Origin of the sequence: Salinibius halmophilus (genome assembly GCF_003577475.1) — a bacterium.
GTDB classification, from domain to species: Bacteria; Pseudomonadota; Gammaproteobacteria; order Pseudomonadales; family Natronospirillaceae; genus Salinibius; species Salinibius halmophilus.
The window spans coordinates 115,344-171,889 of the sequence record NZ_QPEP01000011.1; the positions used below are offsets into that span (position 1 = coordinate 115,344).

Here is a 56,546-nt window from a genome sequence, read left to right on the forward strand (position 1 = left end):
ATCACGCAAGTGCAGCAAGTATTTAAGGGTGTTTACAACCTAGGCGACGAAGTGGCCGAAGATGGTAGCCAGTTTGATCTATTGCTTAAAGACGGTGAAACCGTCACAGCAGGATCATTAACACTGAAAGTGATTCACACACCTGGCCATACGCCAGCTTGTGCGAGCTACTTAATTGATGATGCGGTGTTTACTGGCGATGCGTTGTTTATGCCAGATTACGGCACCGGCCGCTGCGACTTCCCTCGTGGTGATGCCGATGCGCTGTACACCTCGGTGCACGAAAAACTATATGGCCTGCCAGATGAAACCCGTGTATTTACCGGGCACGACTATCAGCCAGGCGGGCGTGAGCTCGCTTTTGAAAGCACCATTGGTGAGAACAAGCGCAATAATGTGCAGTTGAAGATGGATACTTCACGTGAACAGTACGTACAGTTCCGTCGAGAGCGTGATGCCACGCTCAAGGCGCCAAAGCTGCTTTACCCAAGTATTCAGGTGAACATTCAGGCGGGGCACTTGCCAGCGCCAGAAGCCAATGGTCGCCAATATTTAAAAACGCCGCTTAATGTGGCCATGCAAACATCTTAATCGCGAGGTAAGTCTGGAATATGTGGATGACCGATTTTTTACCGGCTCTGTTGGGCGGGTTGTTGTTAGGAACGGCGTCTGTGCTGTTATTCCTGTTAAATGGGCGCATCGCTGGTATCTCGGGGATATTCGGCGGCGTGGTAACGCTTGCTAGCCAGTGGGGCTGGCGAGCGTTGTTCCTGGTTGGCTTGGTAGCCGGTGGCCTGGTTTATCAGCTGGCAGGCGGAAATGTGAACATCGAACAAGTGGCTAGCCCACTAGGGCTTGTTATTGCTGGCTTGCTCGTGGGGGTAGGTACCACTATTGGCTCTGGCTGCACGAGTGGTCATGGTATTTGTGGTAACTCTCGCTTCTCACCACGCTCAATTTTTTCAACGGTAACCTTTATGGCTGCAGGTATTGCCATTGTTGCCATCTTGCGCCTAGTAACAGGAGTGTAATCATGCAAAAACTTGTCGCATTGTTATCTGGCTTGTTATTCGGCCTTGGCTTGTCGGTATCGCGCATGATTGATCCGGCTAAGGTTGTTGGCTTTTTGGATATCTTTGGAGATTGGGACCCATCGCTAGCATTTGTTATGGGCGGTGCCTTGTTGGTAAGCATGCCTGCAACTCAAATTATCTTGAAGCGCCGTCAAAAGCCGGTACTAGATAAAGAGTTTTATGTGCCTACCAACAAAAAGATTGATAAAAACCTTGCCGTTGGTGCTGTGCTGTTTGGTGCCGGTTGGGGCATTGCGGGTCTGTGTCCAGGGCCTGCGTTGGCGTCACTAAGTTTTGCCAGTGGTGGCTTGTTGATTTTCATCGCAGCTTACCTCGCTGGTACCTATGTTGGTAAGGGCATTCAGAAGTTGCAGGTCACAAAAGCTCAGCAACGGCTTTTGAATAGTTGACCAAATAGGTAATAATCACCGCTTAAGGTAAGCGGGTAGCCGTTCATCGCGGCTACCCGTTTTTTTTTGTTTACCCAGTAGTATTGGTGAGCTGAATAATGAAGGGAAATCAAATGGTTTTAGCGGCATTAAAGCCAGCCAACCTTTTGCGCGAAGTAATCCTTACGGCACTGGCCTGTTTTTTCATTGCTTGGGTGCAATGGTTAGCGGGCTCTGGGTCGTATGTGGTGACCTATATAATTTCTATTGGTTATGGCTTTAGCACTATTTTTTGGTCTCGTGTACTCAGCACCTGGGAAGGCGTGCGTATACTGGGCGTGCTAGTACCTGGCTGGGTATTAGGGGTGTTATTGGGCTTTTTACAAGGCTCGGTCATTATGCTGTGGATTGCAGTGGGCAACTGGGGCAGCCTCATTACTTGGGTGCAGCAAACCCAAGGGCGAATTTTAATGAAAATGGCCCTGTCGGCCGTGTTTACGCTGGCCTTGGTGTACTTTTTCTACTCGATGTATTACATCAAAGCGCAGATGGATGACCTGCGAGAGCAACAGCTCACCATGGCCGAGAAAGAAAAGCAGCTAGCGATAAGTGAGTTAAAGGCGCTGCAAGCGCAAATGGAACCGCACTTTCTATTTAATACCTTGGCCAACTTGCAAGCGCTGATTGAGTTTGATCCTAAGCAGGCTCAGCACTTGCTCACTGAGCTAACCGGCTTGCTTCGTGCCAATATGAAGCGCACACGCCAAGCCACTCAGTCTTTATCGGAAGAGTTGTCTGTTGTGCGGCATTATTTGAACATTCAGCAAATTCGCTTGGGTGACGAGCGGCTGAAGTTTAATATTTATCTGCCTGAAAGTTTGTCAAAAAAACAAGTGCCACCACTGATGATTCAGCCATTGGTAGAAAATGCCATTTTGCATGGTGTAGAACCGGCTGAAGAAGGTGGGCAAATTAATGTTGAAGCCCATAATGAAGTCGATGGCGCTTGGTGTATTGAAGTTCGCAATACAGGCCTATCACTTGGGCAAAGTAATCGAAGCAGTAACGGCCTCGCCTTGGATAATTTAACCCAGCGACTGGCTAGTACCTATGGCGATAACGCGTTATTGTCATTGGCTACGGAAGATGACGAAACTGTCGCCCGTATTCGGTTTAAAGGAGTGTAAACATGACTACAGCTGTGCTGGCTGACGACGAAGCTATTATTCTGCATCATTTGCGCCGAGCCCTGGCCGAGGTGTGGCCAGAATTAGATATTGTTGCTACCGCCAGCAATGGGCAAAACACGGTTAAGGAAGTCTTAAAACACGAACCAGAAGTCCTGTTTGTTGATATTCGTATGCCAGCGCCTGATGGCCTAGAGGTGGCGAGTATTATCAACAGCGAAATGAGCTGCCCACCAGTCATCGTGTTTTTAACGGCTTATGATGAGTATGCGGTAGCGGCTTTTGAGCAAAATGCTGTTGATTACTTACTCAAACCACTAGACCGTGACCGCCTAGAGGACACCGTTAAGCGGATTGAGCAACGCCTAACGCAAAAGAATGACGAGCAAGCGGAAGTGCTCAACGCAATCAAATCTTTGCGCGGCGAGCAGCATTTCCGCCGTTGGCTTGAAGTAAGTGACCGAGCCGGAGTGCGTATGGTCAATGTGGCCGATGTCATTGCTTGTGTGGCAGAGGATAAGTACACAACGGTGCACACTAATCGTGGCGAGTTCTTAATCCGCACGTCGTTGAGGCAGCTAGAGGAACAATTATCGCCAGAGATGTTCCGCCGGGTACACCGCAGTGCGTTAATCAACTTACACTGGCTCGACCAGGTTGCGCCAGATGAAGACAATACTCTTGCCTGTACGATGACCAATGGCCTACAAGTAGCAGTCAGCCGCCGGTTCGCCAGCCAGTTTAAACCTATGTAGGGTAGCAAGCGTAGTAACCTAGGTTGACTTTTTAAAGCCTATGCCATTTAACAATTCGGTATGGTGTCTACGGAGTTCGCTATTCGACACGGCGCAAGTACGTCCCTGTAGCCTCGACACCCGCTCCCTGCGGGTGACGGTCTCATATCGAACACCGAAGACACCATTCGATATGTCTTTGTTACTGGCATCGATATGGAACTCTTGAATGCTGCCACTTGTTTACCATCCTGGTTATTCACCACCTTTTCCCGTTAAGCATCGGTTTGTTATGCGCAAGTTTGAGCTGCTAATGCGCTGGGTGAGCGAGAACGGCTATGTGGGGCAGAACAATGTGTTTACGCCAACGTCGGCTAAGTATGAAGACCTGATCCAAGTCCATCACAAGGATTATTTGGGCGCGCTAGCAGCAGGGCCTAGGTTTAACCCAGATTGGAAAGCGGTGGGGTTACCTTGGAGCCGGGCGCTGATAGACCGCACTTTTATCTCGCCTAACGGCACCTATTTAGCAACCAAGCTTGCCATGCAATATGGTGTTGCGTGCCACTTAGCAGGGGGGACGCACCATGCGTTTGCCGACCGAGCTAGTGGGTTTTGCATGCTCAACGACCTAGCCTTCGCGGCGGTGAAGTTAGTCAATGAGGGCAAAAAGGTACTCATTATCGACCTCGATGTGCACCAAGGTGATGGCACGGCGGCGATTCTGGCATCAGTGCCTGAGGCGGTTGTTTGCTCTGTTCACTGTGTTGATAACTTTCCTTTTGAAAAGCAACATAGCGATTATGATATCGAGCTACCTGCGGGCGATGGCGACGAGCATTATTTGGCAGTGTTAGAAACGGTGCTGGCCAATGTACTATTTGATGTTGACCCCGATGTGGTGATTTATGATGCTGGGGTGGATGTGTATCAAGGTGATCGTTTGGGTAAGTTAAACCTCTCGTTGGCAGGCATTATGAAGCGAGACTGTATGGTGCTGGAAGCTTGCCAAGCACTTCAAATACCCGTGTCTACCGTGATTGGCGGCGGTTACGATCATGATCATTTTGCCTTGGCTGCGCGGCATGGGATCATCGTACAGGCAGCGCATTCAATATTCGTCAAATAACTTGATGGCTTGTTCACTTGGCAAGGGTTTACTGAAGTAAAACCCCTGTACCAGCTGGCAGTTTAGGCGCTTCAGTTTGCTGATTTCATGATCATGCTCCACCCCCTCAGCAATCACTTGCATGCCTAGTTTTTCCCCTACGTCTAACATGGCTGCAACGATGGCTTCGTCTTTTGGCCCTTTGCTCAAGCCCAGAATAAAGGAGCGGTCGATTTTTAGCTTGTCGACTGGAAAGCGACTTAAATAGGCAAAACTGGAATAACCAGTGCCAAAATCGTCAATGGCAAGTGATACGCCAAGTGCTTTCAGTTCTCGCATTAACCGCAGTGATTGCTGCTCGTCTTCCATTAATAAGCTCTCAGTGATTTCTAGTTGCAAGCAGCTTGGTGGCACTTGATATTTACTAATGGCTTGGCGAACAATACGGGCAAAGTTGGGGTCGATAAACTGTTGCGCCGATACATTCACTGCGATCATTGTTTGATGGCCTTCTTGCAACCATTTAGCCAACGTACGGCAGGTTTCATCAATTGCCCATTCACCCAGCTCACGAATTAAACCATGGCGCTCGGCAATGGGGATAAAAATGCCTGGAGAAACCATTTTACCCTCATGTTGCCAGCGCATTAACGACTCAAAGCCAACTAGGTGATTATCATTGATGCTAATTTGGGCCTGATAATGCAGTGCTAGCTCATTGTTTGTTATTGCTTGGCTAAGCGCTTGCTCAAGCCTTGCTCGCTCAGCTATCAACTGCTCTAGATGAACATCGTAACACTGGAACCGTTGATCGTTCGCTCGCCCACTATAGAGTGCTACATGAGCACGTCTTGGTAGGTGCTCGGCATTTTTTGGGTTGGTGCCCGCCATACCAATGTAGTAGTTCAGCCAATAGTCTCGGTTAGCAATGGATTGCGGACGCCCTAACAAAGCAATAAGTTGTTCCTCTATCAAATGCTTTTGCGCATCCGACAACTCACAAGGAAACAATGCCCCGAACTCATAGCCGTTAAACCTTACGGTGGTGACTTCTATGTTCTTGATAACCGAACTAAAGATACGAGCTAAATTTTCCGCTAGTATTGTTAAGTAGTGCTCGGTTGCTGGTAACCCTTGCACACTAGCGGCTTCATCTAAACTCTCTATGGCAACGAGTACGAGTGTTAAATAATGGTCTTCGTCGGCTAGCTGCTCTATTTTTTCCAGCAGCATGGCTCTGTTCCCTAGGTTAGTAACCGGATCATGATAAGCCATATACTCAAGTTTGAGGCGGCGCTCTTCACTTTCCGTTACATCTTCTAAGTAACAAAAACATTCTTTGGTGTCGCTTTGCGCCAGTAAAAATCGATACCAGTACTGGTCAATTTGAAAAATAGGGCTGGTAGTTGGGATATTGCCATTGCGAATGCTTGTTAGCAAAGCACTGGGCAATAAGTCTGCCGCGCTTGCTTCTTCTCCAAACAATCTACACGCAAGCATGTTCGCACTAGGGTTAGCAAAAATCAGGTTGCCATCAGCTTTTACTACTAATACAGGCAATGGGTTTTGCCTAGGTAGTTGTGCCACCTTGTTGGTGTTATTCGCCCAGACGCTGGCAAAGATCAACAGTAGTAATAGGACGATCGCAGTAGGCACCAGCCAGTAGCTATGCATAGGTAAATACCACAGCATAAAGGCGGCAAAAATCGAGCTGAAAACAAAGGCGGCAAGCGCCAAGCGATGAGTCATATCGTCTCACAAAAACTAGCTACGCTATAAGCTTAGACGAGTAGTCGTAACTGTGCTTAAGGCTTGGTAGTGGGCAATCGACAAAAGACGCACGCCCTGCAAATGACACAGGTCAGTGCAGGAATTTGGTTTTGGTTATAAGGTTATAACCAAAATATTTATAGCTTGGGAGAGAGTTTATGAGCAAGAAAATTGTCATCATAGGTGGGGTTGCTGGTGGCGCATCAGCGGCAGCGCGTGCACGCCGGTTAGACGAAAACGCCGAAATCATTGTATTCGAGCGAGATAGTTTTATTTCATTTGCTAACTGTGGCTTGCCTTATCACATTGGTGGCGAAATTGCTGAGCGAAGCAAACTGCTAGTGCAAACGCCTGAGTCGATGAAAGCACGTTTTGAGCTGGATATTCGTATTCGAACGGAAGTCATTAACATTGATGGTGCGGCCAAAACCGTGACCGCACGAGATTTGGCAACGGGCAACGAGTACCAAGAAACCTATGACGCCCTAATTCTATCGCCAGGTGCTAGCCCAATTCGCCCACCTATTCCTGGTATCGACAGTGACGCTGTTTTTACTCTGCGTAATATTCCAGATATGGATCGCATCATTCGCCAGATCAATATTGAAGCACCAAAGTCGGCGGTGGTGGTAGGCGGGGGCTACATTGGCATCGAGATGGCCGAAGCCTTGATTCATCGTGGTATTGAAACCACTATGGTAGAAATGCTGCCACAAATTATGGCATCAGTAGACCCAGAAATGGCCACGCCGCTTCATCAAGAAATGCGCCGCAATGGTGTGCGGTTAAAGCTTAGCAATGCCTTGGCGAAAATTGAACCTAACGGTGAAGGGCTCACCCTTACGCTGCAAAACGGCGAAACCATGCAAACCGACATGGTGATTATGGCCATAGGGGTTCGCCCAGAAACCAAGCTAGCGCAGATGGCGGGTTTGGAAATTGGCACGACTGGCGGCATTAAAGTAGACGCCCAGATGAAAAGTTCCGTGGCAGATATCTATGCTGTTGGGGATGCCATCGAGGTGACCGACTTTGTTACTCAGCAGCCGGTATTGATTCCATTAGCGGGCCCTGCCAACCGCCAAGGCCGTATTGCCGCGGAAGTTATTTTTGGTCGTGATAGTGAGTACAAACATACGCAAGGCACATCAATTTGTAAGGTGTTCGATCTTACGGCAGCCAATACGGGTGCCAATGAGAAGCAGTTGAAGAAGCTAGGTTTGCCGTTCGAAAAAGTATATGTACACCCACAGGATCACGCTGGTTATTACCCAGGCGCAACGCCTGTATCGCTAAAACTATTGTTCAACCCTGAAGATGGCAAACTGTATGGCGCACAGGCGATTGGTGCTAAAGGTGTGGACAAGCGTATCGATGTGATGGCTGTGGCCATTCGAGCTGGTTTGTCGGTATTCGACCTAGAAGAGCAAGAGCTCTGCTACGCACCACCGTTTGGCTCAGCCAAAGACGTGATCAACCAAGCTGGATTTGTTGCGGCAAACGTTGTTCGTGGTGACCTTGAGTTGTGTCATGGCAGTAATGTACCGGATTGTACAGAAGATGCTTATCTTGTGGATGTGCGCAACCCAGCGGAAATTGGTGTGCTTGGCACCATTGAAGAAGCGAAGAACATTCCTTTGCATGAGCTGCGTAATCGTTTGGATGAGCTACCAAAAGATCGCACCATTGTCGTGTTCTGCGCAGTTGGTTTGCGTGGCTATGTGGCCTATCGCTTGCTACAGCAGCATGGCTTTAAAGTGCGCAACCTGGCCGGTGGTTATAAAACGTATCAAATGTATGAGCGCATTGGTCAATAAGTGCCACTCAAGCTACATACCTGCAGAATGCTGGCTAACGCCAGCATTCTGCCACACTTGCACTACCACTGACCGACTTCACCCCATTGGCTTGCAAGCTTAATGCACCACAGGTATCGCCATCCATTCGCCCACCGCTAATCGGTGTTGCGGTAAGTGTGTAAGTGCTAGCCGAGGCGGTCAGGGCGACGGAATACACAGCTGAGCTATCACTTGGTGATTGGGCATATGGTAAGCTCGGTGCCGTGCCACCACTGTCGACATAGCGCCCGTTAGCGGTGTAATAACGCTCCATAAAGTTAGCTAGTTCGTGCAAGGTTGCACCGGCAATACTGCGGTGTGTACGCTCGATATAGCTGCTATATGCAGGTAACGCTATGGCCGATAAAATGCCAATAATGGCGACCACTATCATTAATTCAATCAAACTAAAGCCCTGTTGCTTCATTCAATTACCTCAGTTGTATCCAGGATTGGCGGCCGAACTTGGCTTCTGAGTCCTCGGCAATGGTTTCAATATTGCCAGTGCTGCCCGAGAACTGTTTATATTCTTGTGTATCGTCGGCAATAATGGCTGGGCGGCCGATAATGTTGTTCTGTGACTGAACGCCCGAGGCGACGACAGGCGCTTCATCATCTTGCCCCTCGTTGATAACAACCCGATCATCGTCGTTCACCACACCATCTTGGTTGGTGTCGAGAACTGACTCAGGTAAGCGGCTGCCGCTGCGAATATCTAGCTCCATTAACCAGCTGGTGCCGCCAAAGGCACAAGGATTATTGTTCGGCACAAGGGTAGGGAAGATCACTCGGTTAAAGCGAACCACGGGTTCCACGACAATTCGCTCGCCGGGTGAACTAGGTTGGCGGAAATCAATATACCAGCCGTCATGAACGGCTAGGTCTAACGTTGAACTTGTTGTAACGCGTGCATTGCGCCCTTCACTGCTGGCGAGCTCAGCAATAATGCGCTGTTCTAGTAGGTTGTTGCGCCCAGCCACCGCATTGCCATCATCATAAATGGCATAAAAACTGTGATAGTCATTGGCATCAACCTGACTGTCGTTGTTTTCGTAATACTTGCCGGTGCCAAATACCACCATGATGCCACCGTTATGGCGCACCGCCTGCGGTTTCGAAGTGATCGGCTGTGGGCTGTTGCAGTTGTTATTGCGACATGCTCTAAACAAGGCATTGCCACCATTAGCGACTACCCATTCATCTGTGCTAGAGGCCGATAGGTCAAATTCCCACATGTGACCTCGTAAGTCACCGGCATAAACGGTGTCGGCGATTCGGTCACCATTGGTATCAATGGCAAGTGGTGACGATAGACCGTTTGGTGCAGTTGTGCTGCCAACACCAGTATCTATAGTGATCATCTTGCTTGGATCATCAAGTGGAATGATATAAAGCAGTGCGCGGCCTGAGTCGCTATTAACACCATTGCCGGTGATCGCTGCGAACTTACCGTTGGCTAAGCGCACTATGGTGGCTTCACCAAGAATATAGCCTAAGTCACTGCGGCCACTAGTATCTTGGCTGAAATCGGCGGCAGATAAGTCCCAAAACACGTCGCTTGTGCCAAATTTGCTTGGCTCACTAACATCTAAAGCGAAAAGTCCTTTGCCGCCTGCACCCAGTGTGCCCACCAATGCCGTGCGCCAGCTGCCGGAGACATAGGCATCGCTGACAACTGGGCTGCCGTCAACAAAATAGCGGTGGCGACCATTTATTTGAGTTAATGCATTCAGTTGCCCAAATACGGCTTTAGGAATGAAGGCAAATAGCTCTTCACCTGCGCAACCGCCTGTGCCTAGTGTACAGTTCTCTTCCGTGCCACTGGCGTTAAAGGCATGCAACATGCCATCGTTGGCGCCCACATAGATCATTGCCGGTTCTGATCCCGCACGCTTGTTCGCCACATAGCTCGCGTAACTTGCGCCTTCACCAGTCAGTTGCTGGTAGCCAAATTGGGCAGACGGTGCGATATAGAACGGGTTTGAGTGCACGATGTCGCCAAGGTTACCCTGAGCACCATTAGGCTTGCGCGTAGGGTAGCGTGACCCTTCAAAGGTGGCATCGCCAAGCAAGTAGCGAAGGCGGCTCTCACCTTGACCATCATAATTACCGCTAACGGGGTTAACGTTGAGGGATAAACGCTGCGCGTCGGTTAATTGTGACCAGCTAAAGCGGATGCCATTGTTGTTATGGCTCGTTACTACAGTGCGCTCATCCCATTGTGGCATTCTTTCAGCGGCATCCCAAATGGCGTCTTCAGGTTTACCGGTGAACTGATTGACAGGGTAAGCAAGTAACTGGCCACTCCAGTTGCTGCTATCAAAGCGAGCTTGGAATAAGCGGCTATTGGTAGACAATTGGGTGGTGTTCGCCGCTACCGAGGCGGAACTGGAGACTCTACCTTCAATGCTGGCGATGGTGCGTGAAAATGCATCCGATAGTGCGCTTGGATCGGATGCGTTAAGAAACTCTCCGCGGCCATTCCAAGCTGCGTGGCGCAGGTCGTCAATAGTGCTTTGCTCGTTAGCCACTGGCTGAGGCCAGTTAAATGAGGCAGATGGATCCTGTGGTGAAATATCCAGAGTGCCATTGACACCAAACGCCACCGTATAGGTAACAAGGTGTTGGGCACTATTATCATCCGCTGGGTTAACAGGCACATTGTTGGCTAAGTTTGGTGCTAGGTCGCGCTCGTAATAATGCATGGCAACGTCTGCAAGCGTATTACTATAAAGGTCGGCATATGAGCCGCCATCAAAGCGTGTCTTGTAGTTATCACCGCTAGTGCCGCTGTCGGCGTTGCCAATGCCTGGGCTAGAACCATTCCAATAGCCATCCGACATCACCACCGAAAAGTTCTGCTGACAGGTGCCACCTAGGTCTTCTGATAGTATCGGTGTGCCGACACTGCGACCGAATAAGTTGCTAGGGCGTCGATCTTCAAAGTACTGACCAACCCAGTTCAGACGGGTGCGCAGTGGCGTGCCGCCGTTGGAACTAATGCTGGCAACCTGCGCCATTAACTCGGCTCTGTGATTATCAATGGTCATATCCTGTACTGGATAACCAACGCTGCTGTTGCGGTGCAAGGTGGCTAGCCCTAAGCGTGCATCCGATTCAGCGATAATTTTTAATAGTGCCGCTTTCGCAACATATTCACGCTTGCGGTAATAGGTAAACCAGTTGGCAAAGTTTTGCATCTCCATGGCGCTCATAATGTTCGATGAGCCATAGACTGACGTGGTGGTGACAAAATCAGCTTTATGATCATAACCAGCCCGCCCAGGTTCTGGACACTCACCACGTTCAAATACACCGTCGCCGTCATCGGTCCAAACAAAATAACCGGGCACACCTTGTGAACCATCGTGTTGAGTTAAGTTGGTGACGCCTTCATCTGGGTCGTAAGGGTTGTTACGTGCCCCTGTGATGACTTGATTGGCATAGGGCTGGCCATTTTTATCCACCCCTGCCCAAGGCTCATAGGTTTTTGTTGGGTCGTAATACAGCACGTTGTAACCGGCGCAGGATTCCAGCGCTTCTCTGGTGTCTGAAGGTGTTGGCGTGCGATCAAAACTACCGCTATTGGCATATCCGCTGTAGCTTGGAACAGCGAGGGCGCCATCACTCTTTAGAATTTCCCAGTCCATACTGCCTGAGTCGTCAACCAAAAAGAAAATGTTTGGCTTTACTGCCGACCCTAAAAAAAGCGGTTCTTGCGCCATATCTGCCAAGGCCGGTGTACTAACTAAGGCTAAGGGAATGGCAATCGTTATTATTGGTTTCATGATGTCCCTCATTGGCGATATATAGACTGAATAATGACCACAGCGTTATCGGACTGGCCGGTGGCCCTTGTCGTAATGCGATAGAGCTGCTGACTATCGTCGACAGCGCCCACTTCTAAACTATCATTCGCCGATACCGTCATCAGCAGCTCAGCTACATGCTTTGGTTGTTGCGATAATTGGCCTAATGCCGGCCCTCCATAGTCCGCTACGGCGTCTGGGTCTTGCCAATTAACTTGTTGCCACAATGGCGTGGCATCTTGGCGGTTATATAGCCAGTCGTAATCACTGGCTAATGGGGTTGTACTGAAGCTTTTTACGGTTTGCTCAGCATGCTCAAGTGCGGCTTCGGCGGCCTGAAATGCTAACTGCACATCGCGCTGATTCCCCACCATGCGCTCTTCTAATACCACTGCACGAATGCCGGCCACGCTAATTAATGCCAGCACCAGCAGAATAATTAAGCTAATAATGAGTGTGGCACCCTGTTGCGTTTTCATAGGCGATTCCTCAATGCGATGTGGGCGGTATATACTCGGCGCAGTCTGCCGTCATTGAAACTAAGTGTTTCGTTAGCGAAGGTCAGGCTAGTCTGATCGCCAAGGTTTGCTTGCTCGCTGCGCAATAACAAAGAAACTCTTACGCCAACAATGTCATCGTAATCAGCCGTATCAATCTGGTTGATCGGTAGGTAGGCCAGTTGGCTGCCATCACCATTGAGATCCAAGCCAAATAGCAACTGCATGCGCTCAACACCCTCAACTAGCTCTATGTTGTTAACGCTTAGTTCGCCCGCGTTGGTTGTTAGTTCCTGCTGATAGAGGGTTGGAATATTAAAATCGTTGTTCGCGACAACAAAGCGAGACCGTTGCAGCGCCATAATGATACTGCCACGCGCAAGCTCGTAGCGATTGCCAGCGACCGTGCAGCTAACTGGATTGCCTAGCCCTTGTGTACAGTTGCCGGGTTTGGCTGCCGTGTCGTTTTTATGTTCTAGCAAGCGAGCGGTTGCTGCGGCAGGGTTGCTGGTGTTCACTGCATTGCTTTGTTGAAAGATAATGCTCTGTTTGCAGTCGGTAGCCAGTAGTAGCTGCCCCTGCACAAAGGGGTTAGTAGCTTGGCAACTGACTTGTGCGTTGGTTACGTCGTGGCTGTCGACCACGCATTGTTCACTAACATCGGCGTAGCTCACCATCACCCAATCTTGATTGGCGATTAAAGGTAGGCCAAAGCTGGTTGCCGCTGCAATGTTGTTGCCGCCACTTAGAATGGTTTGCTCGGATAAAAAAGGGCTCAAGCTGCCATCATTGATGACGGTGTTGCCAGGTGTCACGGCGCCATTGCAGCCAAGGAAGCCAGTTTGGCGCAACGACTGCTGCATCGTATCGATGGCGAATCGAGCGTTGTCTTGCAAACGAATGAGTTCAGACTGCACCGAGTAACTTTGTCGGCTTGATAAAAAGGCGCCAATGGCAGCCCCGATTATGATTAAGCCAATGACCATAGCGATCATTAGTTCCACTAACGAGATACCTGCTTGGCGGCGCATCATTGAATCTCCGCACTCATGGTTAACATTTCTGGCGTGGCGTTAGCGTCTCGGCTACTTTGCCACCAAATGTAAGCAACTATGGGATGGTTGCTATTGGCAGCCTCACAATCTGGCTGCCCAGGTAAGTCATCTGTTAGGTCAGAGCGGCAAACCCGTCCAGCGCCGGAAGGTAGAATGGCAGCCAAGGCGGTTTGCCAATCATGCAGGTCGGCTGCGGCTAAGTTTGCTGCCGAGCAGCCGGTGGCATCCCCTTGCCAGTTCCAGCAAGCGGTGTTTTCGCTGCCAGAACTCACCAAATACCCAGTCATTGCTTCTGGGTTTGAGCGAATTCGATCAAGAATATCTGTGCCTTTAATCGTGGCTTGCGTGCGCAAGTAGGCGTTGTTGCTTTGCTGCAGGGCACTTAGTTGCATAGAAATCATCCCTAGTGACCCAATCGAAAGGATCACTAGGGCAACCATTACCTCGATAAGTCCACTACCTAGCTGTTGCGCACGCATACGCCGTTCTCACTTTGCCAATCGTCACAGATGCGCACCCGGCCAGTTGGTCGAACTTCTAGTGCGTTAGTGCGAGATGTATCGGTAGAACTTAATAGGAAAATAGGTCGGCCAACGTGGCTGCTGGCTAAGCGGCCTTGATGGTCGAACTGAATTTTGCCACCAGCGAATTTGAAGTCGATGTTGCTGTTAGGGGCGTCAAATGCTTGTAGGACTTCGTTGTCCGAGGCAGTCCCGTTGGCGTCACTATCCACGAACACAACCCAGCCATGTTGCCAGCTGGTATCAGTAGTGGAATCGGTTGCACACTGGTAGCTGGTTTCCGACTTTGGACATACGAATATGCTGGTGCCACGGGTAACGGCCTCTGATCTGGCAATCGCTAATGAGTTGATCACGTGGTCACGCACGCTGACCTGCTGCGTAGATGCCAATACGCTATTGAAACTTGGTGCTGAAATAGCCGCCAAAATTGCCATGACCGATAGGGTGATCATGATTTCAACCAAGGTTAGGCCTGTTTCTTTGTGTAAGTGTTGCGTATTCATTTTGCCTCCTAGCACGTGATCTGTATCTCTTAATTTGCGTGCATGGTTCACATAATAACCGTGTATTGGAGTGCATGTTGTGTACCAAGTGTTAGGAAGTTGCACCGAATAGATAAACAAAAACGACTTGAACGCTGTTCTAGGTTTGGGGATTGTTCAACAAAATGACACTATGTATTCGATCTCGACAGTAATCTGAATGATCACTGTTCACATGTTTTTAGATTGTATTTTTGGGGGCTGTTGCCGGCAGAAATTAGTGTCAAAGAGTGACACTTTAGGCAGCGCTATTGGTATTAAAAAGTCATGACGTGTTAGGGCGCAGGCGCGCCCTGTGTTTGGCTAGCGAAACTGATTAGCTTCTGGCAAGTAGTCAAACCCTGCACTGTGTAAACGCGCCTCGAGTACTGCTTGCTCAATATCATGATAAGCACAAAGCTTTTCTAGTGACGAAAACTGGTCGCGTAATTGCTGATTCACCAAGCTAAACAATAGGTTGATGTCCATGGTTTGGTAGTTTGCCAGCATCATTTAGTCGCTCATCAACAAGTTGGCCGCAGCATAAGCGGCTTGTTCACGCAGTTCATCACTGGTGTTGGGTGCTAATACGATAGCATTGAGTGCTTTCACGGCAGCGCTTTTTGCATCCGGAATATAGCCCAAATCACCGCTGCCAATTTCAGCATAGCGTTGTCGAACTAGTTCTGCGCAATCTGCAAGTTGCATAAATTCTCCAATAAGTTACTGCAATTAATTTCCGTCAATAATTCGGCCAAGTCCACCTAACACCGAGCCTTCCCCCTTGCTTGAGCCGCCAGCACTTGGAGCGCTTTTAATAATACGGTCAGCTAAGCGTGAGAATGGCAGGCTTTGCAGCCATACTTTGCCAGGGCCGCGTAAGGTGACTAAGAATAAACCTTCACCACCAAAAAATGCGCTGCGAAGGCTTTTCTGCATCTCAATGTTGTAGTCTACGCCATCGGTAAAGGCCACCAAACAACCTGTGTCAACGCGCAGTGTTTCACCTGCCTGCAGTGTGCGCTCGACAATGGTGCCGCCGGCGTGTAAAAACGCTCGGCCATCGCCTTCTAAACGTTGCAAAATAAAGCCTTCACCACCAAAAAAACCACTGCCAATTTTGCGGTTTAGGGTAATGCTGACTTTCGTGCCATATGCAGCACAAAGAAATGCATCCTTTTGACAGGTGATACCGCCGCCAATGGCTGACATATCCAATGGGAGAATGGTGCCTGGGTAAGGCGCGGCAAAACATACGCGACGCTTACCTGTTTGGCCATTGTGGGTAAAGTGCGTCATAAAGATCGACTCACCCATCAAGGCGCGTTTGCCTGCGCCCATCAGCTTGCCCATGAAGCCTTCATTCACTTCTGAACCATCACCCATTTTGGCTTCAAAGCTAATGTCGTCTTCCATGTAGTTCATCGCACCAGCCTCGGCAATAACCTTCTCGCCCGGGTCTAGCTCCACTTCAACCATCTGCATTGATTCGCCGATGATTTCGTAATCCACTTCATGACACTGCATGCTTATTCCCTCATCAAATAAAAAAGGCAAGCCATTTGGCTTGCCTATTAGATTAGTGCAATTTTAGCCTTGGGCGAATCACTCTATGGATGCGGTCGGTAATGGCGATTAAGCCAGTCTTCAGCAAACCATAAATGGCAATCTGATGCATGCGATACAGTGACACATACATTAGGCGAGCAATTCTGCCTTCAACTCGCAATGAGCCACTAGAAAGGTTACCCATTAGCGTGCCCACAGCGGAATACTGCGACAAGCTGACCAGTGATCCACGATCGACAAAAACAAATGGTTTTAATGGCTGATTGGCAAACAGACGCTTGAAGTTTTTCAACAAGTGCGAAGCTTGCTGGTGGGCACTCTGGGCACGTGGTGGTACAAACTTGTCACCTTGAGGGCAAGCTGCACAGTCGCCGATGGCAAAAATTCGTTCATCATCCACACTCTGCAAGGTGTCGTGAATGGTTAGCTGACCGGTGCGCTGCAAGCTTAGGCCATCAAGATGATGCATTAGATCTGGCCCACGCACCCCTGCTGCCCAAACGATTAAATCGCCATGTAGCGCTTCACCTTCTTTGGTGTTTAAGGTGTTGGCTTCGGCAGAAGTAACCATATTGCCAGTGCGTACTGTCACGCCAATCTCGCTGAGTTCACGGGCAGCGGCATAAGATATTCTCTCGGGTAGGGCTGGCAAAAGTCTTGGCCCAGCTTCGAGCAGTGAGATATTGATCTTGCTAGCGTTAACTTCCTTAAAGCCATATTGCTTTACGGTTTCGGCGGCGCTTACCAGTTCAGCTGAGAGCTCTACACCAGTGGCACCACCACCTACGATAAGTATGTTTGCTTTGCCATCTTTGAACTGCTCTGGGCGTGAGTTTAGGCGCATCAACATGTTTAAGAAGCTTTGGTGAAAACGTTGTGCCTGTGATGGGCTATCTAAGAAAATGCAGTGCTCGGCAACGCCCGGTGTACCAAAGTCATTGGTGACCGACCCCATTGCCAGCACTAGGTAGTCATAATCCACCTCTCGCTCAGGCATAATGAGCTCGTTGTCAGAATCATGGTAAGCAGCCAACTTGATTTTGCGAGCGCTTCGATCAAGCCCAGCCATATTGCCAAGCACAAAGTCAAAGCCAGTCGAGCGGGCCACTGCGCGGTATGAAATATCGTCGATATTAGAGTCCATTACACCCGTCGCGACTTCGTGTAGCAGTGGCTTCCATAAATGCGTAGGGTTGCGGTCGATTAGTGTTACCTGGGCTTTGCCTTTTTTGGCATACTTTTTACCCAACTGGGTTGCCAACTCAAGACCACCAGCACCTCCGCCAACGATGACTATTTTTGGTTGCTCCATAAAAACTCCTAAAGCGAAAAGTAATTGAAATATTAAATTTTGGTCATAAATTGCAACGAAATAGTGGTTAAGTGACTTGGTTCAACTCAGAGATATTGAAAAATGAACATTGTTAGGTAAAGTTTACGGCTCTACGATGGAGCGACCCCATGCCTAACCCTGATCAAGCACTTGACTTCTCAAATTTAGAGGCTGATATCCACCAAGCGGTGAGCGCAAACTTTATTGCTGTTCGCAAACAGCACGCGCGTTCACAACGGCGAATGGCAGACTTGCTTGATCTCTCTCTGTCGCAATATAAAAAATTCGAAAACGGGACGGAAATCCCTCGGTTGCACACAACCGCTAAATGGTCGTTGCTCACCGGTAATAATATTTATGTGCTGTTACTCAATACGCCTTATGCCAGCCTAGTACCAAACATAGAGCCGGTTACCACGTTACGCCCATTTGCGTTTGTAATTGGGCACCTTAATCCGTCTATGTTTACTGCTTGGCTAAAAGTAATTGCCGCTTCTGCTGAGCTTAGTTGTAATTATGAAGAGTCGCCTAGCTATGAAGTGATCGACCTAGCGAAAGTGTTCGATAACTTTGAAGAGAAATACTATCAAAATATTGCCCAAAATCTAAGAGTGTTCCGCGCAAATCATGGCTATAGCCAGCATTATGTCGCGGAATGCATGGGCATGTCATCGCAAGCGTACGCGGCTTACGAAAGTATTGAATCACATTCGCGGATTCCACTGACGTCAGCCCTAAGGTTTGCTGCTACATTTAGCGTCAATACGGCCAGCCTATCGGCGGGCACATTTTATGGCGAGTATCGCGCTCGGCAAGACAAGCGCCTAGCTGCTGTGCACGAGTTAGTCAGTCAGATGCCTGAGGGCAAGCGCCGCTCGGCCGAGATTTCGGCCATCATGTACAGCCGCTGGATGCAAAACGATCAAACGATCTGTTTGTCGCGTGGTGGCTTGCTCGACCACGATGAAGTAGTCGAGCGTAGGCTTAAACAGATTCCTAGATAGCGCCTAAAGGCGCATTTCTATGCCACAAGCGGCCATATGTGCTTTTGCTTCGCTAACGCTGTACTCGCCAAAGTGAAAGATACTGGCAGCTAGCACGGCGTCGGCATGGCCTTCTAGTACGCCATCGGCCAAGTGTTGTAGATTGCCCACGCCACCTGAGGCAATTACCGGAATGCTAACGGCATTCGATACGGCGCGCGTTAGCGCAATATCAAACCCGTTTTTCACGCCGTCTTGATCCATTGACGTTAGCAATATTTCCCCGGCTCCCAAGCCTTGCATTTTTACCGCCCACTCAACCGCATCGATGCCCGTTGGTTTGCGCCCACCGTGGGTAAATATTTCCCATTTGTTGTCTGCTACTTGTTTGGCGTCGATGGCAACCACAATGCATTGGCTGCCAAACCGATCGGCCGCTTCGCCAACAAATTCAGGATTAAATACTGCGGCTGAGTTAATCGATACTTTATCGGCGCCAGCATTTAGTAGGTTGCGAATGTCTTCACAAGTGCGAACACCACCACCAACGGTTAACGGAATAAATACCTCGGCAGCCATGCGGCGCACTGTTTCAATGGTGGTATCGCGTTCTTGGTGGCTGGCGGTAATGTCCAAAAAGGTAATTTCATCGGCACCAGCATCGTTATAGCGCTTAGCAACCTCTACTGGATCGCCAGCATCGCGAATGTCGACAAACTGAACGCCTTTTACCACTCGCCCGTCTTCTACATCAAGGCAAGGAATGATTCGTTTGGCTAGTCCCATAATTAAGCCTCCGGTTGCCAAGTAACAAAGTTAGCAAGTAGTTGCAAACCTGCTGTATGGCTTTTTTCAGGGTGAAACTGGGTTGCCACAATGTTCTTATGTGCAATGGCAGCAGTGAAAGTTTCACCATAGGTGCAGTGGCCAATGCTAATTGGCAAGTTAGGCTGAGCCGCAAAACTATGAACAAAATAGAACCGGCTGTGGTTGTCGATATTGTGCCAGATAGGGTGTTCAGCCTGGGCCACTTGGTTCCACCCCATATGTGGGATTTTTAACGGGTTGCCGCTTTCGTCTAAACCGCCTTTTAAACGCTGGATTTCACCGTTGAATATACCAAGTGCGTCAACACCTCCGTTTTCTTGGGAATGCTGCAGCATGGCTTGCATGCCAACACAAATGCCTAACAGTGGTGTGCCTTGCTCTACTAATTGGCTAACGATTTTATCAACGCCTTGTTGGCGCATTTCGCCAACACAATCGCGAATGGCACCAACACCCGGCAGTACAACACGGTCGGCTGCGCCAATCATTACAGCGTCGCTGGTTACAATTACTTCGTCATTTGGCGCAACATGCTCAAGCGCTTTTGCTGCCGAGTGCAAGTTGCCCATGCCGTAATCAATGATGGCAATTCGCTGCATTACAGAGTGCCTTTTGTTGACGGAATGATATCGGCCATGCGCGCATCTGGCGTTAATGCCATACGCAACGCGCGCCCGAAGGCTTTAAACACGGTCTCTATTTGGTGGTGCGCATTTTTGCCGCGAATATTGTCGATATGCATCGACACCAAAGCATGGTTAACAAAGCCATGGAAGAACTCTTGAAACAGCTGGGTATCAAAGCGCCCAAGCGTTGCGCGCGTCAGCTCAACGTTATAAATCAAACCTGGGCGACCGGAAAAGTCGATGACCACACGCGATAATGCCTCATCGAGTGGCACATAAGCATGACCATAACGTGTGATGCCTTTTTTGTCGCCAACGGCTTGCGCAAAGGCTTGCCCTAGTGCAATCCCAATGTCTTCAGCACTGTGGTGGTCATCAATATGATTGTCTCCGTCACAGTAGATGTCTAAATCAATAAGGCCATGGCGAGCGATTTGATCCAGCATGTGCTCAAGAAATGGCATGCCAGTGTCGAACTTGGCAGCGCCAGTACCATCTAAATTGATCGAGACACGGATTTTGGTTTCCGACGTGTTGCGTTCTACTGTCGCGGTGCGAGACATAATTCAGTACCTTTGGCTAACGCAGTAAGTGATGGGCGGATTATACGCAGCTTTGCCTCGTCAACCAAACGTAACGTTGTATTGATTGGTTTCAATGGGCACTGGTATTGCGCGGCAAAGATTGTCAGTCGCTTGAGTGCGTTGTTTCTGCTTTGTTGGATAATGTTGGCAAACGTAGTTTTGCGCAGTAGTCATCGGTTTTATTGGGTCTGTCTGTTGATAATTGAATAATGATAGAATCTATTGGGACGCTGTAGTTTATGAGTCACGTGAATCTTGTTCGTTTATCGCCAGCTGCTTTAGCGCTTGTGTTCGCTGCTTGCTCGCCGGTCACCATTATTGAAGTGCCGAATGATGGGCTGCTGCCTTCAGGCACAGCGACGCCTATTGTTTCATTGACGCCTACATCGCTGCCATTAGCGACTACGACGCCAACTTCGACACCGACTGCAACACCGACTGCAACACCGACTGCAACACCGACTGCAACACCGACTGCAACACCGACTTCGACACCGACTTCGACACCGACTTCGACACAAATTGTGACGCCAACAGCAACACCGACTGCAACACCGACTGCAACACCGACTGCAACACCGACTGCAACACCGACTGCAACACCGACTTCGACACCGACTGCAACACCGACTTCGACACCGACTTCGACACCAACTTCGACACCGACTGCAACACCGACTTCGACACCGACTTCGACACCGACTTCGACACAAACTGTGACGCCAACAGCAACACCGACTTCGACACAAACTGTGACGCCAACAGCAACACCGACAGCAACGCCAACAGCAACACCAGTTGCCACAAGTGTCTCCAAGGTATCGCAATGGCAGTGGCTCAGTTACCAAGATGATCTTCAAGCGAAGTATGTCACTCAATCTGTCACAGCAACGGCTTACGATTTTATCGCCTCGGCGTTTGCCCCTGACCAGTGTGTTACCTTTGCCGAGGCATCGGTTGGTAGCATCGGCAAGCTCGCTAGCTGCAATGGAGATAAGGCGCAACAACTAAAATGGCAAGGCGAGCAGATTACAGTCGCCGGTTTATGCGTTGAGCATAAATCTTGGCAGCCGTTAACCTTGCAGGCTTGTGATGGTGGTACTAATCAAAGGTTTACTTGGCAAAACAAGCAAATTTTGAACTCAACAAGTGGCCAAGCCTGGGATGTTAATCGTTCAACGGGTGAAGTCATTAGCTATAGCTCGCACGGTGGCACGAACCAGCAGTGGCGAAGCTTTAATCAGGCGTTAGCTGATGTACAGGCATTAGGCAGTGAAGTCACTTATCCTATCTCGCTGACTGATGTCTCTGGTCTGACCAGCGAAACCATTCGCCATGGTGCCAATATGCTCGCACCACCGTTTGAGCAGGTCATTGATCGGCGTAGTACCCTGCCGAGCTTCTGGGGGGAGGTGCCAAGTTATGCACAACAAGGGCGAGCTCGATTTGTAATGGATCGCGACTTCCATCGTGGGCGCTACTATGGTTGGCAACATAGTCAGTATCAATGGGCCTTTGCTCGCAGTTATGCGCCAGCTGGCAGCGTGATCAGGATTCGAGTTAATACCCTGGATCCACAAGATGTAGAAGGCTTATATGTGCGCATTAATGCCAAAACCGATGTGTTAGCGCCTACCAGCGGCAATGTTGTAGCCGATGGCCAAATGAAGCGCCCAAGTGCCGTGTCGCAGGTACAGCCGCTAGCGCTTGGCGACAACATTATCCGCTCGCAATATGGTGGTAGTATCATCATCGAATCTCGCCTGAGCGTTGACCGCCAAGTTGCCATTCAGGTCGATGGCGGGGTACGCCAGCCTTATTTTATGCTTAATGAACACAGCAATAGTGACTGGCACCAAGCGAAGCAGTTTCCAGCACCCATTGCGGTGCTAGAAAGCCCACAAGCGAGCATTGTTGTACCGAGTCATTTAGCTAGCTCAGTGAGTGATGCGCAGTTATTGATGCAGCGCTATGAGCGAATTGCTGAGCTGTCGAAAAGGTTAACGGGCTTTTCTCGTGCTGAAAATGGCGTGCATCAATGGCCCGACCTCAAGCAAGTACTAGTCGTTGACCGACAAATCACTGTTGGCTGGGGGCATGCTGGATTCCCAATTATGGTGGTGCCTGGCTGGAACTTGGAGCGCATGGGCGACTTTAGCTGGGGGGTGGCACATGAAATTGGCCACAACTATCAACCGTTTAATCAGTTTGCAAGTGCTTATGGTACTGAATCATCGGTCAATATTTGGTCGTTATATGTGCAAGACATGGTTGGTGCCGGTGACCGGTTAGCGAACGATGGTCGCTACGCTACTTGGCAAGGTCGCTTGCCGTTGAGCAGCTTCGATGACGCGGACGTGTGGGGCAAAATCGTCTTTCAAATGCAAATGCGCTATGGCTTACCGCAAGGTTGGCAAAACTTCATTGATGCCATGCGTTATATCCGCCAATTGCCCGAGGCAGAACAGCAAGCGATTGCTGGCTCTCGCCAGCACCAGTTCGATATTTGGTTTACCACTATGTCGCGCGTGTCAGGTTTTGACCTAAGCGAACACTTTCGCCGCTGGGGGGTGCCAATCTCTGCTGAGGCCATCAATGAAGTGGCGGCGTTAAGCCTGCCAACAATCGATCTTTCCAATATAACGCCAAATTAGTGCGTGTTTAAATGCCATGCACTATAATGGTGCATGGCATGCTCGCTAATCCACCAAACAACCGCTTGTGACCTGGTGTTACAAGCTGGCAATGTTTTTGCATGCCATGAACGATTGAGTTAAGGAGTTCTGGCGTGTCAACTGAATTGCAAGCAGTGTTCGACCACTTAACGAGCGCCGTGCTGGTGCTCGATGAACACTTGATGGTGCAGAGAATTAACGGCGCCGGTGAGCTTATGTTTGCAATCAGCAGCAGCCGTGCTGCAGGTGAACCATTCGCGTCCTTGGTCGAGTTTGATCATCGGTTAGAGCGCCTAATTTCGCAAGCGTTAAACGAGCAGCGCAGCATTACGCTTAGGCAAACTGAGTTGCAACTACGTAACCATCAGGTGTTAGTTGTGGATATTTCAGTTTCGCCACTGCAGTTAAATCAGCAACAGACCGTGATGCTTGAGCTGCATTCGGTGGATCGGTTGTTGCGCATTGCTCGTGAAGAAGAAGTGCTTGCCAAACAAGCAACGAGTCGGCACTTGATTCGTGGCATTGCCCATGAAGTGAAAAATCCACTTGGCGGCATACGGGGTGCCGCACAACTGTTAGCCGCTGAGTTAGACCGCCCCGAGCTAAACGAATATACCGACATTGTTATTGCCGAAGCGGACCGGCTGCGCAACCTAGTGGATCGCATGTTGGGCAGTAATACGCTGCTTAACCTGCAGCCAACCAATGTGCACTCGGTGCTCGAACGGGTTCGCCAGCTGCTAACGGTCGAAAGCCGTGGGGCCATTAGTTTTAGTCGAGACTATGACCCGAGTTTGCCTGATGTACAGGCAGACGCTGAGCAATTAATTCAAGCACTACTGAATATTGCCCGCAATGCCATGCAAGCTTTGCTCGAAGCGCAAACAGAAGCGCCAGTGATTACCTTTCGCACAAGAGTGGTGCGCCAGTTCACCATAGGGGCTGTGCGTCATCGACTGGTAGCACAAGTTGATGTGCTAGATAACGGCCCTGGCATTCCAGAAGAGTTAGTAGAAAACATCTTTTTCCCAATGATCAGTGGCCGCGCCGAGGGCACTGGTCTGGGTTTGTCGATTGCCCAGAATATTGCCGCACAGCATCAGGGCATTATTGAATGTGCCAATGGACCATTGACTCGCTTTACACTTTATTTACCGATTGAGGTTCGCTAATCATGCAACGTATATGGGTTGTCGACGACGATCACTCGATTCGCTGGGTACTCGACCGGGCGCTGCAAAAACAAGGCTGGCAGTGCCAAGTGTTCGAGAATGCGCAAGAGGTACTGGATGCGCTGAGTTACGATAAGCCCGATGTGTTGCTATCGGATGTTCGCATGTCTGGTATGGATGGCCTGCAGTTGATGGAGGTCATCCACCAAAAGTACGCCGAGTTGCCGGTAATTATTATGACGGCGCATTCTGACCTAGACAGCGCCGTACAGTCGTTTCAAGGTGGCGCTTTTGAATACTTGCCAAAGCCATTTGATTTAAACGACGCCACCGAGCTGATTCAGCGAGCGCTCGATCACGCCAAGAAAAATGATGTACCAGAGCAAACCGAAGTTGCTCCAGCCAAGGAGATTATTGGCGAAGCGCCATCGATGCAGGAAGTGTTTCGTGCGATTGGCCGGTTATCGCAATCCAATATCACGGTACTAATTAACGGCGAATCTGGTACGGGTAAGGAGCTTGTGGCAGCGGCGCTACATCGCCACTCACCAAGACGACAGCAGCCGTTTGTGGCGCTGAACATGGCAGCGATTCCAAAAGATTTGATGGAAAGTGAGCTATTTGGTCATGAAAAAGGCGCGTTTACCGGTGCGACGGCGCAACGGCAAGGCCGCTTTGAACAAGCTAATCAGGGCACATTGTTTTTAGATGAAATTGGCGATATGCCCGCCGAAACACAAACGCGCCTTCTACGTGTACTATCAGATGGGGTGTTTTACCGAGTAGGGGGTACTACGCCGATCAAGGTAGATGTGCGTATTATTGCCGCAACACACCAAGATTTGGAAAGCTTGGTGCGAGATGGCCGCTTCCGTGAAGACTTGTTTCACCGGCTAAACGTCATTCGCATTAAGATTCCTGCGCTGCGCGAACGCCGTGAAGACATCCCCAAACTGTTGGAGCATTTTTTGGCTGTTGCAGCCAAAGAACTGGATGAAAAACAGAAGTCCCTTAGATCTGATACGCTAAGTTTATTGCAACGCTTGCCTTGGCCTGGCAATGTGCGCCAGTTGGAAAATACCTGTCGATGGCTGACGGTGATGGCTAGTGGTCAGGAAGTGCTGCCAACCGATCTACCGCCAGAGCTCAGAGAGGATAACGCTGCTAGCCCAGTACAAAACAATGATTGGGCTGAAAGTTTGCGCCAATGGGCACAAAAGTCGCTCATGCAAGGCGAGACTGGCGTGCTGAAACATGCTGTGATCAGTATGGAGCGTATCTTGATTGAAACAGCACTACAGCACACCAATGGCAGAAAAGCAGAAGCAGCTGAGTTGCTGGGTTGGGGGCGTAATACGCTTACCCGCAAACTAAAAGAACTGGATATGTAGGCGCTTGTGAAAGTCACATTTGATCAGCAGTACATTACGCAAACGTTGGCCGACGGCTTAATAGTGATGCTAGCCTGGTCGCAGCTTGAACAGGTGCTGATTGCCTGGTTTGCCGGCAAACCGCATTGGCTTATTACCAGTGGTTCTGCCCGTATGATTGTTGCCCGCGATAGCGAAGGAGAACGGCCACTGCAGGATGCCTTGGCACAACTACATAACTTTGATGCCGCTCTCGCGCGGCAGTTGCTTGCAAAGCCTAGCAACGAGCCAAGGCCTGTTTGGCGCAAAAACTAGCGCCAAGTCGGCAGTCTATACAGAATTGGCGCTTGGCCGTTCCAGGTACCAAAACCGATCAACGCATTCGGCCGGTCATCGTAACTCCCATCACCATCCATATCTGCCAGCAGCCAAGGGTCAGCAAGTAGCTCCACCTGCACTCGGCCAACCTTGTTATTGCCAACAAATTGATAGCTACCAGTGCCGTCTGTTGCATCACTGCTTTGCCGTGCTGTTGCTAGGCTTAAGCACTCAGCGGTGGTAAATCCTTGGCACGTGCCAGCTGCGACAAATTGAGTGGCTGGCGCCAGCGTACATTGGTCACTGGTTAATCGTTGCCAAGTGGGTGTATTCGTACCATCCACTGCGCTGACATACTGAACTTCCCATACCGCAGTCACTGACTGACTAGCGAGTTCACTACCACTGGTAGGCAGTAGCTGAAGTTGTGCAAAGTTATGAGTAAGAGCGTTGCTGTTGGTAGTAAAGTCGGTGCAACCGCCAAAACATACGCCATCAACATCTGTGATCACGCTTGCTGGCAAGGTTAGGCTTAGGCCTTCAGTTATTGGCGCCTGAAGTTGCCGCAACCATTGCACACTGGCATTGCTTAGTCGCCATTGTACGCCACCCTCTATGGTCTGAGTTTGCCAACTGCCAGCCGTTTCTGTGCTTACATTGTTCTGCCAGCTTGGCATCTGCACGGGTGCCGGTAGTTCATTATCCAAGCCATAGTTTTGAGCCACTGTACCCATAGCGTTGTAGCCCTGTACGCTTAACAGCAGTGAACTGATAGGCACTGGTTGGCCAAGAAAGGCTTGGTTGCTGCATTGGCTGGCGATTATAAAATCATCAAGGTTCACCATTAGCGTGCTGGCAATAAACCGCCCTAGGGTTTGGCTAGTTGAAGGTGCCCAGCTAGTACCTAGGTAGCCTCCATCGAAGCCAAGGGTGAGCTCAATGGTGCCAACATCATCATAGTTAAACGTTTGTGTTCCCTGTGGCGCTAGGCCATTTGGCGCTGCCGCTTGCCAGCTACTTGGTTCGCGCCAAGTACCCAAAGTACCCGCGGCCGGCGTTAGATGACCGACTGAGGTAGACACGCTTTGCGCTGGTTGCTCTAAACCAAAGTTGGCTGCCACTTGCCCAGTACTTGTTAGCGCTTCAACCCGAGCTGTCCAGTCAGTGCCAGCCACCATGCCATCGGCATTTGGTTGGTCAGCGCCAACGTCATCAGTGATATCCACTAATCGCAAGCTTGCAGGTTGAAAAATTAGGTCGGCACTGCCGGTAACGGTACGGGTATTGCCTGAGCCATTGGGTAGCGGCAGTTCAGTTTCAGCTGTTAAACGAATTTGCCCTACATCTTGATAGCTAACTTGCCCCATTGCTTCGCTGTCGCTATTGAACTGCCAAGTTTGCTGACTAGTTGGCTGGCCATTATCAAGGGTTTGTGGATTGGCAATTGCACTCAGGCTAGCTTGCCCAAGCAACGTTTGTAGTTGACATTGCCCTGGGTTTAAGCACTGGCTGGCAAATGCAAGTTGCAGTTGACCATTTTCCGGAAACACGGTTTGGCAGGTTTTATCGTTGGTGTTTGTGGCAACGACCTGGATGCCCAAAGCGTTAATATCTCCGGCAGTGTACACATGATTGCCATTGGCACTATTGATGGCGGTGCCGTTGCTGTCTACCCAGCGCAAACCAGTGTCTTGATAAGTGAGAATAGGGTCAAACGTGGTTTCGCTGACCATGCCATCGGTAGCATTGATATCGTAATCACCGGGCTGGTTTTGCTGCAAATAAAGCGTATAGCGGCCACCCTCAGAGCCATCAAAGCTAATACTTGCCCTGCCATTGTTTCCACTACCTAGCTGTTGATTTAACTGGTTGTACCAACGACCACTGTTTTCGGTGACATCTAGGTTCAGAGTGCCGTTAAAGTTAGTTTTTAGCTGGCCATTTTGCCATGCTTCAAAGGTGACCGGTTCCGCCGCACAGGTGATGGCATCACCATCGTGCACAATTCGAATTTCGTCAATATCAAACGGACAATTGCGACTAGCATTGATGAGATTATCCACAGTGCTTTGGTCAATCTCCCCTTGGTAAAAGTGCACTTCATCAAGGACTAAGTTGTCTTCTGCTACGCCAAACGATAGCTCAATATCGGCTCGCGGCGTGAAGCCACTCGACACATAATTCAGAGTAAGTGGCTGACCATTAAGCCAAATGGCATAACTGTCGGTATCTGTATTCCAACTGACAGCAATATGATGCCAATCGCGCATTTGTCGGTTACTTAAACCATGGCGGGCATAAAACGGTGCTGGTGAACTATTGCCTTGACGGGGAATGCCAAACTGGATGACACCTTCGTTGTTATGGTTGTCACTGTTATTAGTTGTGGTAAATACGGCATAGAACTTGTTGCTGGCGTAGCTAAAAAACAATGGCGATTCACGGTTTTCGGTTGGTTTTACCCAAGCAGCAAAGCTGCCAGCAGGGAAGGCGTCGTTTAGCTGGAAGCTGGTATCGGCAGGTAGGCTTGTGGCACTGCCATCAAAATCCAGCGCACCACAAACTTTGCCAGCGTTGGTCCGGCTTACACCATTGAGTAGACTAACATTTGCAACGCCACTGACTTCATTGGCGAATGAGCTAACGCCTTCATCGAACGTCCAATGACTAATTAGCGAGAGATTATTAGGCGCTGGAGCGCTATCGCACACGCCACCTGTGTGAATATCATCGCCTGTGGCAACAGAGCGCATATTGTTGCTGTAGACAATTGACTCGCCGCTGACCGAGCCATAGTGCCAAGTAGTCAAACTGTCGTCACCGCCGGTTGTATTTGAGGTGCCCATATTTGCTTGCTGGCGTGCATAAATGTTGGCACTGATTTGGCTGCCTCGGCCTTGATAAAAATTACCGTAGCTGGCAATAAACAACTCACCGGCGTCACCTGGGTTCCGATCGCCAATCATGTTGGCAGTCGATTGATCACCAAAATCAACATCGTCGCGCACAAACAAGCGAACTAAGCCAGGGCCGTCTACCAAGATTCGGGAGGTGGGGCCAATTATGATTGAATTAATGTAGTAATCACCAGGTGTGAATGTAAGCGTGACGGCCGACCCAATACTTAACGTATTGATTCGCCAATCTCCGCTACCGGTGGCGAACCGTACATTGGTCGTAGCGCCACCATAAACTTGGACCAAGTTGTAGTCACTGCGATAAGGAATCGTGTCGGATGCAGTGAATGGGCTGCTACTGGTGGCGTCGGTACTCGCTTGAAAGACCGGTAGTCCTGCTTTAGCCGAACCTGTGCCAGAGGCGGTGCAGTTGCTTGCAATACAGGTTTGCTGTGATGAGCTATTGATAATTGTGGTCGCTGTTAGGGTTGTGCTACCGCCATTATCAACATAGCTGTTATCTAAAAAGGTAATACTAGATTGTGCATTGACCACACTTGTAAACACCTGACCACACGTTGGTGTATTGAGTGTGCCATTAGATGTTGATTGTGTCGGTTGGCAGCCTTCATCCCAGCTTATTTCAGGCGTTTCGCCATCGGTCAGGGCGCAGTAGTTGCTTGAATCGGCAGGTACGTCATCTAAATTGGTATAGGGTGCCGTTACCCAATTTGCCCAGTTATCCGGTTCACCAAAGTCTCCACCAACTGCTTGATTGCCTGTTGTCCATTGCGAAACTAGGTGAATTAGCTGCCCGCTGCCATCTAGCAAATAATATTCTCGCTCGGTTGGATGGTAGGCCAAGCAGTTACCGGTAATGACTAAAAATTCGCCAGCCCGATAGCTGCCATTGGGTATTGAGCAATTGCCATCAACAGCGCCACCCTGGGCAGGTACATTGGAAATCAATGACCAGTTTGTGGCCGCAACGTCTTGAGAAAAATAAATTTCGACAAACTCGATGTCGTTGCTAGAAAACGACAGTTCGTTGATGCTAGCGCTGCCTGCCAGCCATGAAGCATTGGGGTTTGCACTGGCAAACGATGTAAGTGCCGACAGCAAGAATAAGGCGAACGCTCTCATAACGACAATACCCATTCAAATTGCTGGCGAATATAGTCAGCATTGCTGCCCGACTCGACAACAATGTTGATATCAAATAGCTGCGTGCCTGAACTGTTAAAACTGCGCCGGCTGCAACGAATGGTGACTTGCATGCTCGGCTGACTGCTATCGGTAAAAGCCAGATTAGAAGGGCAGGTTGGGTTGTTGGCGTCAGTCGCCAAAATACTCATTGCTGTCCATTCGCCGGCTGCATTGGCCAGTAGCTGGGCCCGTTTTACTTGCACTAGGTTGCCTTGCTGTAGCGCAAGCCCTTGCTGTTGTTGCTGTAGCAAAAGCAACAAGGCTACGCCGACCAGCACGGCAAAGATAACCGGCAGTACCGTAATACCTTTATGGCGCATTGTAGAGTTCATAGAGCAACTCCAGTGGTTGAGCTTCACCTTGGCTCACCAACTCAATGGATAAACGCAATTGTGGTGCCTGAGTTGGTGAGCCAGGTAGCAACGTAAGTTGGCAGCGGCTTAACCCTTCAGCGATAGTATGGCGCACCGTGGGCAGGTTTGCCGTATTGGCAATCGGGTCGTTTAGCTCGGCAAAAACAAGCGCAGAGTTATTGCAGGCTATGCCTTGCCAACTGGAAGTCGTATACAAACGGTGCAAGGTGTTGGCCGCAGGATTAAAATTATGGCGACTCGTTAGCTCAACAAGGTTGTTCTGGTTGGCTGTTGGATCATTGGCGCAACCTGAGTCATCGGCCATGCTGTAGTCGCGCAATACCGCACCGTGATTGCCGCCTGCTAACCAGTCACTGCGCAGTAGTTCGGCATTGATTGGGCGAACAATTAAAGGTGGTTGGCCATTAATTTGGCCCAATACAGTAAACTCGATGTCGTTATTCGTTAGTGGCTCGCAAGCGGGTTGTTGGTGTGGTGTTGCATATTGCATGACCTCTTCAGCGGGTAGCCACTGTAATAGGTCACTGTTCACTAGCACGCTGTTAGGAATAGCATTGGCTAGACGTTGTTGAAAAAACAAGTCAATTCGGTCGCTCGTTGCCACTAGGCTCAGTCTAGCTTGGTTGCTTTGATAGCTGGTGATTGGGGTAATGATAAGCGGCACGGCTGCGGCGGCTAAAATGCCAACTAGCAGAATAACAATGACAAGTTCAAGTAAGGTATACCCTAATTTGCGCATTGCCAACGCTCCAATGCATAACGCCATCCAGTCAACGACAGAGTGCTGCCCGTTGGGTCGGTCACGGCCACTGTAATATTTAATAGTGTTGGCTGAGGGTCGCTAGTATCACTGCCCAGTGTGTTGCTGCCGTTTAGCGAAGCACTGTCATCCACCATGATATCAACTCTATATTGGGCCAAGCCTAGGCTTGTGCCATCGGCGGCAACTGGCTCACCAGTGTAGCCATTATAATCACAAACATTATCCCAGCTAGCGCGCTGATCAGCAGCTTCGGCGCGGGCAGGGCAGATTGGCAAAGTATCTATTGTGGCGCAGTTAAAGGTGTCTGGGTCATAGACGGGTTTATTCATTACCTCGCTTATTGTGTGGCTAGCAATGGCGCGGCTTTGGTTGAGTACCAGTGTTTGTGCTGACTGCAGATTTGATTGCCCTGTCAATTGCAGCAATAGCAGGGATGCACCAGACAGTACAACAATGATCAACACTAGCTCAATTAGGGTAGCGCCACGACTATTGCGCATAACCCGTCCATCCATGCAGAGAGAAATTGCCGTCGTTGAGGGCAAAGCTCGTGGTGGGCGCAACGACTGTGGTGAGCGTTTCAAGGTCGCTGCAGTTGTTTGCAGCATTGTTAGAATCATCGTACCAAGCTTTTTGCCAGTATACCCAGCGAATAGGTGCACCACTAAAGGGCGTGTCGCCTGTCATGTCACTCACCGCCTGCCAACATGCGGTATTAGTGGTGCAATCTGCCGCTTGCTGTGCTTGCCAGCCGTTGTTGTTTATCGTGATTGCGTAGGCACATTGTTGTGCCACGGCGCGTTGTTGAACTAAGCCAATGCTGGAAACGAGGAGTTGGCGAGCCGCCGGCTCGCTCATTTGTTGCGGATTGGCGATCCGAGGAACCGCCACTGCCGCAAGAATGGAAACAAGTAGGATAACAACAATTAGTTCAACTAGGGTAAAGCCCTTAACAAACATTGTATGGATCAGTTTAAGGTGCTGGTACTGTGCAAACCTGTGCATTAGTAGTGTTATTAGTCACCGCTCCTATACCTGAGATAACGGGCGGAGTGGTCGCGTTTGCTGCAGCCGTGTAATTAAAACACTCGGTTCCAGAGTCTAAATAAAATACAACCGTGTTAGCGGCCGCCGCGGTATCCATCGATATGCCTTCCAAATCAATGGCTTCCTCGATTCCATCAGTTGTTGCCGCTGGATAACCATGAACCATGTCAACTGAGCCTGCTTCAAGCGTTACTGAACCTGTTGCGCCAGTCTGCCCTTCTACCAAGGCTTTCGCGTGTGCAATCGCCGAAGCAGATTTCACTGCACCAAGCGCGCTTTGAATAACCCCTTGGCGCGCATCATCTTGCAAGTTGGCAAAGCGTGGAACGGCAACGGCGGCCAAAATACCCAAAATCACAATTACCACGACCAGTTCGATAAGTGTGAAGCCTTTTTGTTGTTTCATACTGAGTGCCTCTTTGTAATAAAGTGTGAACTAATTCACAGTTTAGACCTAAGTTGCGGCGCTGGAAAGGTCCCAAAGCGGTAAAAATACCCCCAAGGCTAGGATGAGCACTAAAACCGCCATCACTATTACGAGTATAGGCTCAATCGACTGACTGAGATTTTTTAATTGGTAATCAACTTCCTGGTCGTAAAAATCAGCAATTTGTCGTAATTGTTCGCCTATTTGTCCAGACTGCTCGCCCACGGCAATCATTTGCAACATTAGGTTGCTAAATAAGTTGGTGTTGGCGGCAGCGTTGATTAGGTTGTCGCCTCGTTCAATATCCTCGCGCATGCCAATAAGGTATCGGCTGATGTGGGCGTTACTTGAGGAGCGGGCAGCGATCGATATGGCCTGCAAGATTGGGATGCCGGCGTCTAACATCATGGCAAATGGCCGGGCAAAACGTGTCATGTTAATGCGGTATAAGATTTTGCCGATGATAGGCAAGCGAATGATATTGCGGTCGCGCCATAACCGCCCAGTATCCGTGGCAAAGTATTGGCGTGCAGCCACTACAGCGGCAACCAGTATTAATAGCAGCATCCACCAATAACTCAGCATAAAGTCAGAAAAACCGATCAATATTCTTGTGGCCAGTGGCAGGCCTGCATCAAATTGATCAAACAGTGCTTTAAAGCGCGGAATCACAAACAAGCTAACAATAAAAACGGCGGCAAGAATCGAAATCATCACAAAGCTTGGATATCTAACCGCCTGTTGTACCTGCTTTTTCGTTCGCTTTTCTAGTTCTAAATGCTGCACTAATTGCTGGAAGGCTTCATCTAGCTTGCCGGTGCTCTCGCCAACACGAATCATGCCTATATAGAGTCGGCCAAAGACTTTTGGGTGGTCGGCTAAGCAAGACGATAAACTGTTGCCTTGTTGTAATGATTGGCCAACATTCAACAGGGTTTGTTTCATATAGGCATTGTCGTGCCCATCGGCTAAGCCTCGAATTGCACTAACAATGGGTAAGCCCGATTTCGCCAGTGCATACATTTGGCGCGAAAATAAAATAAGCTCATCAAGTGTGACCTGTTGGCGCACAGGCAAGGCTAGCTTAGTTTTGGGTTTTTTCTTCTCTAGGCTAATAGGAATGATGCCATCTTTGCGCAACGCTGAGATGGCCTGCTCTTGGCTTTCTACATCTAGCTGACCTTCATGGAGCTGGCCGTCGGCATCGCGGCCTTTATACAAAAAACTCATTCGCTGTAAGGCTCTATGCTAAGGGCATCAATCGGTTGTGGACTAACACTTACCGATGTCCCTATATCGCTTGCTAGTCGCATGACTTCATCAATGGACGTGACGCCATTCATTGCCAGTTCCAAGGCATGCTCAACTAAAGGGGTGTAAGTGCTTTGTTTAACAGCATGGTTAAAGTCGCTAATGTTTTGCTCGCGCAATGCATCCAGCATGCTTTCGTTCAATACGAGTAGCTCGTATACCCCGCGCCGACCACGGTAGCCTGTGCGCTGACAGCGCATGCAACCTGTAGCAGTGTAAAAGCTGGTGGGATTGGCATTGGGTGCAATGGCTCTTAACCAAACTCGTTGTTGGCTATCGAGCTTAGCGGGCTCACGGCAGTTATCACATAAGCAACGCACAAGCCTTTGACCTACAACGGCACGCAGCGCTGAGGCGACTAGATAGGGCTCAACACCCATATCAGCTAAACGCACGGCAGCCGCTTGTGCATCATTTGTGTGCATGGTGGAGAGCACTAGATGGCCAGTAAGTGAGGCCCGAATACCCATGCGTACGGTCTCTTCATCACGCATTTCACCCACTAAGAGAACATCGGGGTCGTGGCGCATGGCGCTGCGTAAAATCGATGGAAAATCTAGGCCAATTTGTGGATGTACTTGTACCTGGTTAATGCGCGGTAACCGGTACTCAATAGGGTCTTCGGCGGTGATGATCTTGCGGGTGGCGCGATTTAGTTGGTTGAGCGCTGCATACAACGTGGTGGTTTTACCACTACCGGTTGGGCCTGTTACCAAGATTAAACCATGGGGGCGTTCTATCAACTGGCTAAAGCTTTGCTGCATCGATTCCGGCATGCCAAGGCTGTTCAGGTCAAGCATGCCCGCAGATTGGTCAAGTAAACGAAGGGTCAGCGCTTCGCCGTATTGTGTAGGCATCGTGGCAACACGCACATCAACAGTATGCTTGCCAAGCTCAGTTTTAAAACGCCCATCTTGTGGTAAACGCCGTTCAGATATATCGAGGTTAGAAAGGATTTTAAACCGCATTACCATAGCACTTGCGATCTTTTTCTCTTGCATTACCTGCTCGCGTAACTGCCCGTCCACTCGCATACGTACGCGCAGCTCTTTTTCACCTGGTTCAATATGAACGTCGGATGCTTTACTGCTGTGGGCTTCTTCTAGTATTCGTTGCACTAGCTGTACTACAGGGGCGTCGTCGTTGGTGGTGCCTCGAACAAGTTCGTCGAGGTCAAAAGCGCTGTCTTTTAATTGCCCTTCTAATGCACCGGCAAGCTCTTTTAACTGGCCTTGGTTGCGATACAGCTGATCAATAAGCGATGCCGCATCGCTCTCTCGCACCACAGCAAACTCACAGCTTACCGCTGTATTGCGAGAGATATCATCCCTAGCCGGTAAATCAGTGGGATCGGCTAACCCCACTACTAAAACGCCGTCACGCACTTCAATGGGCACGGCACGATGACGGCGAGCAATTTGTTCCGGTAACTTTTCCGCTATATCTGAATTGACCTGCATTCTGCGCAAGTCGATAAATGGCAGCCCAAGTTTATCGGCAATAATTTGCAGAAACTCAGATTCACGCACCATGCCTAAATCAACCAGTACATTGCCGAGTCGTTTGCCTGAATGGCGCTGCTCTTCTAATGCTAGCGTCAGTTGCGCTTCCGTAATGGCGCCACGTTCAACCAATAAGTCGCCAATGCGAAGTCTGCGGTTTTCAGTCATCTAACGCCTCCAGCATGGCTATGGCGCGTTGCTGATACGGATTGTCTGATTCTGCAATGCGCGATAGCTGGTAACTTGCGGTCTTGATATCGTCTATTTGCAGCGCAGCAATGGCTAATAAAATTTGCCATTCCCATGCGCTATCTGGCTTCGACGAGATTAGCTTTCTTAATGGTCGAAAGCTTTGCATGTATTGACGTTTTTGATAGTGCAGCCATGCACGTAAGGCGACAATAGCAGGGTTATCGGCTGGCCCTGCGGTAATGTCAGCAATCCAAGCTAATGCCTCATCATATTTTTGCTGGCGAGCATCGAGCCACGCAAGGTAATAGCGCAGAATGCCGTTACTTGGTGTTTTATGAATTTGATCTTCGGCTTTGACTCTTTGAGCCACTTCGTCGTTGAGCTCGAGCAGTTCGTCGATAATCATTTTTTCAGCACGATTTCGCAGCGCAACGCCCTCAAGCTCCAAAGGTAATTGCATCTCTGGCAGGTCAAATACCTTGCTGCGATGCGCATCCAATATAGTGTGTGCGGCAGGAATATGGATTTTTTCAACAACCAAGGTGACGATGGTGGAGCGAGGTATCTTGCACCACTTCTCCATTGCATCGGTGAACAAGTCATAGTTACTAAATGGCACTTTAGTTTTTATTTTTTCTGCCATCTCGTTGGTGATCTTGCCCGTTTCTAGTAGCAGGCGAATCACAGTTAACTGGTCTTCTTCGGTCAATGTCATGACGAGCCTCCTAGAAGAATTAGGCGGTTGCGAGCATATTGCTGCAGCGAACTTGGGGTATCGGTGGCGGATAAAAACGCTTGGTAATGAAATCGAGCCGAAGAATATTGCGACAATGCTTCATATGAAATGGCCAGGCGCAAGTGCAACTCTGCAGACAAGGCTTGTGACTGCAGCTGATTGACCACCTGTTGGTGTTCACCTAGCTGCTGCAATGCGGCTGTTTTCAGTAGTAGTGCCGCGCGGCCATTATCGCTACTTAATAAGCTAACGACTTGTGCAAATTGACGCTCGGCAAGTGCTTGTTTGGCTTGCTCCAAGTTATTACTCGCGACCGGCTCCGAGTTATTGTTGGCCAACTGACTATCAATTGACACTGACCGCCATGTTGGCTGTTTTAGGGTGAGCTGATGTTCAGCTTTAGGCCAATCTTCTTGAAGCGACTTAAGCGAAGTGTTTTTGGACGCTGGCAGGGTTAGGCTAAGCTGGCGGCTAACATTGGGTTCAACCATAAAACCAGCCAGCGACATCAATAGCAGGCCAAAAATTGTGACAGCTAATAAGGCCAAAAGCATATTCTTGATATAGTGAGCGCTGCTAGATTGGCCGAGGTGCGGCGCCATGGGGTGCCAACCTAGAGGCTTCATGGTTAGTTTATCCATAATGCGCCCCCCAGTGCGATGCCTGCGGCGGCTACTGCAAACCAAGGCCAAAGCCGTTGTTGCCAAGCTTTATGCAACGTAGTGGCACTCATGGCTGCTTTGATATGACGTTTGCGCAATGCTCTGGCGCCTTGTGCTTGCATGCTGAGTAAGCTTTTGTCGGCGAGCAAGTTTAGTAGGCGAGGTATGCCCCGGCTTTGACGCCAGAGCATTTTGATGGCTTGGCGATGAAATATAGGATCTCCTAGGTATCCCGCCCTTTGCATACGTTTGTTTAAGTAATACTTGGTTTCACGCTCAGTTAACTTGGCGAGTCTATGGTGCCAAACGATTCGTTGTCTAATTTGGCGATACTGATGCTGAGTGAGTTGTTGCTCAATTTCAGGCTGCGCAAACAGCAATACATGCGCGAGTTTCCGGGTTTGACTCTCTAAGTTGGTCAGCAAGCGCAATGCTTCTAGGGTATCGGTTGCAAGCGCTTGCGCTTCATCAATAATGAGTACTAGGTACTGGCCGCTTTCAGCAATTTTTACTAGCTCTGCTGATAGGTAATCCAATAACTGACTGCTATCTAGACCGCGCGTAGGCAAGGCTAACGCCTTACAAATTGCTTCGAGTAACCCTGCCTTGGTCAATAATGGGTTGGTTAACCAAACAACCCGCCACTTTTCGTTGCGTTTTAGCTGTTCAACTAAGCGAGTACACAAAAGTGTTTTGCCGGTACCCACCTCGCCCGTGACTAATAGAAAACCATCGCCTTGCTCAATGGCATTGGGCAACAGCTTTAAGCAGTGCTCGTGGTTGGGTAGGGGCACATATTGCCTAACGTCTGGTGTTAGGCTAAAGGGTTTGTATTGCAGGCCAAAGTACCCTTCGTACATTCTAGTTACCTCGCCAGCCGCTGTTGAGCTTGGCCTAGGGACTCTTCCCAGTAGGCATCTGTGGCAACGATTGGGCGCAGTAGAATCACTAAGTCATGTTGGCGCTGTGTTTGGTTTTGTTGTCTAAATAAGGCACCAATCACAGGTAACCTTGAGAGCCAAGGGATGCCAGCTGTTTGATCCTCGTAGCGGGTTTGCAATAGACCACCAATCACCACAACTTGCTCGTTTTTAGCACGTATGATGGAGTCGGTTTCTCTAATTTGGCTACTCGCCAGCGGCAGTCGATAGTTTTGCGAGTTGACTTCAATAAGCTTGGTACGCTCCGAAACTTCTGCAACCGTTGGCCTAACATGGAGTATCACGTCACCGTTGTTGGCGACTTGCGGCGTTACATCCAGGGCAACACCAGAGAAGAATGGGGTTAACTGAAAGTTACTCGCAGTGTCTGCATCATCGCTGCTGCCGCCGCTTACACCAGTCACATAATATTCGTCGGAACCTGCCTTGATAACGGCCTTCTGGTTGTTAAGTGTCGCAATTCTTGGGGTGGACAGTACCTGCACATCGCCTTGGGTTTCGAGCAGCTCAACAACAGTTTCAAAGTAATCGGTGTTGAGCGACAGTTGCACCACGCCATTGAGCGTTGACTCAACCAAACCATTGCCGGTGATGTCGGTGGACAATATATTGTCGCTCACATCCATCACCTGCTGCCAATCGATCCCTGTATTGTTGCCCGCCGATAAAGAAACCTCTAATACACGCGCTTCAATGACGACTTGGGTGGCTAGGCGCTTTTCAATAATTGCTAGAAGTTGCTTGGCACGTTCGATTTGTTGTTTGCTCGCGGTCATCATTACCACGCCACTTTGGCGGTCAACAACAAGCTCACGCCCTTCGCTAGCACCAATAATCTGTCCCAGCCCTTGTTCTATAGACAGCCATACATCGTTACTTACACTGGTATCCACCTTGCTGGCTTGTTGGCTATTGGCCAGTTGTCCGGTATCCACTTGCAGTGACGCGTCACCTTGGCGACTTAAGTTGGGGTAGTTAAGGGTAAATATCTCAGTTTTGAGCTCGCCACTGTCAACGCGAAAGCCATAGCTTGTCGCCAGAGTTTCTATGCCATATAGGTCATAAACTGCTGCAAGTGTTTGCTCAAGTGTCACGTTATTTAGGTGCAGCGTGATGAGTTGATTAACTTTATCGGGCACTACAGCGTTCACACCCGCTTGTTCGGCTAAATCAACAAAAAATACGCTGGCCGGAATGGCATTTGCGCGAACATTAAAAGTGCGCGTATTAAGCGCCGCTTGTTGTAGCGTCCAAGAATCCAGCGCCTCAGGCACTTCTGGCTGTGTAAGTGGCTGAGCAGGTTTGGGTTCAGTCGCTCGCGTAAACTCAGGTTGTAGTGTTGGTGCAGGGGTTGGCACCTGGGTGGCGCACGCGCTCAAGAGGAGCGCTAGTGTTGAAGCTGTGAGTGCTCGCATCAACGCGTCTCCTGTGATGGTGTAAAAATGCTTGAATCTTGCTGTTCGAGTAGCAATATTTTTTCCTGCGATTGTCTAATAATACGGATGCGATCGGGCCAAACTTCAGCGAGTTGCCAGCCGGATACGTACTCATTTTTGCTTACCCAGCGTCCGTTTAACATGGCTCGTTTGCGCTCACCAACTATATAGATATCAGTAAGTGTAGGGTATCTAATCGGCGGTGTGGCTTGTTGTACTGGTTGAGGTTCTGGCGAAACCGGCTCGCCTTTGCTCGGTAGCATAGGGTTAATTAGCACAATGCTGGCGAGAATTAGGCTATTAAACATCAATCCACTCCTCGCTTAAGCTAATGGTATGCAAGGTAAGGCTGACAACACTGATGTTACCTTCCTGCTGTATGTTGAGTGACTGCCAAAAAATCTTCGCGCCGAAGGCCTCCACTTCTTCCAGCCAGCGCAGTACAACCAAATAGTCACCGGCCACAACAAGCTGAACAGAATGTTTAAATAGTTGGGTGTCCGCCTGGTCACTTAAAATGGGTTCGGCAGGTAGTTTTTCGATCGTGCGTACGGTGATGCCAGAGTAGTTTTTTAATAGCTTGGTCATTAGTGGTAATACATCACTTTGCCTAATCACCGAGTCGCTAAGTGCTACGACTGCTTGGTTGCTGCGGGCAACTTGTTGTTCAAGGGCGCGAATACGAGTTTGAAGCTGGCTATACTCGCCGCTGTTAATTTCTGCGTTGATACGGTTCAACGTTGTTTCTGCCGTTAAGCGTTCACTTTGCACCGAGCGCAATTGCTCTATGGCACGCTGAGGTTCAATGCTAAACGCCACAATTGCCAGCCAGCTTAACAACAGCGGCAATACGGCTGTCAATACAAGCACGGCCCAGCGCGTTTTTACATCTAATTGGTAGAACAGTGACTCTGTCTGGTAGCGCAGGGCTCTATAGGCTCTCATTGTTCGCGCCCCCCGCTACTTGCTAAGTAAAAGTTATAACCGTTGTTGTTAGCGGTGATTCCGAGCACGTTGAGCTGAGTGTCGAGTTGCATTTGCTCCAAGCGTAAAATGTAAGTGTTTAAATCCTCTGAAGCGCGAGTAATACCGGCCAGTCGCACGGTTTTGCGATTTCCTTGATAGCTCAAACTAACGGACTCTAGCCACAAGCCGGGCATTGAACTTTGGGCTAAACGGGTTAAATCTTTGGCAAAGCCGCTTCGACTTGTGCTATTAACTGAGCGAAGCGCACTGTTCAAGCCAGCAAGCGATGCTTGCTCGGCGGTCAACATTGATTCCTGCTGGCGTAGCTCTGCTAATGTTTGACGAGTTTGTAACGTATCGGTCAATAAAGTGATTTGCTGCTCAGCAGAGAGAATATCGGCCCGAGTTTGGGCGATAAGTTGTTTGGTTTCTAAGCTTTGCTGCGCTTGTTGAAACACGTAATAGGCTGAGAACGAACAGGAAAGTATCAGTAAAACGAGTACCTGATAAAGCCTAGGTTGACGTTTAATAATGGCCGGTTGTAACAAGTTGAGTTGCTTCATAAGCCAGACTCCAGAACAGCCGTTGCAGCCCCTAGCGCAATCGCAAATGCACAAGCCGAGTGCACTTTGGGAACTTGTTCAATGTAATGCGCGGCTGAATATTGGTCACATGGAACGCTTAAATCTAACTGCAGCTGATCTAAGAGTTCATCTATCACCAAATCATCGCTCATGATCATTAAGCTAGAAGGACGTTGTAGGGCCATTTGGCTTTCTAGAAAATCAAAGCTTCTTTGCACTTCTAAAGCCAAGCTATGTTGTGCAAGGCTGTCGCCTAACTGATTAGCATCGTCTAGGGATACATCAATAAACCTATGCAGTAGTAGATTGCCTTGCTGGTGAATGATGAGTTCAGATCGATTTTGCCAATCAAAAAGTATAGCCGTGGTGCCTACCTGATTAGCCGAGGCACTTGCTTTACAGACGGCCGTTTGTAGTACTTGAATTTGCTGTAAACGAAAGCCTGACTTGAAAAACCGCCGCTCTACATTGGCTAACTGTGATTTATCGGTGGTGACAACAAAGCCCATTTTACGCCGCCCGCGCCAAGCACCTTCTGGCAGTGGTATCCAGTCCATGGCTAATGTGTCAACGTCTTGATTAACAAAGTCTCTAACTTTAAACGGCAGGGCTGCTGACATCTCATCAACAGGGACATCGGGTAAATCAATAAGCTGAAGGTCGTACTTTTGATTGGCAATACTCAAGCCAAATACATCATCGCTAGCTTTCATCGCTTTTGCCAAACGTGGCAAAATAGCCTCTACGTCGTCGAATGATTGTGTCGGTTCATGACGGTAGGCAAGCATGCGGTAGCCACCTTTGCTTGGCCGCTCAAGGCGTACCATCGTAAGATGGTTATCTGAAATGGCGACACCTGTGGCTCGTCTTTCGCTCATGAATGCTCTCAAATGTAATTATTTGTGACTTTCGTCATAGTTTAGCTCTGATTTACAAAGGTTTCACGGTTGCAATGATTGAAGTTGTTTTGTTTGAACCAGAAATTCCGCCGAATACCGGTAACATCATCCGCCTGTGCGCCAATACAGGCTATCGGCTGCATCTGATTGAACCTTTAGGGTTTGACCTTGGCGAGAAAAAGCTTCGCCGTGCTGGGCTGGACTATCATGAGTTCGCCCAACTAAAAACTTACGCCAACTGGCAAGACTTCCGACAGAAAATTGCCAGTGATGCGCGCTTATTTGCCATGACAACGAAAGGTAAAAAGCACTTTCATGACATGCAATTTCAAGCCGGTGATTGGCTGATTTTTGGTCCTGAAACGCGAGGCTTGCCAGCGGAGGTGCTGCAGGATATTGGTGAAGCGAATTGGATGCGCTTACCTATGACACCGGATAGCCGTAGTATGAACTTATCGAATGCCGTGGCGGTAGGCGTGTATGAAAGTTGGCGCCAACTTAACTTCGCTGGCGCAATAGACCCTGCTAATCGTGGCGGGTAGCCACATTAATGAGGGGTTGAAGCACAGCTGAAAAACGATTGGCAAGGCGAAACGCATTATTGCGCGCTAGGCGAAGGTAGGGGTTGTTGCTGCCGAAGCCCTTGGCAAAAGCAGTCATGGCGTGGCGTATGCTGGCGTTATGCAGGCGTCTTGCTTGTTCATAGCGCTGGGCAATGATTGGGTCGCTAAGGTTTTTGCTAGCGTTTAGAAACTTTGCTAATACTTTTACATCCGAAAAGCCCAGGTTAACGCCTTGCCCAGCCAGCGGATGAATATTATGCGCCGCGTCACCAATCAGTATGACGCCGTCTTTGGCATAGGTTTTGGCGTGGCGTGCAATTAGTGGGAAACTTTGTCGTTGCGTAACGGCTTCCACCCTTACCGGTAAACTCGCAATTTCGGCGTTTAGGGCGCCCGTGAATGCCACGTCATCCAGTTCCTCTGCTGGCTCAGTAGAGCTCCAAACAAGAGACGCCTGGTTGGCTTCGTACATTGGCAATATGGCAATGGGGCCGGTTTGGCGGAAGGTTTGATAGCATTTATTTTGATGGTTGGTCGCAAGTTTTAGGTTCGCGACTTGCGCCCATTGTTGGTAATCCAGCTGTTTAACTTCAATACCAACCTGCTGGCGCAGCCAAGAGTTTGCCCCATCAGCTGCAACAATGATGTCTGCGTGCAAAACCTGCCCAGTGGATAAGGTAATTTGATTAGGTTGCCATTCACTAAGCTCGCTGTGCCAGAAGCACGTTACTGAGTTGCGATCTAGTGCTTGTTGCAAGGCGTATTGAATACGCCAGTTATCCGTTAACGCGCCAATGTGATTGCCTTGGTCGGCAAGTGTGATATCACTGCAACCATCTCCATCCGTTACCAGCATAGCGGTATATGGCGATCGCTTGATTGGCTGGGCTAGTAGGCTGTCTAACCATTGCCAATGTGCCAGGCTTACTGCCGATACACGATTGCTCAATGTTTGCCAATCGCTGCCATCGCTTCGGGCTGTCACTGGCGCGCCACGATCTACCAATGCAACTTTTTTGCCACGCAGAGCATGTGCTAAGGCGCTGCCTACCATGCCAGCGCCAACAATGATGATATCAAACTGTTGCATTGCGTTGCCCCATAGCGAACTGACTAAACCCTTGTTTGGCAATTGGATGCTGATCGAATATGGCCATGCCAAGTTGGCGTGGCAGTTGTAAAAAGGTACCCAAAAAACCTCGTGCTAGGCCATCACTAAAGTACTTGGTTTGGGTTTGATCTTGTTTTAGTCGGCATTGCAGCTGAAGTAGTTCTGTTAATCGACCCGGATCACTTTGATTCTCTCGGCAGTGCTCGCTGATATGCTGCATTGACCTGGCAACTAGGTTATAGCCCTGACCTGCCACAGGGTGAAGTGCTATTGCACTATTACCCGCTACAATTAAGCGACTGCGTACTTGCTCATCAACCTGATTAAGCATAAGTGGATACGATTGTGCTTGGCCAACCGTTCTTAATGCACCGTGTCGGTAGCCAAATCGGTTAACAACCTCACGTTTTATGTCTATATCCTGCTGATTACTCACCAATACGGCAGTAAAGTGGTCTGCCATTGGCAATAATGCTAGCGCCCCATGTGGGGTGAAGCGCTCGTAAGCAGTTGTTTGAGCAGGCTGCTGGAACTGACAATTAAACACGTGCGCATATTGCTGGTAGTTATATTGGCGCCGTTGAATCCCTAGCTTGGCTAATAATTGAGATCGGCCTCCGTCAGCCATCACGACTAATTTGCTTTGCAGCATTTGCTTAGCCAGTTTAATGCTGACGAAATCGCTAGTAAAAGTAAGCGCTGATACCTGCTGGTTGTGGAAAAAGTCGGCTTGTGGACGATGATTCCATAGTGCATGGCCTAGCTGTTTGTTGGCGATCACCTTGCCAAAAAGTGCCTCGCCTTGCTGCTCAGCGTTGAGCAGTATGCTGGCTGGCTTGTGTTGCTCGCTGATGTGAATATGCTTCATTGGCGCACCATCAACCTCACCAACACCCCAGTGCTTTAGTAACGCTAGCGTGGTGGCGCTGATAGCACTCGCCCGATCGTCAAATGATGGTGAAAGGCGCTCGGACCCTGGTGGTTGATTGGCATCGACTAGTGCAACTTTGCCACCTAGGGCAATAAATGGTTTAAGTGCGTTCAGCAGCGATAGACCGGCTAGCCCACCACCAACAATGACTATGTCGTACATGCGTTTACCTAAGCGTGGCGCCATAAGAGGCGACAGTATACCCAACAACTCGCTGAGTTGAATGGACAACAAAAACAAAAAGCGCCCGCAGGCGCTTTTTAATGTACTGGAATTTGCTGTAGGCAGTTTACTTAGCAGCTACCTAAACGATTCCACACGTACCAGTTGTTGCCACCGTTATTGGCTGGGTTGTCACCCGTTGTCCACCAACGTGCTTGGTACACATTGCCTTCAAACGATACCGTGTCGCCTTGTAGGTAGACTTTATCGGCACGCCATGCTTCATCGCTACAAGTGCCAGGCACTTCAGTCACAACAGGTGTTGCTGTAATAACTGGCGTAGCCGTAACCACTGGTGTCGCCGTTACAACAGGCGTAGGTGTAGTGACAGGGGTTGGCTCATTGCAGCTGTTGGTTAATACCCAAGCTTGCTGCCAGTAAATTGAATCACCTGGAGCATAAGCTGAGTTGCTGCACCAGCCGCCTACACGACATTCATAGGTGTTGCCAATGTTGGTGACTTTGTCGCCTTGCTGGTAAGAAGCACCTGCTTGGTATGCTGTGCCACAAGTACCACCTGAAGGTGGTGGTGTGACCACAGGCGTTGCAGTTGGCGCTGGTGTTGCAGTTGGCACAGGCGTCGCAGTTGGCACTGGTGTTGCGGGTGCATCAATCTCGATCACTGCGGTGTAATTGGCGTTGTCGGCGTAAACGATATTCGCAGTGGCCGAACGCTGCGGTGCAACATCGCCATTTTGCTGCAATTGGCCAATACGAGCGTTGGTGATTTGACCGTTTACGGCTAATGCTAGTTCATATGCCCAGTCTTGAGCCGCCATAGCTGAGGTTAGGGTGTAGCTAACACGGTCAACGTCGTTACCTTGCTCGTTAAACAGGCGGAACGTTACCGTTGTGTCGGCCGCTAGGTCTTGGCGCGCTTGTAGACGGTCGATTTGTTTCCAAGGTGTGTCGATTGCATCCCCTGGGAATACAACGTCCATACAGGTGTAAAACGCTTCGCCAGAGTCTGAGCGTTGCCATACATTGTAGATAACGTGCTTACCAGTGCGGTTTGGCAACTTAACGGTCATGTCATAATAACCGCCTTTTAGGCCGTCAACCTTGATTAGTGGCACATCACCCACAATACGATCGAACTCTTCGATGTTATCCCAAGTTAGGGCTTCGTTATTGTAGCCAGGCTTGGTGACGTAAAAGATCCAATCTTTTGTGCGGTGTGGTGCGGTACCCCAGAAACGGAAGGTGTACTCGCCGTTGGCGTCCGCTACAATTGGCGTTGCAGTCCAGTCATCACGCACTAAATCTAAACCACGATACCAGTTGCCATCACCAGAGCACAGGGTGCCGTCTGGTACAACAGCGCGGTGATTGCTGTCTGCGTTTGCTTGCGCAATGGCGTACGGATCGTAGAACTGCAGAGTGCCTGATTTTGCCGTCGCTGCTGCACAGGCTGGGTCTTGTGGGTTTTCGATGTTGCCTTGGGCACACACATAAGCGCGGGCCGGTGGGTCAATCATCGTACCATGAGCTGTGGCCTGCGAAGCACTGAACAAAGCGCCACCTGCCACAACCATAGCTACTGAGTTAGACAGTAACTTTTTCATTGAATACCTCCGAAGCTCGATTGTTATTTTTTTGACACGAGCGCCCTCAATAATAGTGGGGACCACCTGATGTAGATCATGGTGAACTGTAGGTATGCGACCAGTTTCACATTCTAATAGTGGTAAAAATGTAGTGAAAATGTTGGGAACGTTACTGATTGAAATGTTGCTAATGGTTTAGGTAAGTTGCTGCGATCTTGAATAATTATGCAGGGATGTATGCTTTAGTGAAAATACTGGTTGGTTTGAAAAGCTAACCCATTTGGAGAGGAGGAGGTTTGTAGTAGGTTAACGATGAGTAAGGACCGTCAGCACATGATTTTCCCAGCGACCGTTAATTTTTAAATAGTCTTTCGCTAGCCCCTCTTTAACAAAGCCTAATCTTTCAAGCAAAGCACCAGAGCGTGTGTTGTGGGGCATATAGTTGGCCATAATTCGATGTAAGCCTAGTTCATTAAACGCATAGTCAATGACATGTTGGCAAAATGGCTGCATGAGCCCGTGGTTTTGATAAGCCTCATCTATGCCATAGCCCATATAACAGGCCTGAAATGGGCCTCGTACAATATTTGAAAGCGTGCAATGGCCGATGATTTGCTGGTTGTGCCACATTAACCAATGTGCCTCATGCTGCTGTGCTTGTGCATTCAGTATGCCGGCCATGCGTTGGTTAACTTGCTCAAGCTGGTAGAAATCATATGAGCGTTTAGGTGACCAAGGCTTAAAGTGGGTTTGATTTCGCTGGTAATAGTCGGCGATTGCTTGGCTATCTTGTTCGGTTAGTAATGCAAAATGCATGGTCTAGTCCTTGGTCTGGCAGGCAAAAAAAAGCCGAACCCGAGGGTCCGGCTTTTTATCATTCTGGCAGCGCCAGAACGAGTCCAACACTGCAAGTATAAACAATTGTTGCCGAATGACTACCTTTACCTACGCGCTAGTCTGTTTCGAATAGGTAAGGCTAGCCTTGTTGCAGACACAAAAAAGCCGAGCAATGCTCGGCTTTTTGATGCTTTGATGTGTCTGCGCAGCAGACTCAAACCATCTGCTCTTATACTGAGTAGTATAGGTCGAATTCTTTCGGGTGAGTGGTTTGCTCAACCGCTTCAACTTCTTCCATTTTCAACGCGATATAAGCGTCGATCATGTCGTCAGTGAATACACCGCCACGAGTTAGGAACTCACGATCTTTGTCTAGTTCAGACAATGCTTCACGTAGAGAGCCTGCAACCTGTGGAATCGCCGCAGCTTCTTCTGCTGGTAGGTCGTATAGATCCTTGTCAGCAGCTTCGCCTGGGTGGATCTTGTTCTGGATACCGTCGATACCAGCCATTAGCATAGATGCGAATGCTAGGTATGGGTTAGCCGTTGGATCCGGGAAGCGAGCTTCTACACGCTTACCTTTTGGTGAAGCAGTGTATGGGATACGGATTGAAGCAGAACGGTTACGCGCTGAGTAAGCTAGCATAACTGGTGCTTCGAAACCTGGGATCAGACGCTTGTAAGAGTTAGTTGAAGCGTTAGTGAACGCGTTCAATGCTTTAGCGTGCTTGATGATACCACCGATGTAGAACAGAGCCATTTCAGAAAGGCCTGCATACTGGTCGCCAGCGAATTGGTTTTCGCCATCTTTCCAGAAAGACTGGTGAACGTGCATACCAGAACCGTTGTCACCAACGATTGGCTTAGGCATGAATGTAGCAGTCTTGCCGTAAGCGTGTGCAACGTTGTGTACACAGTACTTAAGGATCTGAGTTTCGTCCGCTTTAGCAACTAGTGTGTTGAACTTAACGCCGATTTCGTTCTGACCAGCGTTCGCCACTTCGTGGTGGTGAACTTCAATTTCTAGGCCCATTGCTTCCATCGCGTCACACATTGCGCTACGGATGTCGTGGTGGCTATCAACTGGTGGTACTGGGAAGTAACCGCCTTTAACGCGAGGACGGTGACCAGTGTTGCCGTTTTCGAAGTCGTCAGCAGTCGCCCAAGCACCTTCTTCAGATGTGATCTGGTAAGAAACGCCAGACATGTCTAGCTTCCACTTAACAGAATCGAACAAGAAGAATTCTGGCTCAGGACCGAAGAATGCAGTGTCACCTAGACCAGTAGTCTGTAGGTACTCTTCAGCGCGGCGAGCAACTGAACGTGGGTCACGCTCGTAGCCTTGCATCGTTGCTGGCTCGATGATGTCACAACGAACAATAACAGTCGCGTCTTCAGTGAAAGGATCTAGGATCGCAGTGCTGTCGTCTGGGCGTAGAATCATGTCTGATTCATTGATGCCTTTCCAACCAGCGATTGAAGAACCATCGAACATTTGGCCGTCTTCGAAGAAATCTTCGTCGATAGACTTAGCAGGGATAGTAACGTGCTGCTCTTTACCACGGAAGTCAGTAAAGCGTAGGTCAACCCAACGAGCTTCGTTTTCTTTGATCAGATTCAGAGTTTTCTCTGACATGTTTCACTCTCCACGTACTGGCATGTTGCCTTGTGAGTTAATCTTATTTTGTCATCGCTAGTGCGCATTCTGGTGCGCTAGCGACTATCTGGTGAACTATTTGCAACCGCTGTGCCAAGTTTTTCAATTGCGCCATATTCTGCCGCAAAGCCGCATGCTTAGCTGCGTTTCTTTATGGTGCATAACTATGTGGTCTGACTGCATACAACCACGCTAAGGGTTTATAGTGGTGCGGGTGCACCTTTTTAGTGCAATGGTCGCTCGGTCACCTCGTCATTGTAGTGGACACAATGCCAAATCGCAGAGTTTTTTGTTGGCTGATATAATAACCATAAATTTATTAAGCCATTATGTCCGCTATGAATGTTCTGCTAAAGCTCTCGCCAGAGATAACGATTAAAACGAACTCCATCAGAAAGCTAATGATCAAGCACTTGCGGGCGAATGTTCGTAACACGCTGACTCGGATTGATGAACGAGTGAAGGTTAAAGGCACCTGGGATTCGCTAACGGTTCTAATAGACGATTCGGTCAGTTCTGAAAAACGCGAAAACATGCTACAAACGCTTTGTCGAATTAGCGGTGTGCAGCAGGTGCTTTCGGTTACTACGCACCAATTTGAGTCTTTCGAGCGAACGCTAGAGCTATTAATGCCAGCCACATTGCCCGAAATTGCCAACAAATCCTTTTGTGTTCGCGTACGTCGTGTTGGTCAGCATGATTTTTCATCACAAGATATTGAGCGCTATTTGGGTGGTGGGTTACTTAAGTTTGCTAATAACGCTCGGGTTCAGCTGAAAAAGCCAGATGTTGAGGTTAAGTTAGAGCTCGTTGATGACCAGTTAAGCATTATCACGGAACGGCGTTTGGGTCTGGGTGGTTACCCTATGGGCTCGCAGGATCAATGCATGGCATTGATGTCCGGTGGTTATGACTCACCTGTTGCTGCCTATCGAATGATGCGCCGTGGCGTTAAAACGCACTATTGCTTCTTTAATCTGGGCGGGCCGGCGCACGAAAAAGGTGTGAAAGAAGTGACCCACTATTTATGGCAGCAATATAGCGCATCGCATCGAGTTTATTTTGTCTCGGTGCCGTTTGAGCCCGTGGTCAATGAAATCTTGGCGAAAATCCCTAATGGCTATATGGGTGTTGTGCTAAAGCGAATGATGCTGCGAGCGGCAGCTCGCATTGCGCAAGGGGCGAATATCCCAGCCTTAGTGACAGGCGAAGCGATTGCACAAGTGTCGAGTCAAACGATGCAGAACTTGTCGGTGATTGACCAGGTTACCGAGCAACTCGTGCTGCGCCCGGTTGCGACTGAAGATAAGCAAGTCATCATTGATGAAGCGCAAAAAATTGGTACGGCGAAATTTGCCGAGGTAATGCCCGAGTACTGTGGCGTTATTTCTAAAAAGCCAAATACTAAAGTTCAGCTAACAGATATTGTCGAGGCCGAAGCCAACTTCGATTTTTCTGTGCTGAACAGAGCCATCGAATCTGCCGTGCGCACTCGTTCAGATCGATTATTAGATGATAATGACATCGTTGAGGTGGCGCAGGTGTCTACCGTTGGCGACAATGAAGTGGTTATTGATATACGCCATCCAACTGAGGTGGAAGCGCACCCATTGCTCATTGAAGGTGTGAAAGTGTTGAACGTGCCGTTTTATAAGTTGCGCACTGAAGCGGAGCACCTGGATTCAAACAAGCAATATTTGCTCTATTGTGACCAAGGCGTGATGAGCCGCATGCAGGCGGTGTATCTAGCAGACCAAGGCTACCAAAATTTTTCAGTCTTTAAAAAATGAGCTGCGAAGCGGCAACAAAAAACCTAGATGACAAATGTGCCTAACGCGCTATGCTGGCGATAGGTTGTTAAAGGAGTGGAATGATGCAGTGTCCTGCGTGTCAAAACACAATGAAAAAAGTGACTGTGGCTGGCATTGATGTAGATGTTTGTCATGGTGGTTGTGGTGGACTGTGGTTCGACCAGTTTGAGTTTAAAAAGTTTGATGAGCCGCATGAAGAGGCTGGTACTGAACTGCTAGAAGTGCCGGTAGATCCTGCCATTGTTGTGGATCATGAAAATAAGCGCGCTTGCCCAAATTGCGATGGTTTTATCATGATGCGCAACACCTATAGTGTGAAGCGCGAAGTTGAGATTGATACCTGTGCTGGCTGTGCAGGCGTATTTCTCGACGCTGGCGAGCTCAATATTATTCGTGGTCAATATGAATCAGAAGACGCGCGCAAAGCTGCTGCCGTAGCGGTATTTGAAGAAGTGTTAGAGCCTGAGTTAGAGCTTCGCAAAGGGCAAACGCAAGGCGCTGTTGAGCAGAGCCGACGCTTTGCCAATATGGTCAAATTTGTCTGCCCGTCATACTACATTCCAAACAAACAAAAATGGGGCGCCTTTTAAGCGCCCTAGCTGAAGTTAAGTGCCTGCACCACCTGTTTGAACTAACCATTGCTTATGATACTGGCCCTGTTGGGCCAGTAGTGTTTTGTGGTCGCCAATCTCAATGATTTTACCATTGTCCACTACGGCAATTTGGTCGGCATGCACAATAGTAGATAAGCGATGGGCTATCATAATTACGGTACGGTTTTTCGAGATAGTCCGCAGTGAACGTTGAATCGCTGCTTCCGTTTCATTGTCGACAGCACTGGTTGCCTCATCAAGAATGAGAATTGCAGGGTCTTTTAACAAAGCGCGTGCTAAGGATAAGCGCTGACGTTGGCCACCGGATAGCATGATGCCACGCTCACCTACTTCTGTGTCAATGCCGTTTGGTAAGCGCTCGATGAACTCCCACGCCTCGGCCATTTTGGCTGCCGCAATGATTTCACCTTCATCGGCATTAGGTTTGCCATAAGCAATGTTCTCTTTAATGCTACCGTCGAACAAAAATACATCTTGGCTAACCAAGCCAATATGGCGGCGCAGCTCGGTAAGTGAGAGTGTTTCAATATTGATGTCGTCAATAGTGATAGCGCCGGATTGTGGTTGATAGAAGCGCAGCAGCATCTTGATTAGTGTTGATTTACCAGAGCCTGTCGCGCCGACCATTGCAAACGTGGTGCCGGCTGAAATTTGGATGGAAACATTTTCCAGCCCAGCGCCTGAACTTGGGTACTTAAATACCAAGTTAGCGATGTCTACCTTACCTTTAACCGGAGACGGTAGGCTGGCAGTGCCGCTGTTAGGCACTGAAATCGGCGTTTCGATTAGACCAATAATGCGGCGCACACTGGCCATGGCTCGCTCGTATAAGTCGATCACCTCCGCTAGGCCTGTCAATGGCCAGAGTAAGCGTTGGGTTAAGAATACCAGTACGCCATAGGCACCAATATTAAGCTCACCGCTGAGTGCCTGCAGACCACCAATGACAAACGTAAATAGAAAACCGGTTAGTACCGCCATGCGAATTAATGGAATGAAGGCTGAACTAACCCGAATGGCTTGCCGGTTAGCCTGCACATAGTTTTCGCTGTCTTGCGCTAAGCGCTGGGCTTCTATTGATTCGGCAGTAAACGACTTGATGGTTGCCATGCCGCTGATGTTGTTCGACAGACGATTGCTCAGCGTGCCGACCTGTTCGCGTACTTTGGCATACAAGGGCGTGGCGCGTTTTTGAAAGTAAAAAGCACCCCAAATAATGATTGGAATAGGGGTAAAGGCAAGCAAAGCAATGAGCGGCGAAAGAACAAAGAACACCGCGCCAACTGCCACAACAGAAACGAATACCTGAATAATGGCATTGGCACCACCATCTAAAAAGCGTTCTAGCTGGTTGACGTCATCGTTCATTATGGCTGTGAGCTGGCCAGATGAGCGTGTTTCAAAAAAGCCCATGTCTTGCTGCTGAACATGGTTGTATGCATCTTGGCGCATATCGGATTGCAGATTTTGCGCCAGGTTTCGCCACAGAATTTTTAATAGGTACTCAAACAACGACTCCCCAGCCCAAATTAAAAAAGTGATGATGGCCAGTGCCGTGATCTGAGATTCTGGCGTCGTTAACCCCAGCTTGGCAACAAAGCTATCTTCTTGATTAATTACAACATCCAGTGCGATGCCGATTAAGATTTCGGGCGCAATATCGAATAGCTTGTTGATAATAGAGCAGGTGGTCGCTGCAATAATCCGTCCTCGGTAGCCTTTTGCGTACCTTAGAAGCCGAATGAGAGACTGGAAGCTAGTAAGTGATTCGGTAGACATGACCACTCCTTTTGTTAAGAAGGCGCCATGGTAAGAGTTATGAAAATAATTCTCAATCACTAACTGGATCAAAATGTTTGATGGAACTGATCAAATATTACCGCTATTCGTTGCACTAGAGGTTGCTAAGCTTTGTCTATTGCTAATAAGGAGTGAATGATGGCGCAGTTACTGAAAGCTAAGCAGCATGATATTGGCGGGCTGTTTGTGAAGCGGGTGCTACCGAACGCCAAGAAGCGAATGGTAGGACCTTTTATCTTCTTCGATGAAATGGGGCCGGGTGGGTTTGATGCCGGCCACGGCATTAATGTTCGCCCACACCCACACATTGGTCTATCAACATTAACGTACCTTTTTGAAGGCAGTATCTTACATCGAGACTCCTTAGGTAATCGGTTGGAGATTAGCCCTGGTGATGTGAACTGGATGACTGCAGGGAGAGGCATTGTGCACTCCGAGCGCGAAAGTTTGGAAGTGCGTGCCAGTAAGCATTCCATCCACGGTTTACAGTCTTGGATAGCGCTGCCTAAAGAACTGGCAGAAATAGAGCCGAGTTTTACCCATATAAAAAAGCAAGACTTGCCCGAGCATATTGATCAGCAAGTGATGGCAAGGCTCATTGTGGGTGAGGCTTACGGGATGAGTTCGCCGGTGAAAACCTATAGCCCAATGTTCTACATTGATGTTGTAGCCGGTGCGGGCAGCGAGGTAGAGCGTCCTAATCCAGCGCAAGAAGCAGCCCTCTATGTGATCAGCGGTCAAGTGCAGCTGGGTGAGGGGGTATATGAGTCAGGCGAAGTTGTCATGTTCGATGACGAGCAAGTACTAGTCGCGCTGACGAACGCTAGGTTTGTGCTGTTTGGCGGTGAGCAGTGGCAGGAAATACCACATATTCATTGGAACTTTGTCAGCTTTAGCAAAGCGCGGATTGAGCAGGCACGAGAAGATTGGCAAGCCGGACGTTTTCCTGCGATACCAGGGGACGACAAAGAGTTCATTCCTTTACCGTAATGGCGACTTGTTAGTCTTTAATCGATTTTATGAAGCGTACCATCTGGAAGGTCGCTTCATTATTGATGCACTTACCAATGTCGTAGGCAAGTGTTCGCCTGCTTATGCTACTAAATAAGCCACAATGAATCGTGCTGCCCGCTATGTAGTGCTGTTGGCGTGTATTATCGGTTAGACGAGGTGGTTTAATGATGGTCCAGTTTAAACCACTGTTTTTTACGATTGCTTCTTGCGCGGCTTTGTCTGCTAGGGTTGCTTTGGTGCTAGGAAATATCGTCTTGGTTACCCAGCGGAATGCTTTGCCTTGATTGCTCGGGTACTCCCCAGCTAAGGCACCGGTAACACAAATTAGGCGTTGCACACCTTGGCGCTTACAAGCTTCCACAATATGGGTGGTTGCATCGGCTAAGAATACATCGGTGTAGGGGCGGCGTGCGCCTAAGCATATGACCACAGCTTCACACCCTGCGAGCACTTCATCTGCAACGTCTGCAATCTCACCTACTACTGCACCCTCTAGCCCAGGTTGTCTGCTATGCATAGATAGCTCACAACCAAAAAGCTTTGCAAGTTGTTGAATGGCTTGACCGGTAGCGCCGGTAGCCCCAAAGAGTGCGAGTTTCATATTGGCCTAATAACTATTTTTGCTAAGCATAGATGAAAAGGCCTTCAATGCTAAGACCTAAGTCAAGGTCAGCGGCTTTTTATTGTTCGAATAATTCGAACAACTGCGACAAATTCTCCTGATATCCAACAGGTCTGCTGCTCGCTATAGTTTTGTTAATTCTAAAAGTAAGAAACACATTTGGAGGCAGGATGGACTATATTCGCAAAGCACATGAGCGTGGGCATGTAAATTTTGGCTGGCTGGATAGCAAACATAGTTTTTCATTCGGCAACTATTATGACCCGGCTCATATGGGTATCTCGGTTCTACGGGTGATCAACGACGACACAGTCATTGGTGGTGCCGGTTTTGGCACTCATGGTCACCGTGACATGGAAATTATCTCGTATGTTTTGGAGGGTGATATTGCTCATAAAGACAGCGAAGGTAATGAATACGTCATTCCAGCGGGGGATGTGCAGCGTATGACCGCAGGCACCGGGATTACACATTCCGAGTTCAACGCAAATTCGGATAAGCGCCTTAAGTTCCTGCAAATCTGGGTGCTACCCGAGTCGCAAGGGCTGAAGCCAGGATATGAGCAAAAGACAATTGCACAAAACGGGCCGGTGACAACACTTGTTGCTAAGGGTGGGCAGAATGGCGCCTTGCATATCCATCAAGATGTTCGTATCGACCGCGTACAACTCGACTCAGGCGAGTCGATAGCACTAGATAACGGCGCTCGTGTTGGCTATTTACATCTGTTTGCTGGTAGTGCGCAAGTCAACGGCCAGACATTTGAAGCTGGGGATGCTATTGGTGTGGTACAGCTAACCGAGTTGACAATCGACGCGGGCGCCGAAGGTGTAAAAGCGCTTTGGTTTGATTTACCTGCTGTGCAGTAACTGTTGGGCCGAACCAGTTGAACAATAAAAAGCCCGCTCAATTGAGCGGGCTTTCTAATAGCGCTAACTATATGGATAGTTACAATGGATAGTTACAGAAATCGATTATTCAACAATCGCTTTCATGTCAGTCATGTAGCCACGTAGCTCTTCACCAACGTACTCGATGTCGTGGTTGCGGATCGCCGCGTTCACTTCTACAAGACGCTTGTTGTCTACTTTCGCGTTACCTTCAAGACCTTTACCGATCACGTCTGTGTCGATCTTAGACATGAAGTCAGCCAATAGTGGCTCAGCAGCGAAGGCGAATAGGTAGTTACCGTATTCAGCCGTGTCAGAGATAACAACGTTCATCTCGTACAAACGCTTACGAGCGATGGTGTTAGCAATCAATGGCAGCTCGTGTAGTGACTCGTAGTAAGCCGACTCTTCAACGATGCCAGACTCAACCATGGTTTCGTAAGCTAGCTCAACGCCCGATTTCACCATAGCTACCATCAAGATACCGTTGTCGAAGAACTCTTGCTCATCGATAGTACCAGTGAATTCTGGGTAGTTTTCGAAGGCAGTCTTGCCAGTTTCTTCACGCCAGCCTAGTAGGTTCTTGTCGCCGTTCGCCCAGTCTTCCATCATTACGCGTGAGAATTCGCCAGCGATGATGTCGTCTTGGTGCTTGCGGAACAAGTCACGCATGATCACTTTTAGCTCTTCAGCTAGGTCAAATGCTTTGATCTTAGCTGGGTTGCTTAGGCGGTCCATCATGTTAGTGATGCCACCGAATTTAAGTGCTTCGGTTACTGTTTCCCAGCCGTACTGTAGCAAGGCGCCGGCGTAAGATGCGTCAACACCTTTTTCAACCATCTTGTTGTAGCACAAGATAGAACCAGCTTGCAGCATGCCACATAGGATTGTCTGTTCACCCATAAGGTCAGACTTAACTTCGGCAACGAAAGATGAAGCCAAGCAGCCTGCACGGTGGCCACCAGTTGCTGCCGCCCATGCTTTAGCGATGTCCCAGCCTTTGCCTTCTGGGTCGTTCTCT

General features: G+C 49.2%; 56 protein-coding genes (2 of these 56 cut by a window edge). 17 read left to right on the forward strand and 39 right to left on the reverse strand.

Features of this window, described 5'->3' with window-relative positions; genetic code table 11:
- The 6 genes from DUW71_RS13420 to DUW71_RS13445 form a co-directional block, all read left to right on the forward strand.
- Positions 1-591, forward strand: partial view of an MBL fold metallo-hydrolase gene (locus DUW71_RS13420; protein ID WP_119395772.1) — the 3' portion only. 282 nt of this gene lie to the left of the window's left edge; the window shows 591 of its 873 coding nt (coding positions 283-873); its start codon lies beyond the left edge, outside the window; the stop codon is at positions 589-591.
- Positions 592-617: 26 nt separating this feature from the next.
- Positions 618-1,031 (forward strand): YeeE/YedE family protein, encoded by a 414-nt coding sequence (locus DUW71_RS13425; protein ID WP_119395773.1) that lies wholly within the window; start codon positions 618-620, stop codon positions 1,029-1,031.
- 2 nt (positions 1,032-1,033) lie between these two features.
- Positions 1,034-1,483 (forward strand): YeeE/YedE family protein, encoded by a 450-nt coding sequence (locus tag DUW71_RS13430; RefSeq protein ID WP_119395774.1) that lies wholly within the window; start codon positions 1,034-1,036, stop codon positions 1,481-1,483.
- A gap of 98 nt (positions 1,484-1,581) precedes the next feature.
- A complete protein-coding gene (locus DUW71_RS13435; protein WP_119395775.1) occupies positions 1,582-2,649 on the forward strand; it encodes a sensor histidine kinase in 1,068 nt (355 codons plus the stop codon).
- 2 nt (positions 2,650-2,651) lie between these two features.
- Positions 2,652-3,404 (forward strand): LytR/AlgR family response regulator transcription factor, encoded by a 753-nt coding sequence (locus DUW71_RS13440; RefSeq protein WP_119395776.1) that lies wholly within the window; start codon positions 2,652-2,654, stop codon positions 3,402-3,404.
- Between the two features lie 208 nt (positions 3,405-3,612).
- A complete protein-coding gene (locus DUW71_RS13445) occupies positions 3,613-4,512 on the forward strand; it encodes a histone deacetylase family protein (protein WP_119395777.1) in 900 nt (299 codons plus the stop codon).
- Here DUW71_RS13445 and DUW71_RS13450 read toward each other — a convergent pair.
- Complete coding sequence (locus tag DUW71_RS13450; protein ID WP_119395778.1) at positions 4,495-6,240, reverse strand: putative bifunctional diguanylate cyclase/phosphodiesterase; 1,746 nt, start codon at positions 6,238-6,240, stop codon at positions 4,495-4,497. The genes DUW71_RS13445 and DUW71_RS13450 overlap by 18 nt on opposite strands.
- A gap of 179 nt (positions 6,241-6,419) precedes the next feature.
- On the opposite strand from DUW71_RS13450, the gene DUW71_RS13455 reads away from it, so the two are divergent.
- Positions 6,420-8,078 carry an FAD-dependent oxidoreductase gene (locus tag DUW71_RS13455; RefSeq protein WP_119395779.1) on the forward strand — a complete coding sequence of 553 codons (1,659 nt, stop codon included), beginning with the start codon at positions 6,420-6,422 and terminating at the stop codon, positions 8,076-8,078.
- 34 nt (positions 8,079-8,112) lie between these two features.
- Here DUW71_RS13455 and DUW71_RS13460 read toward each other — a convergent pair whose 3' ends face one another.
- From DUW71_RS13460 to DUW71_RS13505, 10 genes are all read right to left on the reverse strand, one after another.
- Positions 8,113-8,526, reverse strand: coding sequence for a type IV pilin protein (locus DUW71_RS13460; protein WP_119395780.1), 414 nt, complete (start codon positions 8,524-8,526; stop codon positions 8,113-8,115).
- Positions 8,527-8,530: 4 nt separating this feature from the next.
- Positions 8,531-11,887 (reverse strand): pilus assembly protein, encoded by a 3,357-nt coding sequence (locus DUW71_RS13465; RefSeq protein ID WP_158584096.1) that lies wholly within the window; start codon positions 11,885-11,887, stop codon positions 8,531-8,533.
- A gap of 8 nt (positions 11,888-11,895) precedes the next feature.
- Positions 11,896-12,387 (reverse strand): pilus assembly PilX family protein, encoded by a 492-nt coding sequence (locus DUW71_RS13470; RefSeq protein WP_119395782.1) that lies wholly within the window; start codon positions 12,385-12,387, stop codon positions 11,896-11,898.
- The gene (locus DUW71_RS13475; protein WP_119395783.1) at positions 12,384-13,439 is read right to left on the reverse strand and encodes a PilW family protein; all 1,056 of its coding nucleotides are present in this window, start codon (positions 13,437-13,439) and stop codon (positions 12,384-12,386) included. Before DUW71_RS13475 ends, DUW71_RS13470 begins: the two co-directional genes overlap by 4 nt.
- Positions 13,436-13,939 carry a type IV pilus modification protein PilV gene (gene pilV / locus DUW71_RS13480; protein ID WP_119395784.1) on the reverse strand — a complete coding sequence of 168 codons (504 nt, stop codon included), beginning with the start codon at positions 13,937-13,939 and terminating at the stop codon, positions 13,436-13,438. Before pilV ends, DUW71_RS13475 begins: the two co-directional genes overlap by 4 nt.
- Positions 13,921-14,487, reverse strand: coding sequence for a GspH/FimT family pseudopilin (locus tag DUW71_RS13485; RefSeq protein ID WP_119395785.1), 567 nt, complete (start codon positions 14,485-14,487; stop codon positions 13,921-13,923). The genes pilV and DUW71_RS13485 overlap by 19 nt, the downstream gene beginning before the upstream one ends.
- Positions 14,488-14,829: 342 nt before the next feature.
- On the reverse strand, positions 14,830-15,018 hold the full coding sequence (locus tag DUW71_RS13490; RefSeq protein ID WP_119395786.1) for a DUF4250 domain-containing protein: 189 nt from the start codon (positions 15,016-15,018) through the stop codon (positions 14,830-14,832).
- Positions 15,019-15,213, reverse strand: a complete 195-nt coding sequence (locus DUW71_RS13495; protein ID WP_119395787.1) for a YaeP family protein — start codon at positions 15,211-15,213, stop codon at positions 15,019-15,021.
- A 24-nt stretch (positions 15,214-15,237) separates the two neighbouring features.
- Entirely contained in the window at positions 15,238-16,032 is a 795-nt protein-coding gene (locus tag DUW71_RS13500) for a TIGR00266 family protein (RefSeq protein ID WP_119395788.1), read from the reverse strand.
- A 52-nt stretch (positions 16,033-16,084) separates the two neighbouring features.
- Entirely contained in the window at positions 16,085-17,386 is a 1,302-nt protein-coding gene (locus tag DUW71_RS13505; protein ID WP_119395789.1) for an NAD(P)/FAD-dependent oxidoreductase, read from the reverse strand.
- A 149-nt stretch (positions 17,387-17,535) separates the two neighbouring features.
- On the opposite strand from DUW71_RS13505, the gene DUW71_RS13510 reads away from it, so the two are divergent.
- Complete coding sequence (locus tag DUW71_RS13510; protein WP_119395790.1) at positions 17,536-18,411, forward strand: helix-turn-helix transcriptional regulator; 876 nt, start codon at positions 17,536-17,538, stop codon at positions 18,409-18,411.
- A 3-nt stretch (positions 18,412-18,414) separates the two neighbouring features.
- Here DUW71_RS13510 and hisF read toward each other — a convergent pair whose 3' ends face one another.
- From hisF to DUW71_RS17730, 4 genes are all read right to left on the reverse strand, one after another.
- Positions 18,415-19,176, reverse strand: coding sequence for an imidazole glycerol phosphate synthase subunit HisF (hisF, locus tag DUW71_RS13515; RefSeq protein WP_119395791.1), 762 nt, complete (start codon positions 19,174-19,176; stop codon positions 18,415-18,417).
- Positions 19,177-19,178: 2 nt separating this feature from the next.
- Positions 19,179-19,817: an imidazole glycerol phosphate synthase subunit HisH gene (gene hisH / locus DUW71_RS13520; protein WP_119395792.1), complete on the reverse strand. Its 639-nt coding sequence runs from the start codon at positions 19,815-19,817 to the stop codon at positions 19,179-19,181.
- Positions 19,817-20,407, reverse strand: coding sequence for an imidazoleglycerol-phosphate dehydratase HisB (hisB, locus tag DUW71_RS13525; RefSeq protein ID WP_407690498.1), 591 nt, complete (start codon positions 20,405-20,407; stop codon positions 19,817-19,819). The genes hisH and hisB overlap by 1 nt, the downstream gene beginning before the upstream one ends.
- A 423-nt stretch (positions 20,408-20,830) precedes the next feature.
- On the reverse strand, positions 20,831-21,190 hold the full coding sequence (locus tag DUW71_RS17730) for a hypothetical protein (protein WP_199671227.1): 360 nt from the start codon (positions 21,188-21,190) through the stop codon (positions 20,831-20,833).
- On the opposite strand from DUW71_RS17730, the gene DUW71_RS13530 reads away from it, so the two are divergent.
- The 4 genes from DUW71_RS13530 to DUW71_RS13545 all read left to right on the forward strand — a co-directional run bounded on the left by DUW71_RS13530 (position 21,181) and on the right by DUW71_RS13545 (position 25,960).
- Positions 21,181-23,082, forward strand: coding sequence for a M60 family metallopeptidase (locus DUW71_RS13530; RefSeq protein WP_199671228.1), 1,902 nt, complete (start codon positions 21,181-21,183; stop codon positions 23,080-23,082). The two genes, DUW71_RS17730 and DUW71_RS13530, sit on opposite strands and share 10 nt — an antisense overlap.
- A gap of 134 nt (positions 23,083-23,216) precedes the next feature.
- Positions 23,217-24,275 (forward strand): nitrogen regulation protein NR(II), encoded by a 1,059-nt coding sequence (gene glnL, locus DUW71_RS13535; protein WP_267896668.1) that lies wholly within the window; start codon positions 23,217-23,219, stop codon positions 24,273-24,275.
- 2 nt (positions 24,276-24,277) lie between these two features.
- Positions 24,278-25,666, forward strand: coding sequence for a nitrogen regulation protein NR(I) (gene glnG / locus DUW71_RS13540; protein WP_119395795.1), 1,389 nt, complete (start codon positions 24,278-24,280; stop codon positions 25,664-25,666).
- Positions 25,667-25,672: 6 nt separating this feature from the next.
- Positions 25,673-25,960, forward strand: a complete 288-nt coding sequence (locus DUW71_RS13545; protein WP_119395796.1) for a hypothetical protein — start codon at positions 25,673-25,675, stop codon at positions 25,958-25,960.
- Here DUW71_RS13545 and DUW71_RS13550 read toward each other — a convergent pair.
- From DUW71_RS13550 to DUW71_RS13625, 16 genes are read right to left on the reverse strand one after another with little or no spacing between them, the layout of a single operon-like run.
- The gene (locus tag DUW71_RS13550; protein WP_119395797.1) at positions 25,957-30,003 is read right to left on the reverse strand and encodes a DUF6701 domain-containing protein; all 4,047 of its coding nucleotides are present in this window, start codon (positions 30,001-30,003) and stop codon (positions 25,957-25,959) included. The genes DUW71_RS13545 and DUW71_RS13550 overlap by 4 nt on opposite strands.
- Positions 30,000-30,398 (reverse strand): hypothetical protein, encoded by a 399-nt coding sequence (locus DUW71_RS13555; protein ID WP_119395798.1) that lies wholly within the window; start codon positions 30,396-30,398, stop codon positions 30,000-30,002. The genes DUW71_RS13550 and DUW71_RS13555 overlap by 4 nt, the downstream gene beginning before the upstream one ends.
- Complete coding sequence (locus tag DUW71_RS13560) at positions 30,376-31,179, reverse strand: prepilin-type N-terminal cleavage/methylation domain-containing protein (protein ID WP_158584098.1); 804 nt, start codon at positions 31,177-31,179, stop codon at positions 30,376-30,378. Before DUW71_RS13560 ends, DUW71_RS13555 begins: the two co-directional genes overlap by 23 nt.
- The gene (locus tag DUW71_RS13565) at positions 31,167-31,703 is read right to left on the reverse strand and encodes a type IV pilus modification PilV family protein (protein ID WP_119395800.1); all 537 of its coding nucleotides are present in this window, start codon (positions 31,701-31,703) and stop codon (positions 31,167-31,169) included. Before DUW71_RS13565 ends, DUW71_RS13560 begins: the two co-directional genes overlap by 13 nt.
- Positions 31,693-32,163 (reverse strand): pilus assembly FimT family protein, encoded by a 471-nt coding sequence (locus DUW71_RS13570; protein WP_119395831.1) that lies wholly within the window; start codon positions 32,161-32,163, stop codon positions 31,693-31,695. Before DUW71_RS13570 ends, DUW71_RS13565 begins: the two co-directional genes overlap by 11 nt.
- A 13-nt stretch (positions 32,164-32,176) precedes the next feature.
- The gene (locus tag DUW71_RS18005; RefSeq protein WP_119395801.1) at positions 32,177-32,656 is read right to left on the reverse strand and encodes a prepilin-type N-terminal cleavage/methylation domain-containing protein; all 480 of its coding nucleotides are present in this window, start codon (positions 32,654-32,656) and stop codon (positions 32,177-32,179) included.
- 48 nt (positions 32,657-32,704) lie between these two features.
- Positions 32,705-33,907: a type II secretion system F family protein gene (locus tag DUW71_RS13580; RefSeq protein WP_119395802.1), complete on the reverse strand. Its 1,203-nt coding sequence runs from the start codon at positions 33,905-33,907 to the stop codon at positions 32,705-32,707.
- Complete coding sequence (locus tag DUW71_RS13585) at positions 33,904-35,658, reverse strand: GspE/PulE family protein (protein WP_119395803.1); 1,755 nt, start codon at positions 35,656-35,658, stop codon at positions 33,904-33,906. The genes DUW71_RS13580 and DUW71_RS13585 overlap by 4 nt, the downstream gene beginning before the upstream one ends.
- The gene (locus DUW71_RS13590; RefSeq protein WP_119395804.1) at positions 35,651-36,397 is read right to left on the reverse strand and encodes a tetratricopeptide repeat protein; all 747 of its coding nucleotides are present in this window, start codon (positions 36,395-36,397) and stop codon (positions 35,651-35,653) included. The genes DUW71_RS13585 and DUW71_RS13590 overlap by 8 nt, the downstream gene beginning before the upstream one ends.
- Positions 36,394-37,059: a hypothetical protein gene (locus tag DUW71_RS13595; RefSeq protein WP_119395805.1), complete on the reverse strand. Its 666-nt coding sequence runs from the start codon at positions 37,057-37,059 to the stop codon at positions 36,394-36,396. Before DUW71_RS13595 ends, DUW71_RS13590 begins: the two co-directional genes overlap by 4 nt.
- Positions 37,047-37,940, reverse strand: a complete 894-nt coding sequence (locus DUW71_RS13600; RefSeq protein WP_119395806.1) for an ExeA family protein — start codon at positions 37,938-37,940, stop codon at positions 37,047-37,049. Before DUW71_RS13600 ends, DUW71_RS13595 begins: the two co-directional genes overlap by 13 nt.
- Before the next feature lie 5 nt (positions 37,941-37,945).
- Positions 37,946-39,436 carry a type II secretion system protein GspD gene (locus tag DUW71_RS13605; protein WP_119395807.1) on the reverse strand — a complete coding sequence of 497 codons (1,491 nt, stop codon included), beginning with the start codon at positions 39,434-39,436 and terminating at the stop codon, positions 37,946-37,948.
- On the reverse strand, positions 39,436-39,765 hold the full coding sequence (locus tag DUW71_RS13610; protein ID WP_119395808.1) for a hypothetical protein: 330 nt from the start codon (positions 39,763-39,765) through the stop codon (positions 39,436-39,438). Before DUW71_RS13610 ends, DUW71_RS13605 begins: the two co-directional genes overlap by 1 nt.
- Positions 39,758-40,402 carry a hypothetical protein gene (locus DUW71_RS13615; RefSeq protein WP_119395809.1) on the reverse strand — a complete coding sequence of 215 codons (645 nt, stop codon included), beginning with the start codon at positions 40,400-40,402 and terminating at the stop codon, positions 39,758-39,760. The genes DUW71_RS13610 and DUW71_RS13615 overlap by 8 nt, the downstream gene beginning before the upstream one ends.
- Complete coding sequence (locus DUW71_RS13620; RefSeq protein WP_119395810.1) at positions 40,399-40,986, reverse strand: hypothetical protein; 588 nt, start codon at positions 40,984-40,986, stop codon at positions 40,399-40,401. Before DUW71_RS13620 ends, DUW71_RS13615 begins: the two co-directional genes overlap by 4 nt.
- Positions 40,983-41,885: a hypothetical protein gene (locus tag DUW71_RS13625; protein ID WP_119395811.1), complete on the reverse strand. Its 903-nt coding sequence runs from the start codon at positions 41,883-41,885 to the stop codon at positions 40,983-40,985. Before DUW71_RS13625 ends, DUW71_RS13620 begins: the two co-directional genes overlap by 4 nt.
- A 74-nt stretch (positions 41,886-41,959) precedes the next feature.
- Here DUW71_RS13625 and trmL point away from each other — a divergent pair, with 74 nt between their 5' ends.
- Positions 41,960-42,448 (forward strand): tRNA (uridine(34)/cytosine(34)/5-carboxymethylaminomethyluridine(34)-2'-O)-methyltransferase TrmL, encoded by a 489-nt coding sequence (gene trmL, locus DUW71_RS13630; RefSeq protein ID WP_119395832.1) that lies wholly within the window; start codon positions 41,960-41,962, stop codon positions 42,446-42,448.
- Here trmL and DUW71_RS13635 read toward each other — a convergent pair.
- The 5 genes from DUW71_RS13635 to glnA all read right to left on the reverse strand — a co-directional run bounded on the left by DUW71_RS13635 (position 42,432) and on the right by glnA (position 48,753).
- Positions 42,432-43,559: an FAD-dependent monooxygenase gene (locus DUW71_RS13635; protein WP_119395812.1), complete on the reverse strand. Its 1,128-nt coding sequence runs from the start codon at positions 43,557-43,559 to the stop codon at positions 42,432-42,434. The genes trmL and DUW71_RS13635 overlap by 17 nt on opposite strands.
- The gene (locus DUW71_RS13640) at positions 43,546-44,673 is read right to left on the reverse strand and encodes an FAD-dependent monooxygenase (protein ID WP_158584099.1); all 1,128 of its coding nucleotides are present in this window, start codon (positions 44,671-44,673) and stop codon (positions 43,546-43,548) included. The genes DUW71_RS13635 and DUW71_RS13640 overlap by 14 nt, the downstream gene beginning before the upstream one ends.
- Before the next feature lie 131 nt (positions 44,674-44,804).
- Positions 44,805-46,298, reverse strand: a complete 1,494-nt coding sequence (locus DUW71_RS13645) for a lytic polysaccharide monooxygenase (protein WP_119395814.1) — start codon at positions 46,296-46,298, stop codon at positions 44,805-44,807.
- Positions 46,299-46,586: 288 nt separating this feature from the next.
- Complete coding sequence (locus tag DUW71_RS13650; protein WP_119395815.1) at positions 46,587-47,096, reverse strand: GNAT family N-acetyltransferase; 510 nt, start codon at positions 47,094-47,096, stop codon at positions 46,587-46,589.
- A gap of 250 nt (positions 47,097-47,346) precedes the next feature.
- A complete protein-coding gene (glnA, locus tag DUW71_RS13655) occupies positions 47,347-48,753 on the reverse strand; it encodes a glutamate--ammonia ligase (RefSeq protein WP_119395816.1) in 1,407 nt (468 codons plus the stop codon).
- Between the two features lie 359 nt (positions 48,754-49,112).
- Between glnA and thiI the strand changes: the two genes are divergently transcribed.
- Entirely contained in the window at positions 49,113-50,564 is a 1,452-nt protein-coding gene (gene thiI, locus DUW71_RS13660; RefSeq protein WP_119395817.1) for a tRNA uracil 4-sulfurtransferase ThiI, read from the forward strand.
- A gap of 83 nt (positions 50,565-50,647) precedes the next feature.
- Positions 50,648-51,175, forward strand: a complete 528-nt coding sequence (locus DUW71_RS13665) for a TFIIB-type zinc ribbon-containing protein (protein ID WP_267896669.1) — start codon at positions 50,648-50,650, stop codon at positions 51,173-51,175.
- A gap of 15 nt (positions 51,176-51,190) precedes the next feature.
- Here DUW71_RS13665 and DUW71_RS13670 read toward each other — a convergent pair whose 3' ends face one another.
- Positions 51,191-52,978 (reverse strand): ABC transporter ATP-binding protein, encoded by a 1,788-nt coding sequence (locus tag DUW71_RS13670; protein ID WP_119395819.1) that lies wholly within the window; start codon positions 52,976-52,978, stop codon positions 51,191-51,193.
- A 159-nt stretch (positions 52,979-53,137) separates the two neighbouring features.
- On the opposite strand from DUW71_RS13670, the gene DUW71_RS13675 reads away from it, so the two are divergent.
- Positions 53,138-53,989 carry a pirin family protein gene (locus DUW71_RS13675; protein ID WP_119395820.1) on the forward strand — a complete coding sequence of 284 codons (852 nt, stop codon included), beginning with the start codon at positions 53,138-53,140 and terminating at the stop codon, positions 53,987-53,989.
- Between the two features lie 10 nt (positions 53,990-53,999).
- On the opposite strand, the gene DUW71_RS13680 is transcribed toward DUW71_RS13675, so the two are convergent.
- A complete protein-coding gene (locus DUW71_RS13680) occupies positions 54,000-54,614 on the reverse strand; it encodes an NAD(P)-dependent oxidoreductase (RefSeq protein WP_119395821.1) in 615 nt (204 codons plus the stop codon).
- Between the two features lie 191 nt (positions 54,615-54,805).
- On the opposite strand from DUW71_RS13680, the gene DUW71_RS13685 reads away from it, so the two are divergent.
- Positions 54,806-55,504 carry a pirin family protein gene (locus DUW71_RS13685; protein ID WP_119395822.1) on the forward strand — a complete coding sequence of 233 codons (699 nt, stop codon included), beginning with the start codon at positions 54,806-54,808 and terminating at the stop codon, positions 55,502-55,504.
- A 105-nt stretch (positions 55,505-55,609) separates the two neighbouring features.
- Here the strand turns inward: DUW71_RS13685 and ilvC are convergent, their stop codons facing one another.
- A protein-coding gene (gene ilvC / locus DUW71_RS13690) for a ketol-acid reductoisomerase (protein ID WP_119395823.1) crosses the window boundary here: on the reverse strand, positions 55,610-56,546 show its 3' portion. 536 nt of this gene lie beyond the right edge of the window; only the last 937 of its 1,473 coding nucleotides appear in the window; its start codon lies beyond the right edge, outside the window — the gene reads right to left on this strand; its stop codon occupies positions 55,610-55,612.

What these genes read in the sequence shown, in the direction of transcription:
- DUW71_RS13640 (WP_158584099.1), bottom strand. Translation starts at nt 44,673, where the DNA reads ATGTACGACATAGTCATTGTTGGTGGTGGGCTAGCCGGTCTATCGCTG.
- DUW71_RS13675 (WP_119395820.1), top strand. Translation starts at nt 53,138, where the DNA reads ATGGCGCAGTTACTGAAAGCTAAGCAGCATGATATTGGCGGGCTGTTT.
- hisF (WP_119395791.1), bottom strand. Translation starts at nt 19,176, where the DNA reads ATGGGACTAGCCAAACGAATCATTCCTTGCCTTGATGTAGAAGACGGG.
- DUW71_RS13510 (WP_119395790.1), top strand. Translation starts at nt 17,536, where the DNA reads ATGCCTAACCCTGATCAAGCACTTGACTTCTCAAATTTAGAGGCTGAT.
- DUW71_RS13570 (WP_119395831.1), bottom strand. Translation starts at nt 32,163, where the DNA reads ATGTTTGTTAAGGGCTTTACCCTAGTTGAACTAATTGTTGTTATCCTA.
- DUW71_RS13450 (WP_119395778.1), bottom strand. Translation starts at nt 6,240, where the DNA reads ATGACTCATCGCTTGGCGCTTGCCGCCTTTGTTTTCAGCTCGATTTTT.
- DUW71_RS13435 (WP_119395775.1), top strand. Translation starts at nt 1,582, where the DNA reads ATGAAGGGAAATCAAATGGTTTTAGCGGCATTAAAGCCAGCCAACCTT.
- trmL (WP_119395832.1), top strand. Translation starts at nt 41,960, where the DNA reads ATGATTGAAGTTGTTTTGTTTGAACCAGAAATTCCGCCGAATACCGGT.
- DUW71_RS13605 (WP_119395807.1), bottom strand. Translation starts at nt 39,436, where the DNA reads ATGCGAGCACTCACAGCTTCAACACTAGCGCTCCTCTTGAGCGCGTGC.
- DUW71_RS13440 (WP_119395776.1), top strand. Translation starts at nt 2,652, where the DNA reads ATGACTACAGCTGTGCTGGCTGACGACGAAGCTATTATTCTGCATCAT.
- DUW71_RS13685 (WP_119395822.1), top strand. Translation starts at nt 54,806, where the DNA reads ATGGACTATATTCGCAAAGCACATGAGCGTGGGCATGTAAATTTTGGC.
- DUW71_RS13460 (WP_119395780.1), bottom strand. Translation starts at nt 8,526, where the DNA reads ATGAAGCAACAGGGCTTTAGTTTGATTGAATTAATGATAGTGGTCGCC.
- hisH (WP_119395792.1), bottom strand. Translation starts at nt 19,817, where the DNA reads ATGCAGCGAATTGCCATCATTGATTACGGCATGGGCAACTTGCACTCG.
- glnA (WP_119395816.1), bottom strand. Translation starts at nt 48,753, where the DNA reads ATGTCAGAGAAAACTCTGAATCTGATCAAAGAAAACGAAGCTCGTTGG.
- DUW71_RS13680 (WP_119395821.1), bottom strand. Translation starts at nt 54,614, where the DNA reads ATGAAACTCGCACTCTTTGGGGCTACCGGCGCTACCGGTCAAGCCATT.
- DUW71_RS13595 (WP_119395805.1), bottom strand. Translation starts at nt 37,059, where the DNA reads ATGGATAAACTAACCATGAAGCCTCTAGGTTGGCACCCCATGGCGCCG.
- pilV (WP_119395784.1), bottom strand. Translation starts at nt 13,939, where the DNA reads ATGCGTGCGCAACAGCTAGGTAGTGGACTTATCGAGGTAATGGTTGCC.
- DUW71_RS13430 (WP_119395774.1), top strand. Translation starts at nt 1,034, where the DNA reads ATGCAAAAACTTGTCGCATTGTTATCTGGCTTGTTATTCGGCCTTGGC.
- DUW71_RS13555 (WP_119395798.1), bottom strand. Translation starts at nt 30,398, where the DNA reads ATGAACTCTACAATGCGCCATAAAGGTATTACGGTACTGCCGGTTATC.
- DUW71_RS13620 (WP_119395810.1), bottom strand. Translation starts at nt 40,986, where the DNA reads ATGAAGCAACTCAACTTGTTACAACCGGCCATTATTAAACGTCAACCT.
- DUW71_RS13670 (WP_119395819.1), bottom strand. Translation starts at nt 52,978, where the DNA reads ATGTCTACCGAATCACTTACTAGCTTCCAGTCTCTCATTCGGCTTCTA.
- hisB (WP_407690498.1), bottom strand. Translation starts at nt 20,407, where the DNA reads ATGTCTCGCACCGCGACAGTAGAACGCAACACGTCGGAAACCAAAATC.
- DUW71_RS13425 (WP_119395773.1), top strand. Translation starts at nt 618, where the DNA reads ATGACCGATTTTTTACCGGCTCTGTTGGGCGGGTTGTTGTTAGGAACG.
- DUW71_RS13600 (WP_119395806.1), bottom strand. Translation starts at nt 37,940, where the DNA reads ATGTACGAAGGGTACTTTGGCCTGCAATACAAACCCTTTAGCCTAACA.
- DUW71_RS13665 (WP_267896669.1), top strand. Translation starts at nt 50,648, where the DNA reads ATGCAGTGTCCTGCGTGTCAAAACACAATGAAAAAAGTGACTGTGGCT.
- DUW71_RS13550 (WP_119395797.1), bottom strand. Translation starts at nt 30,003, where the DNA reads ATGAGAGCGTTCGCCTTATTCTTGCTGTCGGCACTTACATCGTTTGCC.
- DUW71_RS13455 (WP_119395779.1), top strand. Translation starts at nt 6,420, where the DNA reads ATGAGCAAGAAAATTGTCATCATAGGTGGGGTTGCTGGTGGCGCATCA.
- DUW71_RS13580 (WP_119395802.1), bottom strand. Translation starts at nt 33,907, where the DNA reads ATGAGTTTTTTGTATAAAGGCCGCGATGCCGACGGCCAGCTCCATGAA.
- DUW71_RS13465 (WP_158584096.1), bottom strand. Translation starts at nt 11,887, where the DNA reads ATGAAACCAATAATAACGATTGCCATTCCCTTAGCCTTAGTTAGTACA.
- DUW71_RS13585 (WP_119395803.1), bottom strand. Translation starts at nt 35,658, where the DNA reads ATGACTGAAAACCGCAGACTTCGCATTGGCGACTTATTGGTTGAACGT.
- DUW71_RS13445 (WP_119395777.1), top strand. Translation starts at nt 3,613, where the DNA reads ATGCTGCCACTTGTTTACCATCCTGGTTATTCACCACCTTTTCCCGTT.
- DUW71_RS13490 (WP_119395786.1), bottom strand. Translation starts at nt 15,018, where the DNA reads ATGATGCTGGCAAACTACCAAACCATGGACATCAACCTATTGTTTAGC.
- glnG (WP_119395795.1), top strand. Translation starts at nt 24,278, where the DNA reads ATGCAACGTATATGGGTTGTCGACGACGATCACTCGATTCGCTGGGTA.
- DUW71_RS18005 (WP_119395801.1), bottom strand. Translation starts at nt 32,656, where the DNA reads ATGAAACAACAAAAAGGCTTCACACTTATCGAACTGGTCGTGGTAATT.
- DUW71_RS13610 (WP_119395808.1), bottom strand. Translation starts at nt 39,765, where the DNA reads ATGTTTAATAGCCTAATTCTCGCCAGCATTGTGCTAATTAACCCTATG.
- DUW71_RS13645 (WP_119395814.1), bottom strand. Translation starts at nt 46,298, where the DNA reads ATGAAAAAGTTACTGTCTAACTCAGTAGCTATGGTTGTGGCAGGTGGC.
- DUW71_RS13475 (WP_119395783.1), bottom strand. Translation starts at nt 13,439, where the DNA reads ATGATGCGCCGCCAAGCAGGTATCTCGTTAGTGGAACTAATGATCGCT.
- thiI (WP_119395817.1), top strand. Translation starts at nt 49,113, where the DNA reads ATGAATGTTCTGCTAAAGCTCTCGCCAGAGATAACGATTAAAACGAAC.
- DUW71_RS13560 (WP_158584098.1), bottom strand. Translation starts at nt 31,179, where the DNA reads ATGCGCAAATTAGGGTATACCTTACTTGAACTTGTCATTGTTATTCTG.
- DUW71_RS13615 (WP_119395809.1), bottom strand. Translation starts at nt 40,402, where the DNA reads ATGAGAGCCTATAGAGCCCTGCGCTACCAGACAGAGTCACTGTTCTAC.
- DUW71_RS13590 (WP_119395804.1), bottom strand. Translation starts at nt 36,397, where the DNA reads ATGACATTGACCGAAGAAGACCAGTTAACTGTGATTCGCCTGCTACTA.
- DUW71_RS13635 (WP_119395812.1), bottom strand. Translation starts at nt 43,559, where the DNA reads ATGCAACAGTTTGATATCATCATTGTTGGCGCTGGCATGGTAGGCAGC.
- DUW71_RS13500 (WP_119395788.1), bottom strand. Translation starts at nt 16,032, where the DNA reads ATGCAGTGTCATGAAGTGGATTACGAAATCATCGGCGAATCAATGCAG.
- DUW71_RS13565 (WP_119395800.1), bottom strand. Translation starts at nt 31,703, where the DNA reads ATGCGCAATAGTCGTGGCGCTACCCTAATTGAGCTAGTGTTGATCATT.
- DUW71_RS13505 (WP_119395789.1), bottom strand. Translation starts at nt 17,386, where the DNA reads ATGGAGCAACCAAAAATAGTCATCGTTGGCGGAGGTGCTGGTGGTCTT.
- DUW71_RS13625 (WP_119395811.1), bottom strand. Translation starts at nt 41,885, where the DNA reads ATGAGCGAAAGACGAGCCACAGGTGTCGCCATTTCAGATAACCATCTT.
- DUW71_RS13650 (WP_119395815.1), bottom strand. Translation starts at nt 47,096, where the DNA reads ATGCATTTTGCATTACTAACCGAACAAGATAGCCAAGCAATCGCCGAC.
- DUW71_RS13485 (WP_119395785.1), bottom strand. Translation starts at nt 14,487, where the DNA reads ATGAATACGCAACACTTACACAAAGAAACAGGCCTAACCTTGGTTGAA.
- DUW71_RS13470 (WP_119395782.1), bottom strand. Translation starts at nt 12,387, where the DNA reads ATGAAAACGCAACAGGGTGCCACACTCATTATTAGCTTAATTATTCTG.
- DUW71_RS13495 (WP_119395787.1), bottom strand. Translation starts at nt 15,213, where the DNA reads ATGCAACTTGCAGATTGCGCAGAACTAGTTCGACAACGCTATGCTGAA.